Annotated in this window: 55 protein-coding genes and 1 pseudogene (2 of these 56 only partly in view); 27 read left to right on the forward strand and 29 right to left on the reverse strand. The window is 51.2% G+C overall.

Annotation, left to right across the window (positions count from 1 at the left end; translation table 11 throughout):
- The 3 genes from treC to nrdG all read left to right on the forward strand — a co-directional run.
- Window positions 1-611, forward strand: partial view of an alpha,alpha-phosphotrehalase gene (treC, locus tag ACU8XX_RS21460; RefSeq protein ID WP_001295199.1) — the 3' portion only. It extends 1,045 nt beyond the left edge of the window; only the last 611 of its 1,656 coding nucleotides appear in the window; its start codon lies beyond the left edge, outside the window; its stop codon occupies window positions 609-611.
- A 393-nt stretch (window positions 612-1,004) separates the two neighbouring features.
- A complete protein-coding gene (nrdD, locus tag ACU8XX_RS21465) occupies window positions 1,005-3,143 on the forward strand; it encodes an anaerobic ribonucleoside-triphosphate reductase (protein WP_000187776.1) in 2,139 nt (712 codons plus the stop codon).
- A 158-nt stretch (window positions 3,144-3,301) separates the two neighbouring features.
- Window positions 3,302-3,766, forward strand: a complete 465-nt coding sequence (gene nrdG, locus ACU8XX_RS21470) for an anaerobic ribonucleoside-triphosphate reductase-activating protein (protein WP_001106239.1) — start codon at window positions 3,302-3,304, stop codon at window positions 3,764-3,766.
- 44 nt (window positions 3,767-3,810) lie between these two features.
- On the opposite strand, the gene cybC is transcribed toward nrdG, so the two are convergent.
- Both cybC and pmbA read right to left on the reverse strand, forming a co-directional pair.
- A complete protein-coding gene (gene cybC, locus ACU8XX_RS21475) occupies window positions 3,811-4,197 on the reverse strand; it encodes a cytochrome b562 (RefSeq protein WP_001232246.1) in 387 nt (128 codons plus the stop codon).
- 54 nt (window positions 4,198-4,251) lie between these two features.
- The gene (pmbA, locus tag ACU8XX_RS21480; protein WP_001162185.1) at window positions 4,252-5,604 is read right to left on the reverse strand and encodes a metalloprotease PmbA; all 1,353 of its coding nucleotides are present in this window, start codon (window positions 5,602-5,604) and stop codon (window positions 4,252-4,254) included.
- A gap of 93 nt (window positions 5,605-5,697) precedes the next feature.
- Here pmbA and yjgA point away from each other — a divergent pair, with 93 nt between their 5' ends.
- Window positions 5,698-6,249, forward strand: coding sequence for a ribosome biogenesis factor YjgA (gene yjgA / locus ACU8XX_RS21485; RefSeq protein WP_000166270.1), 552 nt, complete (start codon window positions 5,698-5,700; stop codon window positions 6,247-6,249).
- A gap of 155 nt (window positions 6,250-6,404) precedes the next feature.
- Here the strand turns inward: yjgA and mpl are convergent, their stop codons facing one another.
- Window positions 6,405-7,778, reverse strand: a complete 1,374-nt coding sequence (mpl, locus tag ACU8XX_RS21490) for a UDP-N-acetylmuramate:L-alanyl-gamma-D-glutamyl-meso-diaminopimelate ligase (RefSeq protein ID WP_001219806.1) — start codon at window positions 7,776-7,778, stop codon at window positions 6,405-6,407.
- A gap of 175 nt (window positions 7,779-7,953) precedes the next feature.
- On the opposite strand from mpl, the gene fbp reads away from it, so the two are divergent.
- Window positions 7,954-8,952: a class 1 fructose-bisphosphatase gene (gene fbp, locus ACU8XX_RS21495; RefSeq protein WP_000853753.1), complete on the forward strand. Its 999-nt coding sequence runs from the start codon at window positions 7,954-7,956 to the stop codon at window positions 8,950-8,952.
- Window positions 8,953-8,984: 32 nt separating this feature from the next.
- Here fbp and yjfF read toward each other — a convergent pair whose 3' ends face one another.
- The 4 genes from yjfF to ytfQ all read right to left on the reverse strand — a co-directional run bounded on the left by yjfF (window position 8,985) and on the right by ytfQ (window position 13,601).
- Window positions 8,985-9,980, reverse strand: coding sequence for a galactofuranose ABC transporter, permease protein YjfF (yjfF, locus tag ACU8XX_RS21500; RefSeq protein WP_000596015.1), 996 nt, complete (start codon window positions 9,978-9,980; stop codon window positions 8,985-8,987).
- The gene (gene ytfT, locus ACU8XX_RS21505) at window positions 9,967-10,989 is read right to left on the reverse strand and encodes a galactofuranose ABC transporter, ATP-binding protein YtfT (protein WP_001361374.1); all 1,023 of its coding nucleotides are present in this window, start codon (window positions 10,987-10,989) and stop codon (window positions 9,967-9,969) included. The genes yjfF and ytfT overlap by 14 nt, the downstream gene beginning before the upstream one ends.
- Window positions 10,990-11,002: 13 nt before the next feature.
- Window positions 11,003-12,505 (reverse strand): galactofuranose ABC transporter, ATP-binding protein YtfR, encoded by a 1,503-nt coding sequence (gene ytfR / locus ACU8XX_RS21510; protein WP_000210557.1) that lies wholly within the window; start codon window positions 12,503-12,505, stop codon window positions 11,003-11,005.
- Window positions 12,506-12,644: 139 nt separating this feature from the next.
- On the reverse strand, window positions 12,645-13,601 hold the full coding sequence (ytfQ, locus tag ACU8XX_RS21515) for a galactofuranose ABC transporter substrate-binding protein YtfQ (RefSeq protein ID WP_000265933.1): 957 nt from the start codon (window positions 13,599-13,601) through the stop codon (window positions 12,645-12,647).
- A 308-nt stretch (window positions 13,602-13,909) separates the two neighbouring features.
- Between ytfQ and ppa the strand changes: the two genes are divergently transcribed.
- On the forward strand, window positions 13,910-14,440 hold the full coding sequence (ppa, locus tag ACU8XX_RS21520) for an inorganic diphosphatase (protein WP_000055072.1): 531 nt from the start codon (window positions 13,910-13,912) through the stop codon (window positions 14,438-14,440).
- A gap of 379 nt (window positions 14,441-14,819) precedes the next feature.
- On the opposite strand, the gene ACU8XX_RS21525 is transcribed toward ppa, so the two are convergent.
- The 3 genes from ACU8XX_RS21525 to tamA are packed head-to-tail and all read right to left on the reverse strand — an operon-like array spanning window position 14,820 to window position 20,673.
- Window positions 14,820-15,161 (reverse strand): gamma-glutamylcyclotransferase family protein, encoded by a 342-nt coding sequence (locus ACU8XX_RS21525; RefSeq protein WP_001219160.1) that lies wholly within the window; start codon window positions 15,159-15,161, stop codon window positions 14,820-14,822.
- A 2-nt stretch (window positions 15,162-15,163) separates the two neighbouring features.
- Window positions 15,164-18,943: an autotransporter assembly complex protein TamB gene (gene tamB / locus ACU8XX_RS21530; protein ID WP_001401488.1), complete on the reverse strand. Its 3,780-nt coding sequence runs from the start codon at window positions 18,941-18,943 to the stop codon at window positions 15,164-15,166.
- Window positions 18,940-20,673, reverse strand: a complete 1,734-nt coding sequence (gene tamA, locus ACU8XX_RS21535) for an autotransporter assembly complex protein TamA (RefSeq protein ID WP_016241796.1) — start codon at window positions 20,671-20,673, stop codon at window positions 18,940-18,942. Before tamA ends, tamB begins: the two co-directional genes overlap by 4 nt.
- Before the next feature lie 205 nt (window positions 20,674-20,878).
- On the opposite strand from tamA, the gene msrA reads away from it, so the two are divergent.
- Together msrA and ACU8XX_RS21545 are read left to right on the forward strand one after the other, a co-directional pair.
- Window positions 20,879-21,517: a peptide-methionine (S)-S-oxide reductase MsrA gene (gene msrA, locus ACU8XX_RS21540; protein ID WP_001295196.1), complete on the forward strand. Its 639-nt coding sequence runs from the start codon at window positions 20,879-20,881 to the stop codon at window positions 21,515-21,517.
- Window positions 21,518-21,839: 322 nt separating this feature from the next.
- Window positions 21,840-23,183: a hemolysin family protein gene (locus ACU8XX_RS21545; protein ID WP_000935042.1), complete on the forward strand. Its 1,344-nt coding sequence runs from the start codon at window positions 21,840-21,842 to the stop codon at window positions 23,181-23,183.
- Window positions 23,184-23,244: 61 nt separating this feature from the next.
- Here the strand turns inward: ACU8XX_RS21545 and ACU8XX_RS21550 are convergent, their stop codons facing one another.
- Window positions 23,245-23,451 carry a DUF1107 domain-containing protein gene (locus ACU8XX_RS21550; protein ID WP_000689228.1) on the reverse strand — a complete coding sequence of 69 codons (207 nt, stop codon included), beginning with the start codon at window positions 23,449-23,451 and terminating at the stop codon, window positions 23,245-23,247.
- A 324-nt stretch (window positions 23,452-23,775) separates the two neighbouring features.
- Between ACU8XX_RS21550 and ACU8XX_RS21555 the strand changes: the two genes are divergently transcribed.
- Window positions 23,776-24,330, forward strand: coding sequence for a YtfJ family protein (locus ACU8XX_RS21555; protein ID WP_000175287.1), 555 nt, complete (start codon window positions 23,776-23,778; stop codon window positions 24,328-24,330).
- An 89-nt stretch (window positions 24,331-24,419) separates the two neighbouring features.
- Here ACU8XX_RS21555 and ytfI read toward each other — a convergent pair.
- Together ytfI and cysQ are read right to left on the reverse strand one after the other, a co-directional pair.
- A pseudogene (gene ytfI / locus ACU8XX_RS21560) lies at window positions 24,420-25,330 on the reverse strand (protein YtfI).
- Between the two features lie 211 nt (window positions 25,331-25,541).
- Window positions 25,542-26,282 (reverse strand): 3'(2'),5'-bisphosphate nucleotidase CysQ, encoded by a 741-nt coding sequence (cysQ, locus tag ACU8XX_RS21565; protein WP_000886920.1) that lies wholly within the window; start codon window positions 26,280-26,282, stop codon window positions 25,542-25,544.
- A gap of 189 nt (window positions 26,283-26,471) precedes the next feature.
- Between cysQ and cpdB the strand changes: the two genes are divergently transcribed.
- Window positions 26,472-28,415, forward strand: coding sequence for a 2',3'-cyclic-nucleotide 2'-phosphodiesterase (gene cpdB / locus ACU8XX_RS21570; RefSeq protein ID WP_016241794.1), 1,944 nt, complete (start codon window positions 26,472-26,474; stop codon window positions 28,413-28,415).
- A gap of 122 nt (window positions 28,416-28,537) precedes the next feature.
- Here the strand turns inward: cpdB and ACU8XX_RS21575 are convergent, their stop codons facing one another.
- Complete coding sequence (locus ACU8XX_RS21575; protein ID WP_000084622.1) at window positions 28,538-28,918, reverse strand: winged helix-turn-helix transcriptional regulator; 381 nt, start codon at window positions 28,916-28,918, stop codon at window positions 28,538-28,540.
- Between the two features lie 88 nt (window positions 28,919-29,006).
- Here ACU8XX_RS21575 and qorB point away from each other — a divergent pair, with 88 nt between their 5' ends.
- From qorB to ytfE, 3 genes are all read left to right on the forward strand, one after another.
- Entirely contained in the window at window positions 29,007-29,867 is an 861-nt protein-coding gene (qorB, locus tag ACU8XX_RS21580; RefSeq protein WP_000560597.1) for an NAD(P)H:quinone oxidoreductase, read from the forward strand.
- A 107-nt stretch (window positions 29,868-29,974) separates the two neighbouring features.
- Entirely contained in the window at window positions 29,975-30,940 is a 966-nt protein-coding gene (locus ACU8XX_RS21585) for a DMT family transporter (RefSeq protein ID WP_001300546.1), read from the forward strand.
- Between the two features lie 107 nt (window positions 30,941-31,047).
- Window positions 31,048-31,710 carry an iron-sulfur cluster repair protein YtfE gene (gene ytfE / locus ACU8XX_RS21590; RefSeq protein ID WP_000331456.1) on the forward strand — a complete coding sequence of 221 codons (663 nt, stop codon included), beginning with the start codon at window positions 31,048-31,050 and terminating at the stop codon, window positions 31,708-31,710.
- A gap of 44 nt (window positions 31,711-31,754) precedes the next feature.
- Here ytfE and cycA read toward each other — a convergent pair whose 3' ends face one another.
- Complete coding sequence (gene cycA / locus ACU8XX_RS21595; RefSeq protein WP_000228346.1) at window positions 31,755-33,167, reverse strand: D-serine/D-alanine/glycine transporter; 1,413 nt, start codon at window positions 33,165-33,167, stop codon at window positions 31,755-31,757.
- A gap of 308 nt (window positions 33,168-33,475) precedes the next feature.
- Window positions 33,476-34,096, reverse strand: coding sequence for an FKBP-type peptidyl-prolyl cis-trans isomerase (gene fklB, locus ACU8XX_RS21600; RefSeq protein ID WP_000211238.1), 621 nt, complete (start codon window positions 34,094-34,096; stop codon window positions 33,476-33,478).
- A 218-nt stretch (window positions 34,097-34,314) separates the two neighbouring features.
- On the opposite strand from fklB, the gene ytfB reads away from it, so the two are divergent.
- On the forward strand, window positions 34,315-34,953 hold the full coding sequence (gene ytfB / locus ACU8XX_RS21605) for a cell division protein YtfB (RefSeq protein WP_001119458.1): 639 nt from the start codon (window positions 34,315-34,317) through the stop codon (window positions 34,951-34,953).
- Here the strand turns inward: ytfB and ACU8XX_RS21610 are convergent.
- Complete coding sequence (locus tag ACU8XX_RS21610) at window positions 34,937-35,584, reverse strand: TetR/AcrR family transcriptional regulator (protein WP_001299246.1); 648 nt, start codon at window positions 35,582-35,584, stop codon at window positions 34,937-34,939. The genes ytfB and ACU8XX_RS21610 overlap by 17 nt on opposite strands.
- A gap of 212 nt (window positions 35,585-35,796) precedes the next feature.
- On the opposite strand from ACU8XX_RS21610, the gene ACU8XX_RS21615 reads away from it, so the two are divergent.
- The 8 genes from ACU8XX_RS21615 to ACU8XX_RS21650 are packed head-to-tail and all read left to right on the forward strand — an operon-like array spanning window position 35,797 to window position 44,720.
- Window positions 35,797-36,588 (forward strand): 3-ketoacyl-ACP reductase, encoded by a 792-nt coding sequence (locus tag ACU8XX_RS21615; protein WP_000843384.1) that lies wholly within the window; start codon window positions 35,797-35,799, stop codon window positions 36,586-36,588.
- 9 nt (window positions 36,589-36,597) lie between these two features.
- Window positions 36,598-37,440, forward strand: coding sequence for a sugar phosphate isomerase/epimerase family protein (locus tag ACU8XX_RS21620; RefSeq protein WP_016241793.1), 843 nt, complete (start codon window positions 36,598-36,600; stop codon window positions 37,438-37,440).
- 9 nt (window positions 37,441-37,449) lie between these two features.
- Complete coding sequence (locus tag ACU8XX_RS21625) at window positions 37,450-38,226, forward strand: enoyl-CoA hydratase/isomerase family protein (RefSeq protein WP_001283549.1); 777 nt, start codon at window positions 37,450-37,452, stop codon at window positions 38,224-38,226.
- 9 nt (window positions 38,227-38,235) lie between these two features.
- A complete protein-coding gene (locus tag ACU8XX_RS21630; RefSeq protein ID WP_001226955.1) occupies window positions 38,236-39,777 on the forward strand; it encodes an acyl CoA:acetate/3-ketoacid CoA transferase in 1,542 nt (513 codons plus the stop codon).
- The gene (locus ACU8XX_RS21635) at window positions 39,774-41,855 is read left to right on the forward strand and encodes an FAD-dependent oxidoreductase (protein ID WP_240765293.1); all 2,082 of its coding nucleotides are present in this window, start codon (window positions 39,774-39,776) and stop codon (window positions 41,853-41,855) included. The genes ACU8XX_RS21630 and ACU8XX_RS21635 overlap by 4 nt, the downstream gene beginning before the upstream one ends.
- 20 nt (window positions 41,856-41,875) lie before the next feature.
- On the forward strand, window positions 41,876-42,352 hold the full coding sequence (locus ACU8XX_RS21640; protein WP_032174494.1) for a TRAP transporter small permease: 477 nt from the start codon (window positions 41,876-41,878) through the stop codon (window positions 42,350-42,352).
- A gap of 42 nt (window positions 42,353-42,394) precedes the next feature.
- On the forward strand, window positions 42,395-43,696 hold the full coding sequence (locus ACU8XX_RS21645; protein WP_240765295.1) for a TRAP transporter large permease: 1,302 nt from the start codon (window positions 42,395-42,397) through the stop codon (window positions 43,694-43,696).
- A gap of 52 nt (window positions 43,697-43,748) precedes the next feature.
- Complete coding sequence (locus tag ACU8XX_RS21650; RefSeq protein WP_154311548.1) at window positions 43,749-44,720, forward strand: TRAP transporter substrate-binding protein; 972 nt, start codon at window positions 43,749-43,751, stop codon at window positions 44,718-44,720.
- A 113-nt stretch (window positions 44,721-44,833) separates the two neighbouring features.
- On the opposite strand, the gene rplI is transcribed toward ACU8XX_RS21650, so the two are convergent.
- The 4 genes from rplI to rpsF are packed head-to-tail and all read right to left on the reverse strand — an operon-like array spanning window position 44,834 to window position 46,273.
- The gene (rplI, locus tag ACU8XX_RS21655; RefSeq protein ID WP_001196062.1) at window positions 44,834-45,283 is read right to left on the reverse strand and encodes a 50S ribosomal protein L9; all 450 of its coding nucleotides are present in this window, start codon (window positions 45,281-45,283) and stop codon (window positions 44,834-44,836) included.
- A gap of 41 nt (window positions 45,284-45,324) precedes the next feature.
- Window positions 45,325-45,552 carry a 30S ribosomal protein S18 gene (gene rpsR / locus ACU8XX_RS21660; protein WP_000135199.1) on the reverse strand — a complete coding sequence of 76 codons (228 nt, stop codon included), beginning with the start codon at window positions 45,550-45,552 and terminating at the stop codon, window positions 45,325-45,327.
- Between the two features lie 4 nt (window positions 45,553-45,556).
- Complete coding sequence (gene priB / locus ACU8XX_RS21665) at window positions 45,557-45,871, reverse strand: primosomal replication protein N (protein ID WP_240765299.1); 315 nt, start codon at window positions 45,869-45,871, stop codon at window positions 45,557-45,559.
- A gap of 6 nt (window positions 45,872-45,877) precedes the next feature.
- Window positions 45,878-46,273 (reverse strand): 30S ribosomal protein S6, encoded by a 396-nt coding sequence (gene rpsF / locus ACU8XX_RS21670; protein WP_001216676.1) that lies wholly within the window; start codon window positions 46,271-46,273, stop codon window positions 45,878-45,880.
- A 326-nt stretch (window positions 46,274-46,599) separates the two neighbouring features.
- On the opposite strand from rpsF, the gene yjfY reads away from it, so the two are divergent.
- Window positions 46,600-46,875, forward strand: a complete 276-nt coding sequence (gene yjfY / locus ACU8XX_RS21675; RefSeq protein WP_000492914.1) for a DUF1471 family protein YjfY — start codon at window positions 46,600-46,602, stop codon at window positions 46,873-46,875.
- A gap of 128 nt (window positions 46,876-47,003) precedes the next feature.
- Here the strand turns inward: yjfY and ulaF are convergent, their stop codons facing one another.
- The 6 genes from ulaF to ulaA are packed head-to-tail and all read right to left on the reverse strand — an operon-like array spanning window position 47,004 to window position 51,410.
- Window positions 47,004-47,690: an L-ribulose-5-phosphate 4-epimerase UlaF gene (gene ulaF / locus ACU8XX_RS21680; RefSeq protein WP_001170848.1), complete on the reverse strand. Its 687-nt coding sequence runs from the start codon at window positions 47,688-47,690 to the stop codon at window positions 47,004-47,006.
- Entirely contained in the window at window positions 47,690-48,544 is an 855-nt protein-coding gene (gene ulaE, locus ACU8XX_RS21685; RefSeq protein WP_000949511.1) for an L-ribulose-5-phosphate 3-epimerase UlaE, read from the reverse strand. The genes ulaF and ulaE overlap by 1 nt, the downstream gene beginning before the upstream one ends.
- Window positions 48,545-48,553: 9 nt before the next feature.
- Window positions 48,554-49,204: a 3-keto-L-gulonate-6-phosphate decarboxylase UlaD gene (ulaD, locus tag ACU8XX_RS21690; RefSeq protein ID WP_000056760.1), complete on the reverse strand. Its 651-nt coding sequence runs from the start codon at window positions 49,202-49,204 to the stop codon at window positions 48,554-48,556.
- Between the two features lie 13 nt (window positions 49,205-49,217).
- Window positions 49,218-49,682 (reverse strand): PTS ascorbate transporter subunit IIA, encoded by a 465-nt coding sequence (ulaC, locus tag ACU8XX_RS21695; RefSeq protein WP_000776510.1) that lies wholly within the window; start codon window positions 49,680-49,682, stop codon window positions 49,218-49,220.
- A 9-nt stretch (window positions 49,683-49,691) separates the two neighbouring features.
- On the reverse strand, window positions 49,692-49,997 hold the full coding sequence (gene ulaB / locus ACU8XX_RS21700) for a PTS ascorbate transporter subunit IIB (RefSeq protein WP_000218360.1): 306 nt from the start codon (window positions 49,995-49,997) through the stop codon (window positions 49,692-49,694).
- Between the two features lie 15 nt (window positions 49,998-50,012).
- Window positions 50,013-51,410, reverse strand: coding sequence for a PTS ascorbate transporter subunit IIC (gene ulaA / locus ACU8XX_RS21705; RefSeq protein ID WP_089640371.1), 1,398 nt, complete (start codon window positions 51,408-51,410; stop codon window positions 50,013-50,015).
- Between the two features lie 354 nt (window positions 51,411-51,764).
- Between ulaA and ulaG the strand changes: the two genes are divergently transcribed.
- On the forward strand, window positions 51,765-52,829 hold the full coding sequence (gene ulaG / locus ACU8XX_RS21710; protein WP_001295191.1) for an L-ascorbate 6-phosphate lactonase: 1,065 nt from the start codon (window positions 51,765-51,767) through the stop codon (window positions 52,827-52,829).
- A gap of 107 nt (window positions 52,830-52,936) precedes the next feature.
- Window positions 52,937-53,692, forward strand: a complete 756-nt coding sequence (gene ulaR, locus ACU8XX_RS21715; RefSeq protein WP_000133631.1) for an HTH-type transcriptional regulator UlaR — start codon at window positions 52,937-52,939, stop codon at window positions 53,690-53,692.
- Here the strand turns inward: ulaR and yjfP are convergent.
- Window positions 53,689-54,438, reverse strand: a complete 750-nt coding sequence (gene yjfP / locus ACU8XX_RS21720; protein WP_000569720.1) for an esterase — start codon at window positions 54,436-54,438, stop codon at window positions 53,689-53,691. The two genes, ulaR and yjfP, sit on opposite strands and share 4 nt — an antisense overlap.
- A 181-nt stretch (window positions 54,439-54,619) precedes the next feature.
- Between yjfP and bsmA the strand changes: the two genes are divergently transcribed.
- Together bsmA and yjfN are read left to right on the forward strand one after the other, a co-directional pair.
- Window positions 54,620-54,949 (forward strand): biofilm peroxide resistance protein BsmA, encoded by a 330-nt coding sequence (bsmA, locus tag ACU8XX_RS21725; RefSeq protein WP_000254640.1) that lies wholly within the window; start codon window positions 54,620-54,622, stop codon window positions 54,947-54,949.
- Window positions 54,950-55,097: 148 nt separating this feature from the next.
- On the forward strand, window positions 55,098-55,373 hold the full coding sequence (gene yjfN, locus ACU8XX_RS21730; protein ID WP_000811566.1) for a DUF1471 family protease activator YjfN: 276 nt from the start codon (window positions 55,098-55,100) through the stop codon (window positions 55,371-55,373).
- A 116-nt stretch (window positions 55,374-55,489) separates the two neighbouring features.
- On the opposite strand, the gene ACU8XX_RS21735 is transcribed toward yjfN, so the two are convergent.
- A protein-coding gene (locus ACU8XX_RS21735) for an isovaleryl-CoA dehydrogenase (protein WP_001295190.1) crosses the window boundary here: on the reverse strand, window positions 55,490-57,108 show its 3' portion. The gene runs 7 nt beyond the window's last position; 1,619 of the gene's 1,626 nt are visible here — the last part of the coding sequence; its start codon lies beyond the right edge, outside the window — the gene reads right to left on this strand; it ends in the stop codon at window positions 55,490-55,492.

Genomic DNA, 57,108 nt, shown 5'->3' on the forward strand with positions numbered 1-57,108 from the left:
TGGTGCTGCATGGCATGCAGGGAACGCCGTATATCTACCAGGGCGAAGAGATTGGCATGACCAACCCGCATTTCACGCGCATTACTGACTATCGCGACGTGGAGAGCCTCAATATGTTTGCCGAGCTGCGCAACGATGGGCGTGATGCCGACGAGTTATTGGCAATCCTCGCCAGTAAATCCCGTGACAACAGTCGCACGCCCATGCAATGGAGCAACGGCGATAATGCCGGGTTTACGGCTGGCGAACCGTGGATTGGCCTGGGCGATAACTATCAACAAATCAACGTAGAAGCCGCGCTGACCGATGAGTCCTCGGTGTTTTACACCTACCAAAAGTTAATCGCACTGCGTAAGCAAGAAGCCGTTCTGACATGGGGCAATTACCAGGATCTGCTGCCAAACAGCCCTGTATTGTGGTGCTATCGCCGTGAATGGAAGGGGCAAACCTTGCTGGTCATTGCCAACCTTAGCCGTGGGATCCAACCCTGGCAGCCAGGGCAAATGCGCGGCAACTGGCAGCTTGTGATGCATAACTACGAAGAAGCCTCACCACAACCCTGTGCCATGAATTTACGGCCTTTTGAGGCTGTCTGGTGGTTACAGAAGTAAATCTTCCCTAAGCCCCGGTAATGCCGGTCATTCCGGGGTTTTGTCTGTCAGCATGTTGTTTTTGTTGATTTTTCAACCAGCAAATTCATTAAAAAATTTACATAACGCTGTAGCGCCCGTCATCCGTACGCTCTGCTTTTTACTTTGAGCTACATCAAAAAAAGTTCAAACATCCTTGATGCAAAGCACTATATATAGACTTTAAAATGCGTCCCAACCCAATATGTTGTATTAATCGACTATAATTGCTACTACAGCTCTCCACGAAAAAGGTGCGGCGTTGTGGATAAGCGGATGGCGATTGCGGAAAGCACCGGAAAACGAAACGAAAAAACCGGAAAACGCCTTTCCCAATTTCTGTGGATAACCTGTTCTTAAAAATATGGAGCGATCATGACACCGCATGTGATGAAACGAGACGGCTGCAAAGTGCCGTTTAAATCAGAGCGCATCAAAGAAGCGATTCTGCGTGCAGCTAAAGCAGCGGAAGTCGATGATGCCGATTATTGCGCCACTGTTGCTGCGGTTGTCAGCGAGCAGATGCAGGGCCGCAACCAGGTGGATATCAACGAGATCCAGACCGCAGTTGAAAACCAGCTGATGTCGGGTCCATACAAACAACTGGCTCGTGCTTACATCGAGTACCGTCACGATCGCGACATTGAACGTGAAAAACGCGGTCGCCTGAACCAGGAGATCCGTGGTCTGGTCGAGCAGACCAACGCCTCGTTACTCAACGAAAACGCCAACAAAGACAGCAAGGTGATTCCAACCCAGCGCGACCTGCTGGCCGGGATCGTGGCTAAACACTATGCACGCCAGCACCTGCTGCCGCGTGACGTGGTGCAGGCACATGAGCGTGGCGATATTCACTATCACGATCTCGATTACTCGCCGTTCTTCCCGATGTTCAACTGCATGTTGATTGACCTGAAAGGCATGCTGACCCAGGGCTTTAAAATGGGGAACGCCGAGATTGAACCGCCGAAGTCGATCTCTACGGCAACCGCTGTAACTGCGCAGATTATTGCTCAGGTCGCCAGCCATATTTATGGCGGCACCACCATTAACCGTATCGATGAAGTGCTGGCACCGTTTGTCACCGCCAGCTACAACAAACATCGCAAGACCGCAGAAGAGTGGAACATCCCGGACGCCGAAGGCTACGCTAACTCTCGTACCATTAAAGAGTGCTACGATGCCTTCCAGTCGCTGGAGTACGAAGTAAACACCCTGCACACCGCCAACGGTCAGACGCCGTTTGTAACCTTTGGTTTTGGTCTGGGCACCAGCTGGGAATCGCGCCTGATTCAGGAATCTATCCTGCGTAACCGTATCGCAGGCCTCGGTAAAAACCGTAAAACTGCGGTGTTCCCGAAACTGGTGTTTGCGATTCGCGATGGTCTGAACCATAAAAAAGGCGATCCGAACTACGACATCAAACAGCTGGCGCTGGAGTGCGCAAGCAAGCGCATGTATCCGGATATCCTGAACTACGATCAGGTAGTGAAAGTCACCGGTTCGTTTAAAACCCCGATGGGCTGCCGCAGCTTCCTCGGCGTGTGGGAAAATGAAAACGGCGAGCAGATCCACGATGGTCGTAACAACCTCGGCGTGATCAGCCTGAACCTGCCGCGTATTGCTCTGGAAGCAAAAGGCGATGAAGCCACCTTCTGGAAGCTGCTGGATGAACGTCTGGTGCTGGCACGTAAGGCGCTGATGACCCGTATCGCTCGTCTCGAAGGCGTGAAAGCGCGCGTGGCCCCGATCCTCTATATGGAAGGTGCTTGTGGCGTGCGTCTCAATGCTGACGATGATGTTTCTGAAATCTTCAAAAACGGTCGTGCGTCTATTTCGCTGGGTTACATCGGCATCCACGAAACCATTAACGCGCTGTTCGGCGGCGAGCATGTTTACGACAACGAGCAGCTTCGCGCGAAAGGTATCGCCATTGTTGAACGTCTGCGTCAGGCAGTGGATAAGTGGAAAGAAGAAACGGGTTATGGTTTCAGTCTCTACAGCACGCCGAGTGAAAACCTGTGCGACCGCTTCTGCCGTCTCGATACTGCTGAGTTTGGCGTGGTGCCGGGCGTGACCGATAAAGGTTACTACACCAACAGTTTCCACCTCGATGTGGAGAAGAAGGTGAACCCGTACGACAAGATCGACTTTGAAGCGCCTTACCCGCCGCTGGCGAACGGTGGTTTCATTTGCTACGGCGAGTATCCAAACATTCAGCACAACCTGAAGGCGCTGGAAGATGTCTGGGATTACAGCTATCAGCATGTACCGTATTACGGCACCAATACACCGATTGATGAGTGCTACGAGTGTGGCTTTACCGGTGAGTTCGAGTGCACCAGCAAAGGCTTCACTTGCCCGAAATGTGGTAACCATGACGCCTCCCGTGTGTCGGTGACTCGCCGCGTGTGCGGATATTTAGGTAGCCCGGATGCACGTCCATTTAACGCCGGTAAGCAGGAAGAAGTTAAGCGCCGCGTTAAACATTTGGGGAATGGGCAGATAGGTTAATCTTCACTCTACGTTAAGCAAATGCCGGATGCGGCGTAAACGCCTTATCCGGCCTACATGGCAACAACGATTGTAGGTCTGATAAGACGCGACAGCGTCGCATCAGGCGTTGATTACCGGATGCATCCTATACGCGGACTGATAAGCCAGGCGAAACAATGAATTATCATCAGTACTATCCTGTCGACATCGTCAACGGCCCCGGCACTCGCTGCACCCTGTTTGTCTCCGGGTGTGTTCATGAATGCCCCGGTTGCTATAACAAAAGCACATGGCGGGTAAATTCCGGTCAGACATTTACTAAAGCAATGGAAGACCAGATCATTAACGATCTGAATGACACTCGCATCAAACGCCAGGGTATTTCCCTCTCCGGCGGCGATCCGCTGCATCCGCAAAACGTGCCGGATATTCTGAAACTGGTACAACGCATCCGCGCCGAGTGTCCGGGTAAAGACATCTGGGTGTGGACAGGCTATAAACTCGACGAACTCAACGCTGCGCAAATGCAGGTTGTTGATTTGATTAACGTGCTGGTCGACGGCAAATTTGTGCAGGATTTAAAAGACCCTTCCCTGATCTGGCGCGGCAGCAGCAATCAGGTGGTGCATCATTTGCGATGATAAGTTCCCTGTTACCTGAGTGCAGGCAACAGGGAAATGAGGAATTAACGATACTTCTGGTGATAGGCGTTGCGGGTCGTTTTCAGTTGCTCTGCGGCAGCCTGCGCTTCTTTTACTTTACCTTCATTTGCCAGCTTCAGCGCGTCGTCAATCTGACCGACCAGAATATCGAAACCGTGGCGGAAGTCTTTCATTTCCGGGCTGTCCGGTGATTTGCCTTCAAGCTTCGGCGGCGTCGCTTTTTGCGCATCCAGCGCTGCGGCGCGCATCTTCGTTAACGCGTCTTTGACTTGCGCCGCGTTATCGGCTTTTTCGACCACTTTTAAATTGTCGTTGAGGGTTTCCATATTGTCTTCAAGATCAGCGGCAAACGACGCCGAACTGAATACCAACGAGGAGACTGCAAGAATAGCTAACAGGCTTTTACGCATTGCTCACTTCCTTTTTTATTATGAAGATTTGGCGCGGCAGGTCGCGCCAGTTTTTTACTGCCCGGCGATTTTCATCTCCGACAACAGCACAGAACCACACTGTATATTACTGCGTGTTTCAATATCGTTACCGACGGTGACAATATTGCGCCACATATCTTTTAAATTACCTGCGATGGTGATTTCGCTCACCGGATACTGAATTTCGCCATTCTCTACCCAGAAGCCCGCAGCACCACGGGAATAATCACCGGTAATGGCACTCACGCCCTGGCCCATCAGCTCCGTCACCACCAGCCCGGTGCCCATCTCTTTGAGCATTTGTTCGAAGCTTAGCCCTTGTCCGGCAATCCGCCAGTTGTGAATACCGCCCGCATGTCCGGTGCTTTTCAGCCCCAGTTTCCGCGCCGAGTAGCTGGTCAGCAGCCACTGAGTCAGGATGCCATCTTTAATAATATCGCGACGCTCGGTGCGCACACCTTCGCTGTCGAATGGCGTCGACGCCAGCCCTTTCAGCAGATGCGGATGCTCTTCAATGGTCAGCCAGTCCGGCAGAATTTGTTTACCCAGCGAATCCAGCAGAAAGGTAGATTTACGGTAAACCGAGCCACCCGCTATCGCCCCCACCAGATGGCCAAAAAGCCCGGTTGCCACTTCATTGGCAAAAATGACCGGCGCTTTCATGGTGGAGAGTTTACGCGGTGACAGGCGCGATAAAGTACGGCGAGCACAGTCGGCCCCAACCCACTCTGGCGTTTGCAGATCGCTCATCGCACGACCAATGGTGTAGGCGTAATCACGCTCCATATCGCCATTTTCTTCGGCAATTACACAGCTGGAGAGCGAATGACGCGTAGAGCAGTAACCCTGCAACATGCCGTGGCTGTTGCCAAAAACTTTGACACCGTAGTGGCTGTTAAAGCTGCCACCTTCGGTATTGGTGATACGTTTGTCCGCCTGTAATGCTGCCTGTTCTGCGCGGGCCGCCAGTTCAATGGCTTCATCCGGGGAAACTTCCGCAGGGTGGAACAAATCGAGATCCGGTGCCTCAAAGGCCAGCAGCTCTTTGTCTGCCACGCCGGCACAGGGATCTGGCGAGGTATAACGGGCAATATCCAGCGCCGCCTGTACGGTGCGGGCAATGGCCTGCGGGCTTAAATCGGTGGATGATGCGCTACCTTTGCGGTTCTGGTGATAAACAGTGATCCCCAGCGCGCCATCGCTATTGAATTCAACATTCTCCACTTCACCATAACGCGTGCTTACGCTAATGCCGGTGGTCTTGCTGACGGCAACTTCCGCACCGTCCGATTTGCCTGAGGCCAACTCCAGCGCAGTGGAAACTGCTTCTTCCAGAATCTTGCGCTGCGCTTCAACTTGAGAGATTACTTTCATTGCAAGTGCCATAATGTAGAGAGTTTCTCTGAAGTCTAACAGAGAACCGTTTTTCAGTGCGCATCTTAACTGGTAACATTAGCCTCTTTTTTTAAGGAGCCTGAGATGACTAAGCAGCCCGAAGACTGGCTCGACGACGTTCCCGGTGATGACATCGAAGACGAAGACGATGAAATTATCTGGGTCAGTAAAAGTGAAATTAAACGTGATGCCGAGGAGCTAAAACGCCTTGGCGCGGAAATTGTTGATCTGGGGAAAAACGCGCTGGATAAGATCCCGTTAGATGCGGATCTGCGCGCGGCTATTGAGCTCGCCCAGCGTATTAAGATGGAAGGTCGCCGCCGCCAGTTGCAGCTCATCGGTAAGATGCTGCGCCAGCGCGACGTAGAGCCTATTCGTCAGGCGCTGGATAAGCTGAAAAACCGTCACAACCAGCAGGTGGTGCTGTTCCATAAACTGGAAAACCTGCGCGATCGTCTGATCGATCAAGGTGATGACGCCATCGCTGAAGTATTGAATCTGTGGCCCGATGCCGATCGTCAGCAACTGCGTACACTGATCCGCAACGCGAAGAAAGAGAAAGAAGGGAATAAGCCGCCGAAATCCGCACGCCAGATTTTCCAGTATCTGCGCGAACTGGCGGAGAATGAAGGGTAATTTTCGTTGTTGATGTGAGTATGGTTTGCCGGATGCGGTGCACCTGTAGGCCTGATAAGACGCATCAAGCGTCGCATCAGGCACTATGCTCAAATGCCGGATGCGGCGTGAACGCCTTATCCGGCCTACGCACACTATATCAGGCTGAGGCCGAATTACTGCGCAGCTTCCGCCTTCTTCGCCAGACCATCCAGCAGTTTCTGATGGATCCCACCAAAACCGCCGTTGCTCATCACCAGAATATGGTCGCCAGGCTGAGCGGTTTTCACCACCATATCTGCCAGCGTATCCACATCGCCACTCCAGTGTGCAGGCTGAACGCAGGCTTCTGCCACTTCTGCCACCTGCCACGGAATATGCGCTGGTTGCAGCAGGAAGACTTCATCGGCACGACCTAATGAAGGTGCCAGATCGTCTTTGCAGATCCCCATTTTCATGGTATTCGAGCGCGGTTCCAGCACAGCAATAATGCGCGCCGTACCGCCAACTTTGCCACGCAGCGCCGCAAGCGTTGCCAGAATCGCCGTCGGGTGATGGGCAAAATCGTCATATACCGTTACGCCATTCGCTTCACCACGCAACTCCAGACGGCGGCGAGCGTTAATAAACGAACCCAGCGCGTTAGCGGCATCTGCCGGCGCTACACCAACATGGCGAGCCGCCGCAATCGCCATCAGGCCATTGTGCATATTATGTTCGCCTACCAGCGACCATTTCACTTCGCCCACTTTTTCGCCATCCAGCAAGACTTCCCATTCGGAAGCATCGGTGGTCAGCTTTTTCGCCTGCCAGTGACCTTGCTCGCCCACCAGCTCCTGCTCGCTCCAGCAGCCCATCGCCATGGTCTGTTTCAGGTTGATGTCGTTTTCTGGCCAGATAATACGGCCCTGCCCCGGAACGATACGCACCAGATGGTGGAACTGTTTCTGGATCGCTTTCAGGTCGTCAAAGATATCGGCGTGATCGAACTCAAGGTTGTTGAGGATCAGCGTACGCGGGCAGTAATGAACAAATTTAGAGCGTTTGTCGAAGAAGGCGCAGTCATACTCATCCGCTTCGATAACAAAGAAGTTGCTTTCGCCCAGACGCGCCGAAACCTCAAAGTTCCCCGGCACACCGCCGATCACAAATCCCGGTTTGTAACCGCACTGTTCCAGAATCCAGGTCGCCATTCCCGCGGTGGTGGTTTTGCCATGTGTACCGGCAACGGCCAGCACCCAGCGGTCGCGCAGCACAAAATCGTGCAGCCACTGTGGACCTGACATATAAGGGATGTTTTTTTCCAGTACCGCTTCCACACACGGATTTCCACGGGTCATGGCGTTGCCAATAATCACCAGATCCGGCTGCGGATCGAGCTGGCTGGCATCGTAACCCTGAATCAGTTCAATGCCTTGCTTCTCAAGTAAGGTGCTCATCGGCGGATACACATTGGCGTCCGAACCCGTTACTTCATGGCCTAACTGGCGCGCCAGCATCGCCAGACCGCCCATAAACGTGCCACAAATTCCTAAAATATGAATGCGCATACGTCACTATCCTTTTTTAATCTGCCGCTCATTTTACGCATATGTCGGGCAAGTGAGAAACGCATTTCAGGATAATCCGCAATTTGCTGGCGCGATTCACCTGAGCGCAACATTCCGATTATTTGTTAAGATTGTTACGGTCGCTTTACTCCATAAACATTGCAGGGAAAGTTTTATGAAAACGTTAGGTGAATTTATTGTCGAAAAGCAGCACGAGTTTTCTCATGCTACCGGTGAGCTCACTGCTTTGCTGTCGGCAATAAAACTGGGCGCCAAGATTATCCATCGCGATATCAACAAAGCAGGACTGGTTGATATCCTGGGTGCCAGCGGTGCTGAGAACGTGCAGGGCGAGGTTCAGCAAAAACTCGACTTGTTCGCTAATGAAAAACTGAAAGCCGCACTGAAAGCACGCGATATCGTTGCGGGCATTGCCTCTGAAGAAGAAGATGAGATTGTCGTCTTTGAAGGCTGTGAACATGCAAAATACGTGGTGCTGATGGACCCACTGGATGGCTCGTCCAACATCGATGTTAACGTCTCTGTCGGTACCATTTTCTCCATCTACCGCCGCGTTACGCCCGTCGGCACGCCGGTAACGGAAGAAGATTTCCTCCAGCCTGGTAACAAACAGGTTGCGGCAGGTTACGTGGTATACGGCTCCTCTACCATGCTGGTTTACACCACCGGATGCGGTGTTCACGCCTTTACTTACGATCCTTCGCTCGGCGTTTTCTGCCTGTGCCAAGAACGGATGCGCTTCCCGGAGAAAGGCAAAACCTACTCCATCAACGAAGGAAACTACATTAAGTTTCCGAACGGGGTGAAGAAGTACATTAAATTCTGCCAGGAAGAAGATAAATCCACCAACCGCCCGTATACCTCACGTTATATCGGTTCACTGGTCGCGGATTTCCACCGTAACCTGCTGAAAGGCGGTATTTATCTCTACCCAAGCACCGCCAGCCACCCGGACGGCAAACTGCGTTTGCTTTATGAGTGCAACCCGATGGCATTCCTGGCGGAACAAGCGGGCGGTAAAGCGAGCGATGGCAAAGAGCGTATTCTGGATATCATCCCGGAAACTCTGCACCAGCGCCGTTCGTTCTTTGTCGGCAACGACCATATGGTTGAAGATGTCGAACGCTTTATCCGTGAGTTCCCGGACGCGTAATCTCCTGCGCCTCTCCACACGGAGAGGCGTTTTTATCGCTGCGCAATGTTGACTCTTGTCACTGGCGAACTCTGACGATTCTCCCACAGCACCGTTAATCCACGCTGTAATGCTATAAAAATAAACAACAAAATACCGATGGCGATTTTCGTCCACCATGAGCTCAGCGTGCCATCAAAGTTTATGTAAGTCTGAATCAGTCCCTGAATCGCCACGCCAAAAAGCGTCCCTAATACCGTTCCAACGCCACCGCTCAGAAGCGTACCGCCAATTACCACTGAGGCGATAGCATCCAGTTCCACACCTACGCCCGCCAGCGCATATCCGGCCTGGGTATAAATCGAGAAGACAATCCCCGCCAGCGTTGCCAGTCCGGTGGAGAGCATATAAATGCGAATAGTGGTGCTGCGAGTGGAAATCCCCATCAGGTTCGCCGACGTTGCGTTGCCGCCAATGGCGTATACCTGATTACCAAAACGGGTACGATGCGCGAGGAAAATACCGATAACCACCACCGCCAACATCAGCAGTCCCATCGCACTTAAGCGACCGCCGCCAGGGATTTTCCACGCAAGGCTTGAGAGCGTGTCATAAATGGGATGGTTTATCGGAATCGACTCTTCCGAAACGAGATAGCTGACACCGCGCAAAAAGAACATCCCCGCCAGGGTAATGATAAATGCCGGGATCTTCAGGGCGTCGATCAAAAGCCCCATAAATGCGCCGAAGGCACAGCCCATCACCAGCACTAGCGGAAACGCCAGCAGCGGCGAGAGGCCGAAATCGCCAATCACTTTTGCCAGAAACACGCCAGTAAAGGCGATCACCGAACCGACGGAGAGATCGATCCCACCAGAGAGGATCACAAAGGTCATGCCAACGGCAATGATCCCAAGAAAGGCGTTATCGGTCAGGATATTGCAGATCACTCTTGTGGAAGCAAAACCGGGAAACTGGGTCAGGCAGTAAAGATAACCCAACACAAAGACGCCGATGGTGATCATCAGTGGCAAATTACGTTTTATCACGGCTACGTACTCCTTTAATCAGACTGATAAAGCGTTGCGACTGGACAATCAGCACGCAAAGAACCACCACCGCTTTTACAACCTGGTTCATCTCTGGCGGAAAGCCCGAAAGCAAAATTCCGGTGTTCATCCCCTGAATAATCAGCGCCCCCACCACCGAAAGCAGTAGGTTAAAACGTCCGCCCATCAGCGATCCGCCGCCAATCACCACCGCGAGAATGGCGTCCAGCTCCAGCCATAATCCGGCGTTATTGGCATCGGCACCGCGAATATCCGCCGCCACGATAATGCCCGCAATCGCCGCACACAGCCCGCTCAACACGTAGGTAAGCATGACGATGATCCGCGTGTTTACCCCGGCATTTTTTGCCGCCCGAATGTTGATACCAACGGCTTCGATAAACATCCCCAGCGCCGTTTTGCGGGTCAACAGCCAGAACAGGAGAAGCGTCAGTACCGCAATAATGACTGGCGTTGGCAGGAACAATAGCGATCCACTGCCAAACCATGAGAGATCCGGCGAGTTAAACGTGACGATCTGCCCGGAGGTGATCAGTTGCGCCACGCCGCGCCCGGCGACCATCAGGATCAGAGTGGCGACAAACGGCTGAATTTTGAGGATCGCTACCAGTATGCCGTTCCACAATCCCGCCAGGATGCCAGTGCCCAGGGCGCTTAACAAAACAATCGGCAGGCTGAATCCCGCGACCGTCATCGCAGCCGTTGTGGCTCCGGCGATAGCCATCACCGCCCCTACGGAGAGATCGATACCACCTGTAGCGATCACCAGCGTCATGCCAATCGCCAGTAACGCAACGGGAGCTGCACGGTTAAGGATGTCGATAGGGCTACCGAACAAACGCCCATCCTGAAGCACCACCTGCCAGAAATGCGGGGCTACCAGGCTATCGACCAGCAGCACTAGCAATAGTGCTACCAGCTGCGGCATCCCCGTCGGCCAGCGAAAGCGCCTTTTCGGCGGCGTAGTGTCCGGGAGAGATTGAGGCATCACACTGTTCTCCTTACGCCGCAATGGCGTTCATGATCGCCGGAACGGAAAGCTCTGCCAGCGGGATCTCCGCCACCTGTTTGCGATCGCGCATGATAATCACCCGATCGGCATAGCCCACCAGCTCTTCCAGTTCGGAGGAGATCACCAGCAGCGCCAGACCGTCAGCACACAGCGTTTCAATCAGGCGGATGATCTCGGCGTGGGCACCAACATCAATGCCGCGGGTTGGCTCATCAAGGATCAGAAATTGCGGTCGGGTCAGTAGCCAACGTGAAAGCAACACTTTTTGCTGATTGCCGCCAGAGAGAAATTCAATCGGTTGTTCAGTTGAAGGTGTGCGAATGCCAAGCTGGCGGATAAAGCGTTCGGCAATCTCTTGCTGTTCTTTGCGGGAAATGGGACGTAGCCAGCCGCGCTGGGCCTGGAGAGCGAGGATGATATTTTCCCGCACCGAGGCGGCAGCGATGATGCCATCGGTTTTCCTGTCTTCCGGGCAGAAGCCAATGCCCAGTACCGAAGCCTGATGTGGCGATCGCAGGTTTTGCGGTTTGCCTTTGATCAACGCCGTGCCGCTGTCAGCAGGTTTGATACCGAAGATCACTTCGGCGGTTTCGGTACGTCCTGATCCCAGCAATCCAGCCAGACCGACGATCTCGCCGGGGCGTACTTCGAGATCAAACGGTGCGATCGTTCCTTTTTTGCCGTAATTTTTGAACGCGGCAACGGGTTTGTCGCTCAACAATGTTCGCCCGGCACGCTGTAGCGCGTGGGTATCCAGCTCGCGCCCCAGCATCATTTTTACCAGTTCGATCTGCGGTAGCTCGCACGTTTCCCGACAGCCTACGAAACTGCCGTTGCGTAAGACGGTGATCCGATCGCTGACCTGATAGACCTGATCGAGAAAGTGAGTGACAAAAATCAGGCTGACGCCGCGATCGCGCAACTGACGCATCAGGTCAAACAGTAACTCCACTTCCTGGGTGTCGAGACTGGCGGTGGGTTCATCGAGGATCAGCACTTTGGCAGAGAGATCGATAGCCCGGCAAATAGCGACGATTTGCTGCATCGCGACTGAAAAGCGGTTGAGCGGTTCGCGCACGTCGAGGGAGAAACCGTAAGATGCCATCAGTTCGGTGGCGCGCTTTTCCATCTCTTTGCGGCGTAGAAGGCCGAAGCGTTTGGGTTCGCGGCCTATAAATAGATTATCAGCGACCGACATATTGGGTAGCAGGTTTACTTCCTGATAGACGGTGCCGATACCGAGTTGTTGTGCATGGGCGGTATTTTTCGGTGAGATAGCCTGGCCTTCCAGCCAGATGGTGCCGCGATCGGCGTGGTATACACCAGTTAATGCTTTGATTAGCGTTGATTTTCCTGCCCCGTTTTCACCGAGCAGCGCCATGATTTCGCCGCGGCGCAGGCTGAAATCAACGTTGTCTAACGCTTTGACGCCGGGGAAAAATTTACTTAATCCTTCGGTGCGGAGGATCTCCTGGTGTTGGTTAGTCGTCATGGTTTCCCCCGGTGTAAAGCGTGCTCCCAGTAGGCATGATAAGACGCGGTAAGCGTCGCATCAGGCTTCAGCGCACCACCGCCGGATGCGGCGCGAGCGCCTTATCCGGCCTACGAATCGGCATCAGGCATAGCAACCCTCAATACCCCATATTTTTCTTCTTCTCTAACTCTTCTTTTGCGGTATCAGGCAGATAAAGGGTGGATTTGGTCAGCGTCAGCTTTTCAGGCATGGTGCCGTCTTTTTTGTATTTCTCCAGCGCGTCGAAGGCGGGACCTGCCATATTCGGCGTCAGTTCAACACTGGCGTTCGCTTCGCCATCAATCATCGCTTTGTAGATATCCGGTACGCCGTCGATAGAACCTGTCAGAATATCTTTGCCTGGTTTCAGGCCCGCTTCTTTAATTGCCTGAATTGCACCAATCACCATGTCGTCGTTATGGGCGTAAACCATGCAGATGTTTTTGCCGTTGTTTTCCGCTTTGATAAAGCTCTCCATGACTTCTTTGCCTTTACTGCGGGTGAAGTCACCTGACTGCGAGCGGATAATTTTGATATTTGGCGCATTCTTAATGGCTTCGGCAAAGCCTTTCTTACGGTCAATGGCGACGCTGGCCCCAACAGTGCCCTGCAGCTCCACCACGTTGCATGGTTTGCCATTCACTTCTTTTACCAGCCAGTCACCAATCAACTTGCCTTCGAGAATGTTGTCGGCAGTGACGGTGGTCATATAGAGAGATTTGTCTTTCACATCAATAGAACGATCGAGCAAGAAGACCGGGATTTCGGCATCTTTCGCCTCTTTTAATACCGGTTCCCAACCAGTCGCAACCACCGGAGCGATAAAGATCGCATCCACCCCTTGCGCGACGAAGGAACGTACCGCTTTAATCTGGTTTTCCTGCTTTTGCTGACCATCGGCAATTTTCAGCGTAATTCCGCGTTTTTCGGCCTCACTTTTCGCCACATTGGTTTCTGCGGCGCGCCAGCCAGATTCCGATCCGACCTGCGAAAATCCTACGGTTAATGGAGCGGCCAACGCCATAGACGACATGGCTGCCGAGACTGCAGAGACTACAAGTAAGCGTTTCCACATAGGGTTGTCCTCGTCGGGGTAATTATTATTGGTGAAAAGATGTTCGCGAAAAAACTATAGACAATTCGTTATGTAACGGATTGCGTTACATCACACTTCAAAAAAGTAAATAAAACGTTAATCACAAGTTTGTAATCGCTTTCATCTCACTATGAAAAATGCGGCTACGGTTATGGATTTTCCTGCTCTGTATACCGTCTTAAAACTGGTGAAAAAGGAAAATGAAGACGAAAACAAGCGAAGACATTCGGCGCGAGTTGGCTATAATACTCGGCACTTGTTGCCACATATTTTTAAAGGAAACAGACATGAGCTTACTCAACGTCCCTGCGGGTAAAGATCTGCCGGAAGACATCTACGTTGTTATTGAGATCCCGGCTAACGCAGATCCGATCAAATACGAAATCGACAAAGAGAGCGGCGCACTGTTCGTTGACCGCTTCATGTCCACCGCGATGTTCTATCCGTGCAACTACGGTTACATCAACCACACCCTGTCTCTGGACGGTGACCCGGTTGACGTACTGGTCCCGACTCCGTACCCGCTGCAGCCGGGTTCTGTGATCCGTTGCCGTCCGGTTGGCGTTCTGAAAATGACCGACGAAGCCGGTGAAGATGCGAAACTGATTGCTGTTCCGCACACAAAGCTGAGCAAAGAATACGATCACATTAAAGACGTTAACGATCTGCCAGAGCTGCTGAAAGCGCAGATCGCTCACTTCTTCGAGCACTACAAAGACCTCGAAAAAGGCAAGTGGGTGAAAGTTGAAGGTTGGGAAAACGCAGAAGCCGCTAAAGCTGAAATCGTTGCTTCCTTCGAGCGCGCAAAGAATAAATAAGTTCTTCTAGCGCAATAACCCTGAACGCCGGGCTTCGGTTAGTAAGGGTTTTTTTATGCCCGCGATAAATAAACTCTCTATTCCACCATCATTATTCTCAGCGGTTGCAAGGCTTGAACGGTAAGAACAAGCAAACCCGACCACCATTTTGCTGTTCATAGCCACTTGCTGGAAGTTAGCCGACCTCACTCATACTCACCGTTCAAAGCGTGCCCCCGTTTTACCCCTGCACATTTGTGAACGCCAGCAGAGTTTTTTATGCGATTGCAGATATGGAAAGCGGCTCGGAGAGAAAAGCAAAAGATGGAAAAGTTACAAAAAAAAATCGCGAGATACATCGCATAAAACAACGCCACCCGAAGGTGGCATGCTTTTATTATTACTTATCCCTGTCTAACCAGTCGCCGCTTTCAATTAGCTTTAATCCATCGACGGGTCGTTGATAAACGTACATCCATGCACTCCCGTACGGCGTCTGAATCAACTGGCGCGCGTATTCACCGCCCCTGGTGCGCAAGGCATCAAGTTCGGCCAGCGTGGCGTTGTCAATACGATAAACTTCACCGTGTACTGTTCCGTTCCCCGGAACTGCGCCTGGATAGTGGCCCAGGCTATACAACTGGTAGTTATCGATACTGAAATCGCCCAGTAACTGGGCATTGGTCATCCAGTGACTGTTGCCTTGTTTGTGGCGTAAACTGCCGTAGACAAATATTCGCATTGCTAAAACTCGAACTGATAGAGCAAATCCAGTGCCTGGTCTACACCAGACACGGCTTCCAGATATAGCTTAGGCATCAGGCGATAACGTAACGTGAGTGTTGCTATAGAGTCAAATATACCCACGCCGTATTTCACTTGCAGACCTGGCAATACATAGCCGCTGACCACTACCTGGGAGGAGTCGCCTACTCCCTGGGTGTCGAGCGCTAAATTGCTTACGCCAAACGTCTCGCCGATTTTACCCACAATCTGGCCACTTTGCGCAACCCCCAGACCAATCAGCATCGAGGTCATTGCCGCACTGTCGCTCTGATCGCTCTCCAGCCCTTGTCCACGTAGCAAATAAGACAATGCAGCTTGTTGCGACATCGCCGGGTCAGAGAAGATCTCCGCTTTCGGTTCGTCCGCCAGACCAGTGACGCGAACTCCGGCGATTACGTCGTCTTCTGTAGCATCCGGGTTACGAATAGCTTCAATATTAAGATACGGTTGATCCGGCGGACCAGAGAACAGTAACTCACCCTTACGCACAATCAGATCCTGACCATAGGCATGGAAGCGCCCTTCAGGGATGTTGATCTGCCCGTTCAGGCCCAGCCCTTGTTTGTCCTGAACGACGTTAAGATCGCCCGTCAGCCGCGCTTTCAGGCCAAAGGCGTCAATGCGCACATTGTTGCCAACGTGGACAATCAGGTTACTGTTAATCGGAATCGACGCCGTTTTCGGCTCTTCCGGTTGCAGGTTATCGTTAAGCATCACCACATCGCTGGAGACGCCTACTGCGCTTTCCGGCAGATCGTGCACCACGATGCGCGCCCAAGGGACATCCACGCGACCATCGAGGGTAAACAGGTTTGGTGTAGCCTCGAATACAACATCTGGCGATACATCCATTCGTACCATCGGCGGCACGGTGATCCGCACTTTACTGCCTTTCGCCGTTACCCGCGCCCGCCAGTTTTCAATTTGGCTCCAGTCGGCATCACCGTTCAGGTAGATTTCACCCTGCTGGGTCCGTACTGTACCGGCAAGCGTCGAGCGCATACCGTTAAAGTTGACCGCAAGCTGGCTCGGTTGCATATCAAACGGCATAAAGTTGCCATCGATATCCACACCCGTAACCTGAAGCTGACCAAACAACTGCGGGCTTTGCACATCACCACCCAGACGCAAGTTGGCACTCACCATCCCCGCTGCTTTTTCCCCACGGGTAAAGATGGGGTTTATCATCGCAAGGTTGAAGTTACGGATATTGACGTTGCCACCAAGATTACGGCGGCCTTGCGGATCGGTCACCTGCACCTGTCCATCAAACTGGCCATTATTGGTCAGGCGGATGGTCCAGCCCAATTCGGCACGGTTGTTACGCAATTCCGCCGTCAGATTCAGTGTCTGAAACGCCACGGGCAGCGCCGCATCGTTGACGGTTTGCGTTACCTGCACGTTACGCCCCGAAAGGGTGATACTGCCCTGCGGCAGCCCCTCTTTCGTGGTGTCCCAGGCAACATCCGCTTTACCCGTGAAGATACCGCTGGCCTGAGTGGTTTCTGGCATAAACGGTTTCAGCATGGCGAGGTCGAAGCGGTTGAGATTCACCACCGCACGCCCTTCGGCCCCCGCATCGATAGTTTGCGGCACGCACAGTTCCGCATTCGGGTTAAGCCAGCAGTGTGGCCCGATGCTGATTTTTTGCTCCTTATTGCGGTAATCCAGCGCAATATCGCGGGTCAGCGACCACGGGCCGACCGGCGTCTGGAAGCGGGTATTGCTAAGAGTTCCCTTCCAGCGTTCTTCTTTGCGATCAAAACTTCCTGCCAGATTAAGCTGCCCGGAGACAGGCTCGCCCTGAATCCGCAACTGTAGCTCGTGCTGCTTTTCGCTGCCTTTGGCATTCAGGGTGACGAGGTTGATATTGACATCCGGCTGCGAAATTTGCTCAACGCGTACGTCGAGTTTACCCGCAATCTGATCGGTGGATTTGATATCGCCTTCCACGCGAACCTGCGCCACGGAAAGTTCCTGCCAGCGCAGGCCGCGCGCGGTGATATCTGCCAGTAGTTGTGGCGCTTCCACCGTGCCGCGTACTTTCACCAGCCCTTTCGCTGTACCGCCAAGCCCCGGCAGCGCGTTATCCAGACCCGGCGCGTTGATGGTGGCATCAAGATTGAGATCTTTTACCCCCAGCTCGCCTTTCACTTCGGCACTGTTTGGCCCCAGTTCCAGATGCAGCCCTGGGATCATCCACTGCATATAACTGTTGCCTTTCAGCGTGCCGTCAACGTTCACTTTGTTCTGTTTGACGTTACCGGTCAGCTTCAGTTCTGGCACCTCCATCTGCCAGGTGCCGCCGTACAGGCTACCGCGGGTTTTAATCAAGCCATTGAGTTTCGACGGCCACTCTGGGATCTCTTTGGCGGTGTTAATGCCGTTAAGCGTTAGCTCACCGCGCCAACTAATGGCCTGCTGCCAGTCGAGCAACGCCTTGAGTTCAGTTTTCCCTTCCAGCGCCGCGACGGTGAGTTTGTCGAGATTGACCTGCTGTTCATTACCTTTGGCATCAAGGGTAATGGTGGCTGGCGGGATCTCCAGTCCCTTCACTGCCGTACGCATAGAGAGCGTGTAATCGGTCATTTTGCCGGTAAGTTTCAGTTTCAGATCATCCGCCTGATACTGCTTCTCACCAGTGAACGGCCAGTAAATCTGTTTGCTGTTCACTTCCACGTTGAGCGGCAATCCGGCTTCCGCCAGTCGCGTCTGGGCGCGTAAATCCATATCCACCGGACCGGAAAGATTAACGCCAATCTCCAGCTGTTCGCGCAGCGCGCCGCCCACTTTTAGCTTCACTTTTTCACCTTTCAACGGCTCCACGTTCAGTGTGCTGTTGAGGGTGATATCCACCGGCCAGTTGTCTGACAGCTGCGCCGTGCCGCTGGCGTTGACGATCCCCTGGTTGGAATCGATATCCAGGGCGTCCAGTTTAGTATTGCCGTCAATGCTGCTCACTTTCAGCAGCATGGTGCGCACGGTGATGTCCGTGTCGCCCGTCACGCGTAACTGCTCGCCTTTAAACTCTTCAATGTTCAGGTTAAGCGGCAAATGCACGTCGGTCATTTCCGGCAATACCGGGCGAGAAAAGAGATCTTTCAGCGTTTCGCCGAGCGGCTTTTCATCCGGCTGCGGATTTTCAATTTTCGGTTCGACCACTTCTTCCTGCGCCACTTCCGCCACTTTCGGCAGAGCAATCAGCAGGCCTTTCAGCGACGTCGGTTTCAGGGTCAGGGTTTTCTCCTGCCAGTTCAGGCCGGAGGTGAAGTCCATCACCGATACCGTGGTGTCATCAATCTTGATGTTGACGTTATCCAGCGCCACCCGTGTCAGGGTGATGGGATACGGCGTGGAGAGATCCAGCGGACCGCTATCTTCCTCTTCTTCAACCTGTTCAGAAGGAGGCATTTTTTTACTGTCGATGTTGACCTGAATGTCTTTCAGCGCCAGGTCATTAATACAAACGCTACTGTTCCACAGGCACTCAAGCCCGACCGCCAGATGCAGATTGCCCGCTTTTACCGCCACGCCTGGCTGCTCATAACGAACGTCAGACAAGGTGAGATCGCGCCAGCCGCCGGTGACCTTGCCAATATCCAGTCCTGGTACCCAGCGATCCGCCGCTTTAAATACCAGATGCAGGCCACTGGTGGTGCCCACCAGAAACGCCACCGATCCCAGCAACAGTAAGATAACGATAACCACGCCGAGGCTGATTTTTTTCCATAAAATCATAATTCTGGCCCCAGACCGATGTAAAACTGTAACCCGTGTTCGTCTTTATCCGCGACCGGTACGGCAAAATCGAGTTTGATTGGCCCGACCGGCGATTCCCAGCGCACGCCGACCCCGGTACCGGTTTTAAAGTCGCTGCGGCGAATATCGCTTACCGCTTCGCCACTATCGACAAACACCGCGCCCCACCATTTTCCGGTCACGTTGTACTGGTACTCCAGCGATCCGGTTATCAACTTCGAGGCCCCTTTCAGGTCACCGTTGGCGTATTTCGGAGCGATAGATTTGTATTTGTAGCCACGAATACTGCGGTCGCCCCCGGCGAAGAAACGCAGATCCGGCGGTACTTTGTCGAAATCACCGGTTTCAATCCAGCCCAGCGTGCCGCGTGTAACAAAACGATGGCGATCGTACAGTGTGCGGATCCAGACGTTTTGTGCCTGGAAAACGGAGAAATCGACATCTGAGCCCCAGGCCGTGTTGGAGTAGTCGATAGAGTAGCGTTGCGAGTCGCCCCAGGTTGGCATCAGGCCACCACGAGAACGCATGCGGCTAATCATCACCCCAGGATAAAACAGCATCGTGGTGTTGGTAATTTCACCCTGAGTAAAGTGGTCGAGACTCCAGCGCAGGTTAATGGCACGCTGCCAGCCGCTGGAGAGATCCCAGTAGCGAGAAGCCACCAGCGTAGTGGAGTCAGATTCGGTATCGTTCAGGTCAGTGCGCTTAAAACCGCCCTGCACCAAATAATATTGTTCCAGTGGATTCTTCAGCAGTGGCATTTTATAGCTGAAGTCGAGGGTCTGTTCCGGCGCGGAAATACTGGTACTGGTGGTCAAACTGTGACCGTATGAGTTCATCCACGGCTTTTTCCACGTCGCTTTCACGCGCGGTCCCACGTCCGTAGAGTAACCGACCCCGGTTTCGATGGTGTTTTCTGTTCGCGGCGAAACCACGCCCGTCAATGGTAATACTTTCGTTTCGCGCGCTTTATCAAATTGTGGAGCCACCACCACCGAGTTAAACCAGCCGGTAGCAGAAAGTCGGCGGTTCAGTTCCGCCAGATCTTTCGATTCGTACTCATCGCCCTCTTTAAACGGCACCAGATTTTGCAGGTATTCATCGCGGATTTGTGATCCTTCAAAGGTCACATGCCCAAAGCGGTAACGTTCGCCACTGTTATAATCAATATCCCAGAAGGCTTTATGCAGGCCGAGCGCAATGCCCAGCTGCGCTTTGGTAAATTCGCTATCGAAATAACCTTTACGCAACGCAATGCTGGTTAAGGACTTTTTGAAATTTTCATAATCGCCCTGGTTCAGCACCGTGCCAATAGCCGGGCGAGTATCGAGCAATTTCAAATAGTCTTTATCGGTCCGCGCGCCGCCGCGCAATACCACATCGGTGCCGCCAATTAACACCGGCACGCCTGGCGTGACTTTGGCGATCAATACCTGCCGCCCTTTCTTTGGCGGTGGACGGAGATCAAATTCAATGGTCGGCTGGTAATAACCCAGCGCTTTCAGACCTTCGCGGATGGCATCATCGACGCGTGCGCGAAAGCGACGGTCTGGCGTCACTTCATCACTTTCAATCGTAGAAAGCTGCGCACGAACGTTCTTTTCCAGCTGTCCCGATAACCCCTCGACCTGTAGACGGACGTTCGCGGCGACGGCAGATCCGCTTAAGCAGAGTAAGCTTACACAGCATAACTGTCGGATATAGCGCACATTTTCTCCTGAATATCCTTTTTTCCTGCCCCTGGAACGCCGTTAAACGGCTTAACAAAAATCCAGTAATATGGATTAAAAAGCAGACTAAACCCCAAATATTTCTTATGTTTTACTTTAGACCTATTCACGGTGGTTATTGTGTGCAAATACGCCTCTTGTTACAACCTTAACCCCAATGACCGATTTTCGGGAGAGCGACACCATGAGTTTATTTGATAAAAAGCATCTGGTTTCCCCCGCCGATGCCCTGCCTGGACGTAACACCCCGATGCCCGTAGCCACGCTGCATGCGGTCAACGGTCACTCAATGACCAATGTACCTGACGGAATGGAGATTGCCATTTTTGCGATGGGTTGTTTCTGGGGTGTGGAGCGTCTGTTCTGGCAGTTACCCGGCGTTTACAGCACCGCCGCAGGCTATACCGGAGGCTATACGCCAAATCCGACTTATCGGGAAGTGTGCTCCGGTGATACGGGTCATGCCGAAGCGGTACGCATTGTTTACGATCCTTCCGTCATCAGCTATGAGCAGTTGCTACAGGTATTTTGGGAGAATCACGATCCCGCCCAGGGAATGCGTCAGGGCAATGACCACGGCACGCAGTATCGTTCAGCGATTTATCCGCTGACCCCAGAACAGGATGCCGCAGCTCGCGCCAGTCTGGAACGTTTTCAGGCGGCGATGCTTGCCGCCGATGACGATCGTCACATCACCACGGAAATCGCTAACGCCACACCGTTTTATTATGCCGAAGATGACCACCAGCAATATCTGCATAAAAACCCATATGGTTACTGTGGAATTGGCGGAATTGGCGTCTGTCTGCCGCCGGAAGCATAGCGTTACGGGTACAAATGTAGTTTGTTGATAAAGTGCGTTTTGTTTATGCCAGATGCGGCGTAAACGCCTTACCAGGCCTACAAAATCGTCCAAATTCAATATATTGCAAGGACTGCGTAGGCCTGATTGGCATAGCGCATCAGGCAGTATTGCATTTATCAGCAGTCTGAATTTTAACCCTCTGGCGACTTTACAGTACCTTACGCTATACTAGCCACTGAAAATGCCGGTTCACTTTCTTCGAATCGGCTTTCAATGTGTATTTCACACAAATTAATCAACTTCCCCTTCCGAGGATCTGGCCTGAAAGGTCGGATAAGATATGTTAAACAGTATTTTAGTCATACTCTGCTTGATCGCTGTAAGTGCGTTCTTCTCGATGTCCGAGATCTCGCTTGCCGCCTCACGCAAAATCAAACTTAAACTGCTGGCTGATGAAGGCAATATAAATGCCCAACGCGTTCTGAATATGCAGGAAAATCCCGGCATGTTCTTTACCGTGGTCCAAATCGGTCTGAACGCAGTGGCGATTCTCGGCGGTATCGTCGGTGATGCGGCATTTTCTCCAGCTTTTCACAGCCTGTTCTCCCGCTATATGTCGGCAGAACTCTCTGAGCAACTGAGCTTTATTCTCTCTTTCTCGTTAGTGACTGGCATGTTTATCCTGTTTGCGGATTTAACTCCGAAACGCATCGGTATGATTGCGCCAGAAGCGGTGGCTTTGCGTATCATCAACCCGATGCGCTTCTGCCTGTACGTTTGCACCCCGCTGGTGTGGTTCTTCAACGGCCTGGCGAACATGATCTTCCGTATTTTCAAACTGCCAATGGTACGTAAAGATGACATCACTTCTGATGACATCTACGCGGTAGTGGAAGCCGGTGCGCTGGCGGGCGTGTTACGTAAACAGGAACACGAGCTGATTGAAAACGTCTTTGAGCTGGAATCCCGTACCGTTCCGTCTTCAATGACACCGCGTGAAAACGTGATTTGGTTTGATCTCCACGAAGATGAGCAAAGTCTGAAGAATAAGGTGGCGGAACATCCGCACTCTAAGTTCCTCGTCTGTAATGAAGATATTGACCACATCATCGGTTATGTCGATTCTAAAGACCTGCTGAACCGCGTGCTGGCTAACCAAAGCCTGGCACTGAACAGCGGCGTACAAATTCGCAACACGCTGATTGTGCCGGATACGTTAACCCTTTCAGAGGCGTTGGAAAGTTTTAAAACCGCAGGTGAAGACTTCGCGGTGATCATGAACGAGTACGCGCTGGTGGTGGGGATCATCACCCTCAACGACGTGATGACCACGCTGATGGGCGATCTGGTCGGTCAGGGGCTGGAAGAGCAGATTGTCGCCCGTGATGAGAACTCATGGCTGATTGACGGCGGCACCCCAATTGACGACGTCATGCGCGTGCTGGATATTGACGAGTTCCCGCAGTCGGGCAACTACGAAACCATCGGCGGCTTTATGATGTTTATGCTGCGTAAGATCCCGAAACGCACCGATTCGGTGAAATTCGCCGGCTACAAATTTGAAGTGGTGGATATCGATAACTACCGCATCGACCAGCTGCTGGTGACCCGGATCGACAGCAAGGCCACCGCCCTTTCGCCAAAACTGCCTGACGCTAAAGATAAAGAAGAAAGCGTCGCGTAACCCCCAGAAACATCAACGGCTCCTGAATCAGGAGCCGTCTTATTACTGCATAGCACTTTGGTTAAGCCATCTCTGTTTGCAGACGCATAACCTGACGGTTAACTTCGGACATCACTGACAAATGCAGCTTATCCTTCACTTTTGGGATAAGAATCTTACCCTTATCAAATTCAAAAGCGCCAACGTCCTTGATGTATAACCGTCCACGGAACAGGATCTTTACGTACTTCGCCACCTGAAGTGGGTTGTACCGTTGGAAAATTTTCATTGTTATCTCCTGCTGAGTATTACGCCTGTGCGGTGCCACAATCGGCCCAACTATTATGAGGCGCAAATTTTAATGCTTAGTGACTATAGACTATCCGGGCAATGTTTCCACCGCGTATAACTTTTTTTACCTAAAGGTTACAATTATTCAGAATTATCTTTTTACCGAAGCGCGGTCTTCAGTATAAGCATTCATTTTTCATATGATTTGTGCGCTTGACCGCAAACTGGCATCACACTTGCGGGAAATTCGATAAATAGCACATATGATTAAAACTCAGACCCAAGTGGTCGGATCACCTGCATATCATAAGAAGGAAACACCATGACCCTACGCAAGATTCTGGCACTCACCTGCCTGCTGTTGCCGATGATGGCTTCCGCACATCAGTTCGAAACCGGTCAGCGAGTGCCGCCGATTGGCATTACCGATCGGGGCGAGTTGGTGCTTGATAAAGATCAGTTTAGCTACAAAACCTGGAACAGCGCGCAGTTAGTGGGAAAAGTGCGAGTACTGCAACATATTGCTGGTCGCACCTCTGCAAAAGAGAAAAACGCGACGCTGATTGAAGCGATTAAATCAGCGAAGTTACCGCACGATCGTTACCAGACCACCACCATTGTTAACACCGACGACGCGATTCCGGGTTCCGGCATGTTTGTGCGCAGCAGTCTGGAGAGTAATAAAAAGCTTTATCCCTGGTCGCAGTTTATTGTCGATAGCAATGGCGTCGCGCGCGGTGCCTGGCAGCTGGATGAAGAAAGTTCCGCTGTAGTGGTGCTGGATAAAGACGGTCGCGTGCAATGGGCCAAAGACGGGGCGCTCACACAGGAAGAGGTGCAGCAAGTGATGGACCTGCTGCAAAAATTGCTCAAATAATGGCAATAACATAAATTCTGCAAAAATAATTTTCCCCTATCGTTATCTATGGGATAGGGGAATTAAGTCTCTGAGTTCTTACGCCGAACTCATACTGGTAACGCTAGTTGCTCTTTTTTAAACGCCTCAATGGTCGATTTATATTTCTCGCAAATCTTTTCTTTGGTAATATTACTATCTGCGGCCAGATTCGCACTTACTATCGCATCCACTTGTTCGGCTAATTCCACTTGTTGGCAACCTGCATTAACCAGAAAATTATAAATAAGAGAGTAATCTTCATCCTCCAAAACAACAGAGGAACCATTACGAAAACGTTCATCCCCTCCATAGATTTTAAGCGCAAAGCCCAAAGATTCTATGACTATGGCAAAATTATCATCAATTATTTTTTCGTAAATATACCATCCATCGCATTCTTTAATTCCACCGCCTGGTATTTGGAGTTCAAATTTACCCCGTTTTAATTTGCTTACTATATCCTCCAATAAGGCATAACCTAAAGACACGTTACCAATCGCCTGGTGAATATAACCTTTAATCCTTTTCGGTATGTCAGACTGTTTTTTCTGCAGAATATCCCAGGCATACAATCGTCTGTTTTGTTCTAACGGAAATTCACGGTTTTTGAAATCCATGAATGAGTTATACTCATTTATTGTTATGGGGATTTCTTCGTATTCAAATCCACTGCCTCGCAATGTCATTGTATATTCGGCACCGTTATCTTTAAGGCTGAAACTGATAAGAAACTTATCCATGGCGTTAACAGTTTCATTTTTTGATGAAAGCACTTGATAACTATCTTTATCAATCTGAGTTGCGCAACGAAAGAACTCCCGCAAAGTTAACAGGCTATCATAATTCGAAACCCAATCTTTTTTCCTAAATGCATGTTGAATATTATTAAAAAATTGTTTGAATGTGTTTTTGTATACGATGATTTTACAAATAGCTCCACCGCACCAATAAAATTATTGTGTCTGATCCTGGGTAACATATGACAACCTTATTTTATTAGGTTATTTTATGTCGCCATTAAATATCTCATTATAAAAGTAAACTATCAAAAAACGCTCATTATTAAAATGTAACTTATTAGCAATTGAATTTTTGCACTTAAAATACAATCTCTTTTTATTTATAACTTTTTAGGTTGGGAGAAATCAGGATGGCAGAATCAGGAAATACTCTGTTTCTGCCATCTGAATTTAGTAAATAGACACTCTGAACCCCGGATTCAGGAACGACTCGCGCGGAGTGTAATCCAGCGGTTTACCCTGCCAGTCGTGAACGTGCGCTCCGGCAGCTGCAGCCACAGCATGTCCAGCGGCGGTGTCCCAAATATTCGTTGGTCCGAAGCGCGGGTACAGCTGCGCCTGTCCTTCCGCCACCAGGCAGAATTTCAGCGAAGAGCCGATGGACGTGGTCTGATGTTCGCCAAGCTGTTGCAGATACTCTTTCAGCTCCGCATCCGCATGGGATCGGCTAATAACGACCAGTGGCGGGCGCGCATCGCGGACCTGAATCTGCTTGCACACGCCGCACTCTTCTTTCCACGCTTTGCCTTCTGCCGCGCTGTACATTACGTTCATTACCGGCGCATACACCACGCCTAAAATCGGTTTGCCATGGTCAATGAGCGCAATGTTAACGGTGAATTCGCCATTACGTTTAATAAACTCTTTAGTGCCATCCAGCGGGTCCACCAGCCAGTAACGCTGCCAGTGCTGACGGACTTCCCAACCGGGAGGATCTTCTTCAGAAAGGACCGGAATCTCCGGTGTCAGCGTACGTAAACCGTCCATGATAACGGTGTGTGCGGCAATATCCGCTGCCGTTACCGGAGAATTGTCCGCTTTGCTGACGACGTCCATCGGTTTCGTCCCGTCGTAGACCTGCATAATGGCATCGCCTGCATTCCGTGCAAGCTGGCATACTTGATCTAACATTTCTCCACCTCGTCTCTGTGAGCGGTGTTAACTTATTGTTTTACTTATACCCTATCGTTAATGAATGCGCCAACTGTGATAGTGTCATCATTTTCAAAGCGTAAAATTGTGGCATTCTTCACTGTTCTATAAGTAAGGCGTTTATTCTCCCTTTTCTTTCGTATTCCCGATGATAAAAGGATGTCCCTGATGATTAAGTTTAGCGCAACGCTCCTGGCCACGCTGATTGCCGCCAGTGTGAATGCAGCGACGGTCGATCTGCGTATCATGGAAACCACTGATCTGCATAGCAACATGATGGATTTCGATTATTACAAAGACACCGCCACGGAAAAATTCGGACTGGTACGTACGGCAAGCCTGATTAACGATGCCCGCAATGAAGTGAAAAACAGCGTACTGGTCGATAACGGCGATTTGATTCAGGGGAGTCCGCTGGCCGATTACATGTCGGCGAAAGGATTAAAAGCAGGTGATATTCACCCGGTCTATAAGGCATTAAATACGCTGGACTATACCGTCGGCACGCTTGGCAACCATGAGTTTAACTACGGTCTGGATTACCTGAAAAATGCGCTGGCAGGAGCGAAATTCCCTTATGTAAATGCCAACGTCATTGACGCCAGAACCAAACAGCCAATGTTTACACCGTATTTAATTAAAGATACCGAAGTGGTCGATAAAGACGGAAAAAAACAGACGCTGAAGATTGGCTATATTGGCGTCGTGCCGCCGCAAATCATGGGCTGGGATAAAGCTAATTTATCCGGAAAAGTGACGGTGAATGATATTACCGAAACCGTGCGCAAATACGTGCCTGAAATGCGCGAGAAAGGTGCCGATGTCGTTGTCGTTCTGGCGCATTCCGGGCTGTCTGCCGATCCGTATAAAGTAATGGCGGAAAACTCAGTTTATTACCTCAGTGAAATTCCGGGCGTTAACGCCATTATGTTTGGCCATGCTCACGCCGTTTTCCCGGGTAAAGATTTTGCTGATATCGAAGGGGCTGATATCACCAAAGGCACGCTGAATGGTGTTCCGGCGGTAATGCCGGGCATGTGGGGCGATCATCTTGGGGTGGTCGACTTACAACTCAGTAATGACAGCGGTAAATGGCAGGTGACGCAGGCGAAAGCGGAAGCACGGCCGATTTACGACATCGCCAATAAAAAATCCCTCGCGGCGGAAGACAGCAAGCTGGTAGAAACACTCAAAGCCGATCACGATGCCACACGCCAGTTTGTCAGCAAGCCAATCGGTAAATCTGCCGACAATATGTATAGCTATCTGGCGCTGGTGCAGGACGATCCGACCGTGCAGGTGGTGAACAACGCGCAAAAAGCGTATGTCGAACATTACATTCAGGGCGATCCGGATCTGGCAAAACTGCCGGTGCTTTCAGCTGCCGCACCGTTTAAAGTTGGTGGTCGCAAAAATGACCCGGCAAGCTATGTGGAGGTGGAAAAAGGCCAGTTGACCTTCCGTAATGCCGCCGATCTTTATCTCTACCCCAATACGCTGATTGTGGTGAAAGCCAGCGGTAAAGAGGTGAAAGAGTGGCTGGAGTGCTCCGCCGGACAGTTTAACCAGATTGATCCTGACAACACGAAACCACAGTCACTCATCAACTGGGATGGTTTCCGCACCTATAACTTTGATGTGATTGATGGTGTGAATTATCAGATTGATGTTACCCAGCCTGCCCGTTATGACGGCGAGTGCCAGATGGTTAATGCCAATGCGGAAAGGATTAAGAACCTGACCTTTAATGGCAAGCCGATTGATCCGAACGCCATGTTCCTGGTTGCCACCAATAACTATCGCGCTTACGGCGGCAAATTTGCCGGTACGGGCGACAGCCATATCGCTTTTGCTTCACCGGATGAGAACCGCTCGGTGCTGGCAGCGTGGATTGCTGATGAGTCGAAACGTGCGGGGGAAATTCACCCGGCGGCAGATAACAACTGGCGTTTAGCACCGATAGCTGGCGATAAGAAACTGGATATCCGTTTCGAAACCTCTCCATCAGATAAAGCCGCGGCGTTTATTAAAGAGAAAGGGCAATATCCGATGAATAAAGTCGCGACCGATGATATCGGGTTTGCGATTTATCAGGTGGATTTGAGTAAGTAATACACTTCTTTTTCGGCCTATAAATCATCAACCGCATCCGGCACTTTTGTCGGATGCGATGCTGGCGCATCTTATCCGCCCTACAAGTCATGAACCGTAGGCCGGATAAGCGCAGCCGGCAGTTATGCCGCACGTTCATCCCGCACCGCCAACACCTCGGGCAAATTCAACTCAATCCAGTCCGCCAGTGCAGCAACCTTTTCGCTCACCTGCTCGCCCAGCGGCGTGAGGCTATATTCCACATGCGGCGGCACCACCGGATACGCGATACGGTTAAGAAAACCATCCTGTTCTAACGCCTGTAACGACTGCGCAAGCATCTTTTCACTCACCCCACCGATTTTGCGCCGCAGGTCGCTAAAGCGATGAGTACCTTCGCGTAGCGCCACCAGAATCAACACCCCCCAACGGCTGGTGACGTGTTTCAACACCTCGCGCGACGGGCACTGTTCCGCAAAGAGATTACCCTCTTTCAGTTGTTGTGACAGGCTAACCTGACTCATTTCATACTTACCTTTTTGTACGTACTTACTAAAAGTAAGTTTAGGTGTTAGCGTATTTAAACACAAGACAAAACGATGGAGACTTCCCATGATCGCTATTACTGGTGCCACTGGCCAACTTGGTCACTATGTTATTAAATCCTTGATGAAAACGGTTCCTGCCAGCCAAATAGTGGCTATCGTTCGTAATCCGGCAAAAGCCCAGGCACTGACAGCACAAGGCATTACCGTGCGTCAGGCTGACTACGGCGATGAAGCCGCACTGACATCTGCACTTCAGGGAGTGGAAAAACTACTGCTGATCTCTTCCAGCGAAGTGGGTCAACGTGCCCCGCAGCATCGTAATGTTATTAATGCCGCAAAGACGGCTGGCGTGAAATTTATCGCTTATACCAGTCTGCTTCACGCGGATAAATCTCCGCTCGGCCTCGCCGATGAGCACATCGAGACGGAGAAAATGTTGGCTGATTCTGGCATCGTTTACACCCTGCTGCGCAACGGCTGGTACACCGAAAACTATCTCGCCAGCGCCCCGGCAGCACTGGAGCACGGCGTATTTATCGGTGCCGCGGGCGATGGCAAAATTGCCTCGGCAACGCGGGCAGATTATGCGGCAGCTGCGGCACGCGTGATTAGCGAAGCCGGTCACGAAGGCAAGGTTTACGAGCTGGCGGGCGATAGTGCCTGGACGTTGACACAGTTAGCGGCAGAGCTGACCAAACAGAGCGGCAAACAGGTTACCTATCAAAATCTGAGCGAAACCGATTTCGCTGCGGCGCTGAAAAGCGTTGGCCTGCCTGACGGACTGGCGGATATGCTGGCGGATTCTGACGTTGGCGCATCGAAAGGCGGTCTGTTTGATGACAGCAAAACGCTGAGCAAATTGATTGGCCGCCCAACGACAACGTTAGCCGAAAGCGTAAGCCATCTTTTTAATGTTAATAAATAGTTAATTAAAGTGGCATCCTCCCGCATCCTCTCTGATAATGACGGGATGCCGGGAGCAATCATGTCTGCTTCCTGAACTTTCTTCTGACAGATCAATGGATGCCAGTAATGATTAGCGGCGTGTTGTACGCCCTGTTAGCAGGGTTGATGTGGGGGCTTATTTTTGTCGGGCCGTTGATCGTACCGGAATACCCGGCGATGTTGCAGTCGATGGGGCGTTATCTGGCGTTAGGGTTAATTGCGCTGCCCATTGCCTGGCTGGGACGCGTGCGTCTGCGTCAGTTGGCGCGTCGGGACTGGCTTACCGCCTTGATGCTCACTATGATGGGCAACCTCATTTATTACTTCTGCCTTGCCAGTGCCATTCAACGTACTGGCGCGCCTGTTTCCACGATGATTATCGGCACCCTGCCGGTGGTGATTCCCGTTTTTGCCAATCTGCTTTATAGCCAGCGCGACGGCAAACTCGCGTGGGGAAAACTCGCCCCGGCACTGGTTTGTATTGGCATCGGCCTGGCGTGTGTGAATATTGCTGAGTTAAACCACGGACTCCCCGATTTTGACTGGGCACGTTATATCTCAGGCATCGTGCTAGCGTTAGTTTCCGTGGTCTGCTGGGCGTGGTATGCCCTACGCAACGCCCGCTGGCTGCGGGAAAATCCCGACAAACATCCGATGATGTGGGCAACGGCGCAGGCGCTGGTCACGCTGCCGGTTTCTCTCATCGGCTATCTCGTCGCTTGTTACTGGCTGAATACGCAAACGCCGGACTTCTCCCTACCTTTTGGCCCCCGTCCGCTGGTGTTTATTAGTCTGATGGTTGCGATAGCCGTGCTTTGCTCATGGGTTGGCGCACTCTGCTGGAACGTCGCCAGCCAGCGATTACCGACAGTGATTCTCGGGCCGCTGATCGTTTTCGAAACACTGGCAGGTTTGCTGTACACCTTTTTGATACGCCAGCAAATGCCGCCGCTGATGACGCTGAGCGGTATCGCGCTGTTAGTGGTTGGCGTGGTCATTGCAGTCAGAGCAAAACCGGAAAAGCCTTTAACTGAATCTGTCTCAGAAAGTTGACATACTGGCTGTGAGTTAAATAAGCCTCTGCTACGTAAGGGTTATAGCTTTTGCCTTAAAGATGCATTTAAAATACATCTTATCTTATTAAGAATGAGGTATCAGCTATGGCTTATCGCGACCAACCTTTAGGTGAACTGGCGCTCTCTATTCCTCGCGCTTCAGCTCTGTTTCGTAAATATGATATGGATTACTGCTGTGGCGGTAAGCAAACGCTGGCGCGCGCGGCGGCACGTAAAGAACTGGATGTTGAGGTCATTGAAGCTGAACTGGCAAAGCTCGCTGAACAACCGATTGAGAAAGACTGGCGTAGCGCCCCGCTGGCAGAAATCATTGACCATATCATCGTGCGCTACCACGATCGTCACCGCGAGCAGTTGCCGGAGCTGATCCTGCAAGCGACTAAAGTCGAGCGCGTTCACGCCGACAAACCGAGCGTGCCAAAAGGGCTGACAAAATACCTGACTATGCTGCATGAAGAGCTATCCAGCCACATGATGAAAGAAGAGCAGATCCTCTTCCCGATGATCAAACAAGGCATGGGCAGCCAGGCAATGGGGCCAATCAGCGTGATGGAAAGCGAGCACGATGAAGCGGGCGAACTGCTGGAAGTGATTAAACACACCACCAATAACGTCACACCGCCGCCGGAAGCCTGCACCACCTGGAAAGCGATGTATAACGGTATTAATGAACTGATTGATGACCTGATGGATCACATCAGCCTGGAAAACAATGTACTGTTCCCACGCGCGCTGGCGGGTGAGTAATCTAAAAGCTGGATGGCATTGCGCCATCCAGCATGATAATGCGGTTATTTCCGCAGTTCAGCAGCCCGCTTCTTACCAATAAACAACCAGCCCAACCCCAGCGCGATAAACCACAGCGGGGTGACCAACAGCGCCTGGCGAGTGTCATCTTCCAGTGTCAGCAACACGACCACGAACACAAAGAACGCCATACATACCCAGCACATCAGCTTGCCGAGCGGCATCTTGTAGATCGACTTCTCATGCAGATGAGGACGCTGTTTGCGGTAAACCAGGTACGAGCAAAGGATAATTGTCCAGACGAACATAAACAGAATCGCGGAAACGGTTGTAATCATCGTGAACGCGCCAATCACGCTAGGATTCACATACAACATCACCACGCCGCCGAGCAGACAGATACACGAGAAGGTCAACCCTTTCGCGGGTACTGCGCGCTTAGAAAGTTTAGCGAACGCTTTCGGTGCTACACCTTCCTGCGCCAGACCAAACAGCATACGGCTGGTAGAGAAGACGCCGCTGTTAGCGGAAGACGCCGCAGAGGTCAGCACCACAAAGTTGATCACGCTGGCAGCCGCAGGCAAACCTACCAACACAAACAGTTCAACAAACGGGCTCTTCTCCGGGACTACCGAACTCCACGGCGTCACGGACATAATCACAATCAGCGCGAAGACGTAGAACATAATGATACGGATCGGAATAGAGTTAATTGCACGCGGCAGTGATTTCTCCGGATCTTTGGTTTCCGCAGCGGTTGTACCTACCAGCTCAATCCCTACGAAAGCGAAAACCGCTATCTGGAATCCGGCAAAGAAGCCACTTAAACCTTTCGGGAACCAGCCGCCATCATTCCACAAATGCGCGAATGACGCTTCCACACCAGTCGGTGACTGAAAGTGCATCGCCACCATAACCAGGCCGACGACAATCAGCGACACAATGGCGACGATTTTGATCATCGCAAACCAGAACTCCATCTCACCGAACATTTTCACGGTGGCGAGATTGAGCGTCAGCAGCAGCACTATCACCGCCAGCGAGGCGACCCAGTCGGAGAGATCGGGGAACCAGAACTGAGCATAAGCAGTGATCGCCACCACGTCTGCCATACCGGTTACAACCCAGCAGAACCAGTAAGTCCAGCCGGTGAAATATCCTGCCCACGGCCCGAGTAAATCGGAAGCGAAGTCACTAAAAGATTTGTATTCCAGATTCGAAAGCAGCAATTCCCCCATTGCCCGCATCACGAAAAAGAGCATAAAACCGATGATCATATAAACGAAAATGATCGACGGCCCGGCAAGGCTAATCGTTTTGCCAGACCCCATAAACAACCCCGTACCAATGGCACCGCCAATGGCAATAAGCTGAATATGTCGGTTTGTGAGATTGCGCCGTAGCGACTGTTCAGCCGGAGCCTGATCATCGGCAACGACTTTTACCTGATCTACCATGTTTTTTTCTTCCTGTACCTGTCTGTGTTGTTCAGGCTCTACGGCCTTTAGTCAGTCTATGATACGACGAATCTGTATCGGGACTCATCGATATTAGGTAACAATACGCGGGATGAATACTAAGATTTAGATCTAATGTTAATTTTATGTTTAAAGTGAGTGTCATATCACGGTGATAACGCGAAACAGCTCACAAAAATACACGCTTACGGGGTCTTTGCAACACAAAATAGCGCCGTTTGGCAAACTGAAGGGTTTATTGCTGAATGCCTGCTCCCCTCTGGTTCGAGGGGAACAGAATGCGCTGCTTAGAGGATTTCCAGCAGTTCGACTTCAAACACCAGGGTGCTGAACGGAGGGATGGATGCGCCTGCGCCGCGCTCGCCATATGCCAGTTCCTGCGGGATAGTCAGTTCCCATTTAGAACCTACCGGCATCAGAGTCAGTGCTTCAATCCAGCCAGGGATCACGCCATTAACCGGGAATTCAGCGGGTTCACCACGAGCAACGGAGCTGTCAAACACGGTGCCGTCGATCAGTTTACCGGTGTAATGAACACGAACGCGGTCAGTACGTGCCGGAATTGCGCCTTCACCCTGGTTGATCACGCGGAATTGCAGGCCAGATTCGGTGCTGTTCACACCTTCTTTTTTGGCATTTTCTTCAAGATATTTCACACCTTCGGCAGCCATCGACTGGAAACGCTGACGACGAACGGCATCGGCACGTTCGTGGATTTCACGCAGCGCGCGATGCACCACATCAACCGGAACAGCCGGATGTTTGCCTTCCAGCGCATCTGCAATACCAGCCACCAGCGCCTCCGGCAGCAGCCCTTGCAGGCCAGATTCACTCAGTTGTTGGCCTACCTGTAAACCAATGCCGTAGCTTGCTTGAGCTTCGATGGTGTCAAAAGTTGGGGTGGTCATCGTATTTCCTTTCTTAGGGTATAAAAGTAGCGGGCAGCATATCAGCCACACTTCTTTGGGTAAAACTTTGTCGCAGGAATGATGACAAATCCCGGGGAAAAAGAAACAATAGCAATATCCCGTATGAATATAATAAAGGCGGGTTTACCACGGACATCATAGCGTTAGCTTATTCATAGGCTATGATTGAGGAACAAGACGCGGAGCAGGAGGAAACCATGCCCGGGCGCTTTGAACTAAAACCAACCCTGGAGAAAGTCTGGCACGCGCCGGACAATTTTCGCTTCATGGACCCGCTGCCGCCGATGCATCGTCGGGGGATCATTATTGCCGCCATTATATTGGTGGTCGGATTTCTGCTTCCATCTGATGATACGCCCAACGCGCCGGTGGTGACGCGTGAAGCGCAGTTAGATATTCAGTCGCAATCACAACCGCCGACAGAAGAACAGCTGCGGGCGCAATTAGTCACACCACAAAATGATCCTGATCAGGTGGCTCCGGTCGCTCCAGAACCTATACAGGAAGGCCAGCCAGAAGAACAGCCGCAAACTACCCAAACACAACCATTCCAGCCAGATAGCGGAATTGATAATCAATGGCGCTCTTACCGTGTCGAACCCGGTAAAACGATGGCGCAGCTGTTCCGCGACCACGGACTGCCCGCTACCGATGTCTATGCAATGGCGCAGGTAGAAGGCGCGGGTAAGCCGCTGAGTAATTTGCAAAACGGGCAAATGGTGAAAATCCGCCAGAACGCCAGCGGCGTGGTGACGGGCTTAACCATTGATACGGGGAATAATCAACAGGTCCTGTTCACCCGCCAGCCGGATGGCAGTTTTATTCGTGCGCGGTAGATGAAGGGTCAACCAAAAGCCAGCTAAGGATTGTCTCTTTGATGACCTTACGTCTGGCTTCCAGTGCCTGGGGGGAAACCATACTGATATGATAAACCAGGCCAAGCGTATGCTGGTTGATCAAATAATATCCGCCAAGCGCAGCAATATTAATATTCACCTGCAATGGGTCGATATCTGGCTTAAAAATATTGTGTTTCTTCCCTTCATCCAATAAGGATTCCATTAACTGCAAGTGCGCATGGTTAATTTCTAAGAGACGCTGTGATTTTGCATAATGCACACCTTTACTTTGATTTTCACTATGCACAATTTTTAAAAACCAGGGATTAGCAATATAATAATCCCATGTAAAATCAATAATTTTCTCAATGGCTTTTTGTGGCGGAAGATCTGAGAAATCAAGGGCCTTTTCTTTTTGTCGAATATCGTTCCAGGTATATTCCAGTACTTCAATAAATAAATTTTCTTTATTACCAAAGTGATGATAAACCGTCTGTTTACTACACCCCGCAGCCTTAACAATATTATCGACCCTGGCCCCTTCATAACCATATTCGGCAAATTCATTAACCGCGCATAACAGCAGCTTTTCCTTCAGGCTCTGTACGTTGCTGGTATCAAGATACATAACGCTTCCCCACGACCTCTTCAAGATAACTATCTTAACCCGATTAATTAGAAGCTCCAGTAAAAAGGATAAAAACTTGTACTTTCATCAAGTTATCAAATGTCCTGTGATCACTATCGCATATCAACCAACCAGATGGTTGATCTTTCTTGCAGCACGTCGCAAGCTAATTGTCACTTAGAAAACAATATTCAAAAAAAGAGAGCTATTGTATGAAATCCACTCGTCCTGTTGCCGTGATTACCGGAGCCGCTCGTGGTATTGGAAAGGGCTGTGCGCTGGAGCTTGCTCGTGGCGGATTTAACCTGCTGATTAACGATCTTCCCGATGCCGACAGCGTAGAAAAACTGCATATCACACAACAAGAATGTATAGCTGAAGGCGTGGAAGTGATTTGCTTCCCTGCCGATGTCGGCGATCTCTCCTTGCATGAAGAGATGCTCGACGCGGCGCAAAACCTGTGGGGACGTCTGGACTGCCTGCTCAACAACGCAGGCATTTCAGTGAAAAAACGCGGTGACCTCCTCGACCTCGAACCAGACAGCTTCGATCAAAACATTGCCATTAACACCCGCGCGCCGTTCTTCCTTGCTCAGGCATTCAGTAAGCGCTTACTGGCACAGCCGAAACCGGAAGCGGAGCTGCCGCACCGCTCGATTATTTTCGTCAGTTCCATCAACGCCATCATGCTGGCGATGAATCGCGGCGAATACACCATTGCCAAAACCGCCGTTTCTGCCGCTGCTCGTCTGTTTGCTGCTCGCCTTTGTAATGAACAAATTGGCGTTTATGAAGTGCGCCCTGGTCTCATCAAAACCGATATGACTATTCCAGCAACGGCTTATTACGACGAACTGATTGCCAAAGGTCTGGTGCCGTGGGGACGTTGGGGTTATCCGGCTGATATTGCTTCCACCGTCCGCGCGATGGCGGAAGGTAAACTGATTTACACCTGTGGTCAAGCGGTCGCCATCGACGGCGGCTTAAGTATGCCGCGCTTCTGAGGCTGAATCATGAGAGATCTGTTACAACGCCCGGATTTATTCAGTATCAATACCGCGACACTGGGCTATAAAACGCCGCTACCCGCCATTATTGATGCCTGCGCCGCACGCGGTATTGGCGCAATTGCCCCCTGGCGCAGGGAGTTGCAGGGTGAAGATCTCCAGCAAATCACCCGCCAGCTTGCCGCCAGTAACATGAGCGTTTCCGGTTTGTGCCGTAGCACTTACTACACCGCGCCGACACTGGCGGAACGCAAACTGGCGATTGATGATAACCGCCGGGCGCTGGACGACGCAGCGGTGCTTAACGCCGCCTGTTATATGCAGGTGGTTGGCGGTCTGCCAACGGGCACTAAAGATCTATATGAAGCGCGAAAACAAGTGAAACAAGGGATTCGCCAGTTGCTGCCACATTCGAAAGATGTCGGCGTGCCAATTGCGCTGGAGCCACTGCACCCGATGACAGCTGCCGATCGCTCTTGCCTGTGCACGTTACGTCAGGCGCTGGACTGGTGTGATGAACTCGATCCCGATGGTGAGTTTGGCCTCGGCGTGGCGGTGGATGTTTATCACGTCTGGTGGGATCCGGATCTCGCCAGTCAGATCCTGCGTGCTGGAAAACGCATCCTCGCGTTTCATGTTTCCGACTGGTTAGTACCGACCACCGATCTGGTCAATGACCGGGGAATGCCGGGAGATGGCGTCATCAATATTCCGTCAATTCGTCGGCTGGTTGAAAACGCCGGATTTAATGGCGCTATAGAACTGGAAATATTCTCGCCTTACTGGTGGCAGAAAGATATTAACAGCACGCTGGATATTAGCGTCGATCGCATCGCGCATTATTGTTAAGGAATGATCATGAGTGACCAACCCGTTCTGTTCAGCAGAGCGGCAGCTTCCTGCCGCCTGACATTGAACCGTGAAGATAAATGTCATGCTATTAATGAAGAAATGATCGAATCTCTCGACCATTATTTAAATGAAATTGAAAACGACACCACATTACGATTAGTCGAATTAACGGCAACCGGCGATAAATTCTTTTGTGCGGGCGGCGATATTAAATCGTGGTCAGCCTATTCGCCATTAGATATGGGCAGAAAATGGATTAAACGCGGTAATGACGTTTTTAATCGCCTGCGAAACTTACCCCAATTAACCGTTGCGAATCTCAACGGTCATACCATCGGCGGTGGTATTGAACTGGCCTTGTGCTGCGATATTCGTATTGCCCGCCCCGGCGCGAAATTCTCTAACCCGGAAGTGATGCTCGGCATGGTGCCTGGCTGGATGGGCATTGAACGTGTGCTTAATCAGGTTGGTCCGGTGGTCGGTCGCCAGATGCTGATGCTGGGTAAACGCCTGACGGCGCAGGAAGCTCAGGCGGCGAATTTAATTGATGAAGTGGTAGAAAAAGAACAGGTGGAAAGCTGGATGGTGAACCAGTTAGCGCAGCTGGAAAAATGCGGTCCGGTGGCACTGGCGCATATTAAGCAACTGATTCTGGCACTGGAAAATAAACATGCCGATTACCCGCACCAGCTACTGGCCGGATTAATGTCCGCCACTCAGGATTGCCAGCAGGCGACGCGCGCCTTTGCCGAAAAAAGTAGCGTGAGCTTCCATAATCAATAAGGAAATTGTATGCGTAAGATAACAACCGCCGAGGCACTGGCGGCGCAAATTCAGGACGGTGCGACTATTGCTATTAGCGGTAACGGCGGCGGTATGGTGGAAGCCGACCATATTCTGGCTGCTATTGAAGCGCGTTTCCTGCAAACCGGACACCCTCGCGACCTGACGCTAATCCACTCGCTGGGTATTGGCGATCGCGACTGCAAAGGCACTAATCGTTTTGCGCACGCAGAGATGCTCAAACGCATTATTGCCGGGCACTTTACCTGGTCGCCCAAAATGCAGGCGCTGGTAAAAAATAACACGATTGAAGCCTACTGCTTTCCTGGTGGCGTGATTCAGGCACTGCTACGGGAGATCGGCGCCGGACGTCCGGGGCTTTTTACCCACGTTGGGCTGGGATCGTTTGTTGATCCACGCAATGGCGGCGGTAAGTCGAATGAATGCACTACCGACGAGCTGGTAGAACTGATTGAAATCGACGGTGAAACCAAACTTCGTTATCGCCCTTTCAAAGTGGATTACGCGATTTTGCGTGGCACTTATGCCGATCCTCGAGGCAACGTCAGCCTTGAAGAAGAAGCGATTGATATGGATAGCTATTCCATGGCGCTGGCAGCACACAACAGCGGCGGCAAAGTGTTCGTACAGGTACGCGATGTGCTGGAAGCTGGCGCGATTGAACCACGCCGGGTTAAATTACCGGGCATTCTGGTTGATGGCATCGTTGAACACCGCGAACAGCCACAAACCTATCTTGGCGGTTACGACCTGACCATCAGCGGCCAACATCGCCGTCTGAGTTCTAACGACGCTATTGAACTGGTTAGTCATCCGGTACGTCGCCTGATTGCCCGTCGGGCAGCACGCGAACTGGTAGCTGGCGCTTCAACCAACTTTGGCTTTGGTATTCCCGGCGGCATTCCAGGAGTAGCGCTGCGCGAAGGCGTTCCTTACCAAAGTTTATGGCTGAGCGTCGAGCAAGGCGTACATAACGGCATGATGCTGGATGATGCGTTTTTCGGCTGCGCCCGCAACGCCGATGCCATTATTCCATCACTCGATCAATTTGAGTTCTACAGTGGCGGAGGGATCGATATCACCTTCCTCGGCATGGGAGAGATGGATCAGTACGGTAACGTCAACGTCTCCCATCTCAATGGCAATCTGATTGGCCCCGGCGGATTTCTCGAAATTGCGCAAAATGCCCGTAAAGTGGTGTTCTGCGGCACGTTCGACGCTAAAGGCAGCAAGATCGATATAACACCAGATGGCTTGCATATCGCCCAGTCAGGTCAAATCCCTAAACTGGTTACCAAGGTGGAAAAAATCACTTTTAGCGCCGCCTACGCACAGCAAAGTGGTCAGGAAGTGTTGTATATCACTGAACGCGCAGTATTCCAGTTAACGGCAGAAGGCGTTGAATTAATTGAAATCGCGCCGGGTGTGGAGATTGAGCGCGACATTCTGCCGTATATGGCTTTCCGTCCAATTATCAAGCACCCACGCCTGATGGAAAGTAGCCTGTTTACGCCGATGGAGGATGCATGAGTCAGCTTGATGACACCATCCTTGATGCGCTGACGCACGTTACTTTCCCAAAGGGTTTTGCACAGGTAGAGCCCGCATGGGTTGTCACGGTAGACGGTGTTGATTACCCACTCTGGCAAACAGATGCCCTGGTAGTCGGCAGTGGTGCAGCCGGGCTGCGTGCAGCTGTGGAACTTAAACGCCGCCAGCAAAATGTGCTGATCGCCACCGCCGGGTTATATATGGGGACGTCGGCATGTTCTGGTTCCGATAAACAGACACTGTTTACCGCCGCTACCGCGGGCAACGGCGACAACTTCACCAAACTGGCAGAGGCACTGGCGAGCGGTGGGGCGATGGATCACGACACCGCTTATGTCGAAGCGGTAGGTTCTCTGCACACTCTTGGCGGGTTGCAATATCTTGGTCTGGAATTACCGGAAGATCGCTATGGCGCGATTCTTCGTTATCAAACCGACCATGACGAAGCCGGGCGTGCAACCTCGTGTGGGCCGCGTACCTCAAGGTTAATGGTGAAAGTGCTGTTGGAAGAAGTACAGCGCCTCGCCATTCCAGTGTTGACTAGTGCAACAGTGATTAAACTGCTGCATCAGCGTGACGAAAACGGCGAAGACCGTGTTGCGGGGGCAATCCTCGCGACCGGTCATCGCGCCCATAACCCTTGGGGGCTGGCAATTGTGACTGCGCCCAATGTGGTACTGGCAACAGGAGGGCCTGGCGAGCTTTATCGCGACAGTGTGTACCCACACAAATGTTTTGGCTCGCTGGGGCTGGCGCTGGAGGAAGGCCTGACGCTAACCAATCTGACCGAAAGCCAGTTTGGTATAGGCACGCCGCGTAGCACGTTTCCGTGGAATTTATCCGGCACCTATGTACAGGTGATCCCGTATATCTATTCCGTGGATGCTGAGGGTAACGAGTATAACTTCCTCGCGGATTACTATCGCACCACCCAGGAGCTGGCTTCAAACATTTTCCGTAAAGGCTATCAGTGGCCGTTCCACGCCACTCGGGTGATGGATTTTGGCTCCAGCTTGTTAGATATGGCAGTAGCGCAAGAGCAGCAATCAGGGCGTCAGGTATTTATGGATTTCAATCGCAATCCTGAAGCGGTGCCGGGTGACCTGCCGTTCTCATTAGATCGACTGGACGACGACGTTCGCGCGTATCTGGAAAATAACGACGCTCTGGCACCATCGCCCATCGAACGGCTGCAACGAATGAATCCGCTGTCTATCTCGCTGTATAAGATGCACGGTTACGATCTCACCACACAGCCATTGCAGTTTGCCATGAATAATCAGCATATGAATGGCGGCATTGAAGTGGATATCTGGGGACAAACCTCCCTGCCCGGCTGTTTCGCCGTGGGGGAAGTTGCTGGCACACACGGCGTCACTCGCCCTGGTGGTGCGGCATTGAATGCCGGGCAGGTTTTTGCTGTTCGTCTGGCACGTTTTATTGGTTGCACGCAAAAACGTAATATTGATGGAGATATAGCACAGCTGGTAGCTCCGGCACTGGCTTCTATAAGAGAGATCATTACTCAGGCGCACGATAACGGGACCGGGATGCCGTTGTCGGTTGTGAGAGAAAAAATTCAGGCACGAATGTCTGACTATGCGGGATTTATTTGCCATGCCGATAAAGTCCGACGTGCCACTCGTGATGCCCTGCTATTGAACGAATTTGTCCAACGGCATGGATTGGCTATCAAACATGTGGGTGAAGTTGCCGAGCTGTTTATGTGGCGGCATATGGCACTGACTTCTGCCGCCGTATTAACGCAATTAACGCATTATATTGACGCAGGTGGTGGTAGCCGGGGAGCACGTATTATTCTCGACAGGGATGGAAATTCTATTCCGCAAACACGAAATGGTTTTTGTGATGCCTGGCGCTTTCGTTCAGAGCGTACTGAGGATAAAAAAGATAAACTACTTATTCATTATTGCAACGGTATCTTTCACGTCAGAGAAACACCTGTTCGTGAGTTTCCTATTATCCGAGGTATTTGGTTTGAAAAAAACTGGCCTGGTTTTCTTAATGGGACAATTTACCAGCCACAGGATGAATGATATTGCAAAGGTTAATCACTATGCGAAATATAATTAGATCTATTAATGCTCTACTTGCAGCCTTGAACATTACCATTTTGGCGATCATCGTGGCATGTGTGACGTGGCAGGTGGCTGCACGATTTATATTTACTAGTCCCAGTATTTTTACAGATGAACTCAGCCGTTTGCTCTTTATTTGTCTTGGACTTTTTGGTGGGGCATACACCGCAGGGCAAAACCGGCATCTGGCGATTGACCTGCTACCTATGATGCTGAAAGGAAAAGCCCGACGTCATTTATTTTTGTGTATTCAGATTATCGTTATTATCTTCGCTACCATCATTATGGTATATGGTGGTGGTCTATTAACGATGGATACATTCGATTCAGGTCAGACCTCGCCCGCTTTAGGCTGGCAGATGGGATATATCTATATGAGCATCCCGATTAGTAGTGTACTTATTATTATATACACCATAGATATAGTTTTAACCGAACTTAAACAACCACTCTAAAGATAACAAACAACAACCAACCATAGTAGGAATGGAGAAATTATGGATTACTGGTTACCGATTATTGTGTTATTTGGTGCCTTCTTTTTTATGTTGGCATTAGGTGTACCTATTGTTTATGCCATTGGTTTATCGACACTGGCATCAATTTCCACACAACTCGATTTCAACTCAGCATTGAGTGTGGTTTCCCAAAAGTTAGCCTCCGGGTTAGATAGTTTTACGTTGTTGGCAATCCCATTTTTTATCTTGTCTGGCAACATTATGAATCATGGAGGAATAGCGCGACGATTAATCAACTTTGCCCGTATTCTCGGCGGTCGTCTGCCAGGCTCACTTGCCCACTGTAATATTCTCGCCAATATGCTGTTCGGGGCAATTTCTGGTTCAGCCGTGGCTTCGGCGGCTGCGATGGGCGGCGTCATGCATCCGCAACAGGTTAAAGAGGGCTACGACCCGGCATTCAGTACTGCGGTTAACGTTGCCTCTGCCCCGACGGGTTTGCTTATTCCACCAAGTAATACGTTAATCGTCTATTCACTGGTCAGTGGTGGTACTTCTATTGCCGCACTGTTCCTGGCGGGTTATGTTCCGGGAATTTTGCTGGGTCTGGCACTGATGGTAATAGCCGGTATTATCGCGGTACGTCGCGGTTATCCAAAGCCAGAACGCCCGACTTTACGCCAGGCTGGCGTTGCGATATGGATGGCTATCCCCAGTATTTTCCTGATTATTTTAATTATGGGGGGTGTATTAAGTGGTATTTTTACCCCGACAGAGGCCTCCGCAATTGCAGTAATTTATACCCTTTTCCTTGCACTGGTTCTTTATCGTGAAATCTCAGTTAAAGATTTACCTAAAATATTTCTGGAATCCGTTATTACCACTGCAATTGTCTTGTTATTAATTGGTTCTTCGATGGGAATGTCATGGGCAATGTCAAACGCTGACGTTCCCTTCCTGATTCTCGATTTGCTTAACACTATTTCTGACAACCCAATAATAATCCTGCTTATTATCAATATTATCCTGTTGATTATCGGCACTTTTATGGATATGACACCGGCGGTACTGATTTTTACGCCGATATTTTTACCGGTTGTCACCGAACTGGGCATGGACCCGATCCACTTTGGTATTGTCATGGTACTGAACATGTGTATCGGTATTTGTACTCCGCCTGTAGGCAGTGTGTTATTTGTCGGTTGTAGTGTATCTAAATTACCGATTAATAAAATTATCAAACCTATGCAGCCATTCTATGCCGTGATGGTATTGGTGCTGGCAATGGTGACCTATATTCCGCAAATCAGTATGGCATTGCCAAGAGCACTGGGTTACTGATGCGCATTCACTGGCGGCACCTGCCGCCATATTTATTAGAAAAGGAACATCTATGAAAATAAAAGTATCCGCTGGCATTATCGGTGCTGTTCTTATGTTATCCGCAAGCCAGTCCTGGGCAGTGACATTAAAACTGAGTCATAATCAGGATAAGTCTCATCCTGTTCATAAAGCGATGGAGTTCTTTGCGAAAAAGAGCAAAGAGTACTCTAACGGTGATATTACTATTCGTATTTATCCAAATGGAACATTGGGTACTCAACGAGAAACAATGGAGCTGATTCGTTCTGGCGCTATTCCACTGGTAAAAACCAATGCGGCAGAAATGGAAGCATTTGAAAATTCCTATAAATTATTTAGCCTGCCTTATTTGTTCCGCGATCGTGATCATTATTATCAGGTCATGCAGGGCGATATCGGGAGAAAAATCCTCGACTCAACGAAAAGCAAAGGTTATTTCGGGCTGACTTTTTATGATGGAGGCGCCCGCAGTTTCTATGGCAATAAACCAGTACTGAAACCAGACGATCTGAAAGGCATGAAAGTCCGTGTCCAGCCAAGCCCTGGCGCAGTTGAAATGATCAAAGTCATGGGCGGTAACCCGACGCCACTGGATTACGGCGAGTTGTATACAGCCTTACAGCAGAGTGTGGTCGATATGGCAGAAAACAGCGTGATGGCGCTGACCACCATGCGTCACGGTGAAGTGGCAAAATCCTTCAGCCTTGACGAACACACTATGGTTCCCGATGTGGTTCTGATGAGCAATGCTGCGTTTGATAAACTTAGCCCGGAAAATCAGGCAGTTATATTAAAAGCAGCTAAAGAATCAATGAGCTACATGAAAGACTTGTGGAGCGAGGAAGAGAAACAAGAATTTGCAAAACTGGATAAAATGGGCGTGAAAGTCTACCAGGTAGATAAAGCTCCGTTTATCGAGAAAGTACAGCCAATGTACGCAAACTTCGCTAAGGATAACCCAGCCCTTGCCCCAATGCTGGCTGATATTCAGGCGGCTAAGTAATTATCTTCGTAGGGCTGCTTATTGTGGCCCTTATCGATATCTGCAAGTGCTCGCTACAAAAGCAAAACGCCGACCAATGGTCGGCGTTTTTTTACGTCTCGTTGAATAACGAATTATTCAGCTACTACGTTTACGATCACTTTCGCGAATACTTCGCTGTGAACCTGGAAGCTCACTTCGTGTTCGCCAGTGGTACGCAGAACGCCGTTCGGCAGACGAACTTCGCTCTTAGCCACTTCAACGCCAGCTGCAGTTACAGCGTCAGCGATGTCGCGAGTACCGATGGAACCGAACAGTTTACCTTCGTCGCCAGCTTTAGACGCGATGGTAACAGTTTCCAGTGCATTGATTTTCTCAGCGCGAGCATTAGCAGCTGCCAGAACTTCAGCCAGTTTAGCTTCCAGTTCAGCGCGACGTGCTTCGAAGAATTCAATGTTTTTCTTGGTAGCTGGAACAGCTTTACCCTGCGGTACCAGGAAGTTACGAGCATAGCCCGCTTTAACGTTTACCTGATCACCCAGGCTACCCAGGTTTGCTACTTTATCAAGCAGAATAACTTGCATTACCTTATCCTCTCAAAGTCGTATTAATGGACCGTGACCGATTACTGATGGCGATCAGTGTACGGCAGCAGGGACAGGTAGCGAGCGCGTTTGATAGCGCGAGCCAGCTGACGCTGGTATTTTGCACGGGTACCGGTGATACGGCTTGGGACAATCTTACCGCTTTCGGTGATGTAGTTTTTCAGCGTAGCGATATCTTTATAGTCGATCTCTTGAACGCCTTCCGCGGTGAAACGGCAGAACTTGCGACGACGGAAATAACGTGCCATATGGCTAGTCTCCAGAATCTATCAATTCAATCTGCTCGGCATGCAAAACCATTTTGCTCAGTCCGTTCTTTGCCTTGTGGCATGAAATGAACCCCTGAACGGTTATGCGACTGCCGACCGTTATACTGTGAGTAGTGGCCTGGTTTTCGTGTCCGCTAACAATAACGGGCATTTGACACCATGCCTGCCGGTGAAAACCGGCTTCCTCCTGCACAGAACGATGCTCAAGCACGAACTGGCAGTGAGGAATTCCTGATGGACTGACCTTTCGAAGGGGAGTCCTGCACACGGTGCCGGACAACACCAGACGGTTGGTCATCAGAAATTACTCTTCAGAATCCCCAGCTTCAGCATCATCAGCGGTTTCGTTTGCGAAATCATCGCGACGCTCACGGCGCTCGTCTTTCGCTTTAACCATCGGAGATGCTTCGGTAACAGCGTGCTTGGTACGCATAACCATGCTGCGGATAACGGCATCGTTGAAGCGGAAGGTAGTTTCCAGCTCATCGATCACTTCCTGCGGAGCTTCAACGTTCATCAGAACGTAGTGTGCTTTGTGCAGTTTGTTGATCGGGTAAGCCAGCTGACGGCGGCCCCAGTCTTCCAGACGGTGGATCTTGCCTTCTGCACCAGTGATGGCAGCAGTGTAGCGCTCGATCATGCCCGGAACCTGTTCGCTCTGGTCAGGATGGACCATAAAAACGATTTCGTAATGACGCATCGAATTGCTCCTTACGGATTATTCAGCCTCCTGTCTGGGTCAGCCGAATCCCGGGGAGGCAAGGAACGTGTTAAAGGTCGGCTGAAAAATGACGCGTTATAGTACTTGTATGCCCCGCTAAACTCAAGGCCAGCCGACAAATAAATCTCATCTTTCGCTCAAAAGAACTAACTCCCTGATTTGAAGTTCATCACATTCCGTCACAGTGTTTTTTCGAACAACTGCATCAGAAATGGTCACCATCAACTTCTTTATCATTGATTAAAATTAAATCAGAAGATCATCACAGAGGAGAACACACAAAGTCAGCCGTCGAGGAGGTATCTATGTTCAGTCGAGTTTTAGCCCTTCTGGCTGTGCTTTTGCTAAGTGCAAATACATGGGCAGCCATTGAAATTAATAACCACCAGGCCAGAAATATGGACGATGTGCAAAGCTTAGGCGTGATTTATATCAATCATAATTTCGCCACTGAAAGCGAAGCACGTCAGGCATTAAATGAAGAAACAGATGCGCAAGGCGCAACGTACTACCACGTAATTCTGATGCGGGAACCGGGGAGTAACGGCAATATGCACGCCAGCGCGGATATTTATCGTTAGCACCAGGTATAACCAACGAAACATTGCCATAGTTTGCTTTGCCCCCTTCGCAGGGGGCTTTTTTTGAAAAACGGCTGCGGAATTAGACCAGTTATCTCCCGAGGAAGGAAATTTCCGCAGCGCGTGTTCTACTTCTGCCCGTAATAAGCGTTAGGACCGTGTTTACGCATGAAGTGTTTATTCATCAGGAAGCTGTCGATGTGATTGAGTTGTGGATTAATACTGCGCGCAATCCACGCCATTTTCGCCACTTCTTCCATCACTACCGCGTTATGCACCGCGTCGTGGGCATCTTTCCCCCAGGCGAACGGTCCGTGCTGATACACCACAATTCCCGGCGTATGCAGCGGCTCGGCGTTGCCCAGCGTTTCGATAATCACTTTGCCAGTGTTCAGTTCGTACTCACCCTGCACCTCTTCTTCGCTTAATCCGCGCGTGCACGGGATATCACCAAAGAAGTAGTCAGCGTGCGTGGTGCCTAACGCCGGGATCGCCAGCCCCGCCTGCGCCCATGCGGTGGCATGAGTGGAGTGGGTATGGACAATGCCGCCAAGCGACGGGTAACGACGGTAGAGTTCGAGATGCGTCGCGGTGTCGGAAGATGGGCGATACTCCCCTTCCACCACCTTGCCGCTCATATCAACCACCACCATATCGGCCGCTTTCATGGTTTCGTAGGCAACGCCGCTGGGCTTGATCACCACCAGCCCGCGTTCGCGGTCGATAGCGCTGACGTTGCCCCAGGTAAAGGTCACCAGCCCGTAGCGCGGCAGCTCCATGTTGGCTTCAAATACCTGCTGTTTTAGCTTTTGCATTATGCCGCCTCCACCATGCCCGCTTTCGCCATGCGCGCTTTCACCCAATCACGCGCTTTCGCCACTTCTGCCGCCGGGTCTTCCGCCGTTTCGCTCCACATCTCAATCAGGTACGGCCCGCAATAGCCACTCTGTTTGAGCGTTTCGAAACAACGTTCGAAATCCACCACGCCTTCGCCAAACGGCACGTTTTTGAAGACGCCCGGTTTGGTGTCTTTCACATGTACCGCGACGATATGCCCGATTCCGGCCTGCAACTCCATCTGCACGTCGTTGTCCCACGCCGAGAGGTTGCCGATATCCGGGTAGAGCTGGAACCACGGGTTGTTGAGATAGTGCGCGTAGCCCAGCGCCTTGCTGATGGAGTTCATCAATGGGTAATCCATGATCTCCATCGCCAGCGTCACCTGCGCGCGGCTTGCCATCTCAACGCTCTCTTTCAGGCCGTCACGGAAACGACGACGCGTTTCGTTATTGGCTTCCTGATAGTAAACGTCATAGCCCGCCAGTTGGATCACGCGAATACCGACATCCTGGGCGAACTGGATAGCTTTACGCATAATCTCCAGCCCCTGCGCCCGCACCGCGTCATCTTCACTGCCCAGCGGGAAACGACGATGAGCAGAAAGGCACATGGACGGCACGCGCACGCCGGTTTCAACAATCGCGTTCACCAGCGCCAGACGCTGCTCGCGGCTCCAGTCGAGGCGCGACAGGCGCTCGTCCGTTTCATCTACCGACATCTCGACAAAATCGAAGCCCAACGTTTTTGCCAGTTGCAGGCGTTCCAGCCAGCACTCCCCGGCGGGGAGCGCTTTTTCATAGATGCCAAGCGGGATTTGTTTGGACAACATATCCGCTCCTTAGCCCCACAGTTCGGCGATGGAACGTTTGAACTGACGTGCAGCTTCAACCGGAGAAGCGGCATCACGGATGCTGCGACCAGCGATAAACACATGAATCGGAATACCTTTGAACAGCGGCAGATCTTCCAGCGCCAGGCCACCGGTGACGGTGACTTTGAAGCCCATATCGGAAAGACGTTTGATCGCGGTAATGTCCGCTTCGCCCCACGCTACGCCTGCGGCCTGCGCGTCACGGCTGCGGTGATAAACCACCTGCTGAATGCCTGCGTCACGCCACTGCTGCGCCTGTTCCCAGGTCCAGTAGCCGGTCAGTTCGATCTGCACGTCGCCGTTAAACTCTTTTGCTACGTCCAGCGCACCTTTGGCGGTGTTGATATCCGCACAGCAAATTACGGTCACCCAGTCAGCGTTGGCTTCGAAGCACATACGAGAAAGAATTTTGCCCGCATCGGCAATTTTGGCGTCTGCCAGCACGATTTTGTGCGGGTAGAGCGCTTTCAGGTCACGAACCGCACGCACGCCTTCGCCCACGCACAGAATGGTGCCCACTTCGATAATGTCGACTTCTTCGGCAATCAGGCGAGTGGTTTCGTAGGCGCTATCCATAGTCTGGTTGTCCAGCGCGACTTGCAACATCGGTAATGACATGTTCAATTCCTTCTTAAGCTGCCGCGTTGGTGCGGTCAATGAGATCCAGTACTTCCTGCTCGGTACGGCAGGCGCGTAAACGGTCAAAATTCTCTTCATCTTCAAACAGGTTGACGATCTGCATGATGCCCACTTCCTGGTGAGTGTTGGCATCGACCGCCGCCATGGTGATGAGGATATCCACCGGATCGTTGTCGTCGTGGTTAAATTCCAGCGGCTTTTTCAGCGTTACCAGAGAGAAACCGGTTTTCTTAACGCCCTCTTCCGGCCGCCCGTGCGGCATCGCCAGCCCCGGAGCGATAACGAAATAAGGGCCAAACTGTTCCACGCCATCCAGAATCGCCTGGTAATAGCGCGGCTCGACAACGTCCGCCGCCACCAGCAGATCGACGCCGATTTTCACCGCGTCCTGCCAGGTTTCAGCTTCAGCCTGCAGGCGGATGGATTTATTCTCCGCCAGCGAATCACGTAATTTCATGGCGCGTCCTTACTTCACGTCCTGCGGGAAATGCGCTTTGATCACTTCCAGCAGTTTCGGGCCAAAATCGGCAGGAGAGAGCATGTTGCGCACGCCAACCACGTATTTGTTGCCGGTCACGGTGATTTCGCCCGCAATGTGCGTAGAAGCGATGATGATATCCGCGCCGCTCAACTCGCTTTTGTATTCGCCAACCGCGCAGCTATTTACCGTGTGGTCAATGTTTGATTGGGTTAAAAACTGGTCCACTTTCATCTTCATGATCATGGAACTGCCTTGTCCGTTGCCACACACAGCCAGAATACGTACGGTCATAATCAAAACTCCTTATTAAGCAGACTGTTCTGCCAGTTGTTTTTCTGCATCTTCTTCTGCGCGCAGTGCGCGGCCAGCGAAGAACATATAAGCCAGTGCAATTACAATGATGACGGCCATAAAGGCGATACCGATGGAGAAGAAGCCCTGCATCATCGGCGGTGCCAGAATCGACCAGTCCGCCATGCCCATCCAGGCGCTCATACCGGTGAGTTTCACCGCCCAGACGCAGCCAAAGATTTCAATCATCCCCATCACCAGACATATCTTCAGCGCCGCACGCCAGCCGCCGAAGTGGTTAGCGAACACGCCGATGGTGGCGTTGGAGAAGAACATCGGGATAAAGCCGGGAATAATCAGGATCGAGGAACCGCAGGCGACCAGGATGCCAACCGCAATCAGCTGACCGATGGTGCCCCACATAAAGCCCCAAACCACGGCGTTCGGCGCGAAGCTATAGATAGCCGCACAGTCAATCGCCAGAACCGCACCAGGGATCAGGCGCTGGGAGATACCGTTAAATGCTTCAGAGAGTTCCGCCACAAACATGCGCACGCCCTGAGTGATGATGAAGATCGCCACCGCGAAGGAGAAACCAGTTTGCAGGATGTACACCGTCCAGTTCACTTTGCCTGCCATCGCCTGCACAGTGTCGATACCGAAGGAGAGCAGAATGGCACCAAAGAAGATGGTCATCACAATCGCCGTGGAGACGATGTTGTCGTGGAAAATATTCAGCCAGCCTGGCAGTTTGAGGTCTTCAACGCTTTCCTCTTTTTTGCCGAGGAACGGCGCAACTTTATAGGCAATCCATGATGAAAACTGTTGCTGGTGACCGATGGAGAAACCGCAGCCGTCCGTCACTTCCTGAGTCGGCTTGTACATCATGTTGGAGGTAATACCCCAGTAGAGCGAAACCAGAATCGCCGTGCAGATAATGGTCGTCCACATGGAGTAGCCAAAGATGAACAGCGTGACGGCAATCAGCCCCGCCTGCTGAAACATAATGTGGCCGGTCAGCATGATGGTGCGAATACCGGTAATACGACGCATCAGCACGTAACAAATGTTCAGCGCCAGTGCCAGCAGCACCGCGTACCCTACCCAGCTATAGGCATCGCCCATGCGGTCGATGGTTGCCATCATCGACGCGTAAGTATCGGAAATTGCGCCGTTAATGCCGTAGACTTCGGACATTTTCGCCACCACCGGTTTGAAGGTGCTGGTGAGGATTCCGGACCCTGCCTGCAACAACATGAAACCAATTATGGTTTTAATCGTGCCTTTAATAATAACGCTGACACTTTTGCGCAGTAGGATGTAGCCCAGACAGGTCACAATACCCAGCAACAACGGGGCATTGGTCATGACCTGGTTAAAAAACACGGTAAAGATGTTGTAGAGGATCTCCATAACGATCTCCTGAAGAAGAGGTAACCGGGTATTCCACACACCCGGAATGTTGTGCACTCACTCTAATTTTCAAAAGTAATCACAACAAGATTATTTATGATTAAATGTGACGCGACCCGCAAATAATTCCACATGGATAGAGAGGGATTCACACAACGAAACAATTATTCATTTAAATTCATTTAGTTAATTGAATTACACATTCCATTAAATCTTTCCATACTCAAAATCAACAACAACTTCCCTGGCAAAAAGTCAAAAAATGGTCATTGCCTTCCTGAAAAAATAGTGTCAGTATTAATCAAAACCAATCATATATTGATTCGAATTGAACTATCATGAAGGTAAATGGCGATGAGTAAAGTGAAAAGTATCACCCGTGAATCCTGGATCCTGAGCACTTTCCCGGAGTGGGGTAGCTGGTTGAATGAAGAAATTGAACAAGAACAGGTCGCTCCTGGCACATTTGCGATGTGGTGGCTTGGCTGCACCGGGATCTGGTTGAAATCGGAAGGTGGCACCAACGTTTGCGTTGATTTCTGGTGCGGCACTGGCAAACAAAGTCACGGTAACCCGTTAATGAAACAGGGTCACCAGATGCAGCGCATGGCTGGCGTGAAAAAACTGCAGCCAAACCTGCGTACCACCCCGTTTGTTCTTGATCCGTTTGCGATTCGCCAGATCGACGCGGTACTGGCGACTCACGATCACAACGATCATATCGACGTTAACGTCGCTGCTGCCGTGATGCAGAACTGTGCTGATGACGTACCGTTTATCGGACCGAAAACCTGTGTGGATTTGTGGATTGGCTGGGGCGTACCGAAAGAGCGTTGCATCGTGGTCAAACCGGGCGATGTAGTAAAAGTGAAAGACATTGAAATTCATGCGCTTGATGCTTTCGACCGTACTGCACTGATCACCCTGCCTGCCGATCAAAAAGCGGCTGGCGTACTGCCAGATGGCATGGACGATCGCGCGGTGAACTACCTGTTCAAAACGCCTGGCGGCTCCCTGTATCACAGCGGCGACTCCCACTACTCTAACTACTATGCAAAACATGGTAATGAGCATCAGATCGACGTGGCTTTAGGTTCATACGGCGAAAATCCGCGTGGTATCACCGACAAAATGACCAGCGCCGATATGCTGCGTATGGGTGAAGCGCTGAATGCGAAAGTAGTGATCCCGTTCCACCACGATATCTGGTCAAACTTCCAGGCCGATCCGCAAGAGATCCGCGTGCTGTGGGAGATGAAAAAAGATCGCCTGAAGTATGGCTTCAAGCCGTTTATCTGGCAGGTTGGCGGCAAATTTACCTGGCCGTTGGATAAAGACAACTTCGAGTACCACTATCCGCGTGGTTTCGATGATTGCTTCACTATTGAACCGGATCTGCCGTTCAAGTCATTCCTGTAATCTGTCGTTTATACCGGATAGCGTGGAGTAGTTCGCGCTATCCGGCGTAGTATTTCCTGGCTATTTCAAATATCATCTAAAAAAATCAAATTTTATCGGAATAGCTCATGACTGAAGCACAAAGACATCAAATCCTCCTGGAAATGCTCGCACAATTGGGCTTTGTGACCGTTGAGAAAGTCGTTGAGCGTCTGGGAATTTCGCCTGCCACTGCGCGACGCGATATCAATAAACTTGACGAAAGCGGCAAACTGAAAAAAGTGCGCAATGGCGCAGAAGCTATTACCCAACAGCGCCCGCGCTGGACGCCGATGAATCTGCATCAGGCGCAGAATCACGATGAAAAAGTACGTATCGCTAAAGCGGCCTCGCAGCTGGTTAATCCGGGCGAAAGCGTAGTCATCAACTGCGGCTCCACCGCGTTTCTACTTGGGCGGGAAATGTGTGGCAAGCCAGTGCAAATCATCACTAATTATCTACCGCTGGCAAATTACCTGATCGATCAAGAACATGACAGCGTGATCATTATGGGCGGACAGTACAACAAAAGTCAGTCCATCACTTTAAGCCCGCAGGGCAGCGAAAACAGTCTCTATGCCGGGCACTGGATGTTTACCAGCGGCAAAGGACTGACAGCAGAAGGGTTGTATAAAACCGATATGCTGACGGCAATGGCAGAGCAGAAGATGCTGAGCGTGGTAGGGAAACTGGTGGTACTGGTTGATAGCAGTAAGATTGGCGAACGCGCGGGAATGCTTTTTAGCCGTGCCGATCAAATTGATATGCTGATCACCGGCAAAAATGCTAACCCGGAAATCCTGCAACAACTGGAAGCGCAAGGGGTCAGCATTCTGCGTGTTTAAAGATGCTGGCGGAAAAATGTCACTGCAGCATCTAACGCCTCAGGCGTAATGCGGTGACGCACGCCTGGCTGCCATGAACAGGTTAGCAGTTTATCCCGTCCCGTCTCGCTTAAGGCCTGCTGCAAACGTAGTGATTCATCGGCAGGCACAACGTCATCGTCGAGGCCATGCCACAGCAGTAGAGGTCTGTCACCAAGTTGTTCCAGGTGGTTTGTCGCTTCCCACTCTGCCAGCGGCGCGACAATGTTATTGAATTCATTCTGTTGTGCTGCCGTTTCAGGTATCAGCGGTGGAAACAGTGAACGGGCGAGCGATGTAAAATAGCCTGATCCCATCATACTGGCGGTACATTTCACCGTGGGGTGGCGAGCGGTAATTCCCAGTGCCGTCATCGCGCCCATCGACGCGCCACCGACTGCCAGACGGTCATCACGCAGCCAGTTTTCTTCGGCTATTGCCGCACGTAAAGTAGTGAATTCCTGCGTACTTTGTAGCAAGATTTGCCAGAATTGATTTAACCGCCGCGCTGCGTCACCACTAAAACGGCTACCGTGATCGGGCGCATCCGGCATGATCACCCGCAAACCAGCCTGCGCCAGCGCAACGGCAAAATAGCTATACACCAGACTGGACGAAGTAAAGCCGTGATAAAAAATCACGCACGGTAATGGGGTATCTTTTTGTCCGACAGGATAAGCATGAAGAACGGGAATATCTGCCAACTCGCGTGATTCTATTTCAATCATCTGTCTCTCCTTTTTGTCTGGTATGACATGAAGAAATCCTTAGCACAAGTTTCTGCTGGCGGTATTAGTTCATAATGTTGAGATGTGGGTTACGCTTTCGTCACGTTTTCATTCGAAAATCGCGTACCAGGTAACAATTCGGGAACATTCCCCCAAAGTTAAATTAATAAGGCACTACACTATGGTTAGCAGGAAACGTAATAGCGTTATTTACCGGTTTGCCAGTTTATTATTGGTGTTGATGTTAAGTGCCTGTAGCGCACTGCAAGGTACGCCACAGCCAGCACCGCCAGTAACGGACCATCCGCAAGAGATTCGCCGCAACCAGACGCAAGGGTTACAGCGAATAGGTAGCGTAAGCACGATGGTTCGGGGTTCTCCGGATGACGCATTAGCAGAAATCAAAGCGAAAGCTGTCGCTGCAAAAGCTGATTATTACGTTGTCGTCATGGTGGACGAAACCATCGTGACAGGACAGTGGTATTCACAAGCCATTTTGTACCGTAAATAAATCAGACAACTTACATAGTCAGCTTTACATTGCTTTGCGTCCCTATGCGTTTACCTGTGCACAATAAATTACCGGCTGGAAGCCTGGGCGTTTATTACCGCGATGGAATGCCCTGCAACATGTGGGGAAACGAAAAATGGAGCTGACGATGAAACAATTACTTGCCTCACCCTCGCTGCAATTAGTGACTTATCCTGCGAGCGCCACGGCACAGTCTGCAGAATTCGCCAGTGCTGACTGCGTGACGGGCCTGAATGAAATAGGTCAGATCTCAGTTAGCAATATTTCAGGGGATCCGCAGGACGTGGAACGTATCGTGGCGTTAAAGGCCGATGAACAAGGTGCGTCATGGTACCGCATTATTACCATGTACGAAGACCAGCAGCCTGATAACTGGCGCGTACAGGCGATACTGTATGCATGAGTGTCATCTACAGCAAATGAACAATGCCGGATGCGGCGCGAGCGCCTTGTCCGGCCTACAATTTTCACATATTTCATTTAGTTAATCGAAACCAGCGTCGCATCAGTCGTATACGCTTACACACACACTCCCCCCGTCGCCCGCAGCAATAAATCATTCTGGATCTGCTCTGACAACCGTACGCCGCCGCGCGTATCTAACATCACCTGACACCACGCCTGCGCCATTGGCGGAGAAGCATATTTCAACATTTGCGCACCGCAGCCCAGCAGGAATAGCTGATGAGTAATCTCTCGCCCCAGTTCTTCAGCTGGCTTACGCAGCTGCTGCTGTAAACGACGAACCGCGCGATCAAAATAGCGATCCTGCCCTTTCACTTCCACAAATGCTTCCGACAATAAGTCGTATACGCCCGCTTGCTTATTGAGAACGCGCAACACATCCAGGCACATAATATTGCCGGAACCTTCCCAAATACTGTTTACCGGCATCTCCCGGTAAAGCCGCGGCAGCTCGCTCTCCTCGCAATAACCAATGCCGCCCAGCACCTCCATCGCTTCGGCCACAAACGGCATACCTCTTTTGCAGATCACAAATTTTGCCGCAGGCGTAAATAAACGCGCCCACAGGGCTTCTTTGGCATCGGCACGCCGGTCCCACGCTCGCGCAAGACGAAACAGCAACGCCGTTTGCCCTTCAAGCTGAAGTGCCATGCGACTTAAGACATGACGCATAAGGGGCTGTTGGATCAATGGATTACCAAAAACATGGCGTTGATGTGCATGATAAATCGCCAGCGAAAATGCACGGCGCATCATGGCATGGCTACCCAGGGCGCAATCAAAACGCGTCATCCCACCCATTTTCAGGATCAGACGAATTCCTTCCCCTTCCTGCCCCAACAACCAACCAATGGCATCCTGAAACTCCACTTCGCAACTGGCGTTAGAGCGATTACCCAGCTTATCTTTCAGCCGCTCGAGGCGAATCGCGTTGCGTTGCCCGTCAGGCAAAAAGCGCGGCACAAAAAAGCAGGACAGACCACCCGCGGTCTGCGCCAGCACCAGATGCGCATCGCTTTGCGGAACCGAGAAAAACCATTTATGCCCCACCAGCCGATAAGAGCCATCTTCCAGACGCTCTGCACGGGTGGTGTTGCTCATAACATCGGAACCGCCCTGCTTTTCCGTCATTCCCATGCCAATCAACAAACCGCGTTTTTGCCCACCTGGCAATAAGTGAGAATCGTAGCGATCGCTCAATAGCGGCGTGGTCCAGTCCTGAAACGGCGCGGGTAACATCTGTAACAACAATGGCGTGGCGGCAAAGGTCATGGTTATCGGACATAACGACCCTGCCTCAACCTGCGCATGTAACATAAAACGCGCCGCGCGCGCCACAAATGCGCCGGAGCGAGCGTCTTCTTCCCAGGCAAGATTGTGCACCCGATTGGTACATAGCGCCTGCATCAGCAGGTGCCAGGCGGGGTGAAAACGCACATCGTCCAGACGGCGTCCTTGCGCATCGTAGCGCAATAATTCAGGCGGATTCACATTCGCCAGCCGCCCCAGTTCAAGGGATTCAGCCGTTCCTAACTGCTGACCAATACTGGCTAGAAAATCGCTATCCCAGCCAGCACCTTCACGCGTTACCGCTTCGCAGAGCGCGCCATCAGACAGGTATAAGTTGCTGTTATTTAATGGTATAGGTTGATTAAAAACGGTGTGAGTTTGCC

The sequence above is a fragment of the Escherichia sp. MAL-1 genome (genome assembly GCF_052948035.1).

Coding starts and splice junctions, on each gene's coding strand:
- nrdD (WP_000187776.1), top strand. CDS start 1,005: ATGACACCGCATGTGATGAAACGAGACGGCTGCAAAGTGCCGTTTAAA.
- nrdG (WP_001106239.1), top strand. CDS start 3,302: ATGAATTATCATCAGTACTATCCTGTCGACATCGTCAACGGCCCCGGC.
- cybC (WP_001232246.1), bottom strand. CDS start 4,197: ATGCGTAAAAGCCTGTTAGCTATTCTTGCAGTCTCCTCGTTGGTATTC.
- pmbA (WP_001162185.1), bottom strand. CDS start 5,604: ATGGCACTTGCAATGAAAGTAATCTCTCAAGTTGAAGCGCAGCGCAAG.
- yjgA (WP_000166270.1), top strand. CDS start 5,698: ATGACTAAGCAGCCCGAAGACTGGCTCGACGACGTTCCCGGTGATGAC.
- mpl (WP_001219806.1), bottom strand. CDS start 7,778: ATGCGCATTCATATTTTAGGAATTTGTGGCACGTTTATGGGCGGTCTG.
- fbp (WP_000853753.1), top strand. CDS start 7,954: ATGAAAACGTTAGGTGAATTTATTGTCGAAAAGCAGCACGAGTTTTCT.
- ytfT (WP_001361374.1), bottom strand. CDS start 10,989: ATGCCTCAATCTCTCCCGGACACTACGCCGCCGAAAAGGCGCTTTCGC.
- ytfR (WP_000210557.1), bottom strand. CDS start 12,505: ATGACGACTAACCAACACCAGGAGATCCTCCGCACCGAAGGATTAAGT.
- ytfQ (WP_000265933.1), bottom strand. CDS start 13,601: ATGTGGAAACGCTTACTTGTAGTCTCTGCAGTCTCGGCAGCCATGTCG.
- ppa (WP_000055072.1), top strand. CDS start 13,910: ATGAGCTTACTCAACGTCCCTGCGGGTAAAGATCTGCCGGAAGACATC.
- ACU8XX_RS21525 (WP_001219160.1), bottom strand. CDS start 15,161: ATGCGAATATTTGTCTACGGCAGTTTACGCCACAAACAAGGCAACAGT.
- tamB (WP_001401488.1), bottom strand. CDS start 18,943: ATGATTTTATGGAAAAAAATCAGCCTCGGCGTGGTTATCGTTATCTTA.
- msrA (WP_001295196.1), top strand. CDS start 20,879: ATGAGTTTATTTGATAAAAAGCATCTGGTTTCCCCCGCCGATGCCCTG.
- ACU8XX_RS21545 (WP_000935042.1), top strand. CDS start 21,840: ATGTTAAACAGTATTTTAGTCATACTCTGCTTGATCGCTGTAAGTGCG.
- ACU8XX_RS21550 (WP_000689228.1), bottom strand. CDS start 23,451: ATGAAAATTTTCCAACGGTACAACCCACTTCAGGTGGCGAAGTACGTA.
- ACU8XX_RS21555 (WP_000175287.1), top strand. CDS start 23,776: ATGACCCTACGCAAGATTCTGGCACTCACCTGCCTGCTGTTGCCGATG.
- cysQ (WP_000886920.1), bottom strand. CDS start 26,282: ATGTTAGATCAAGTATGCCAGCTTGCACGGAATGCAGGCGATGCCATT.
- cpdB (WP_016241794.1), top strand. CDS start 26,472: ATGATTAAGTTTAGCGCAACGCTCCTGGCCACGCTGATTGCCGCCAGT.
- ACU8XX_RS21575 (WP_000084622.1), bottom strand. CDS start 28,918: ATGAGTCAGGTTAGCCTGTCACAACAACTGAAAGAGGGTAATCTCTTT.
- qorB (WP_000560597.1), top strand. CDS start 29,007: ATGATCGCTATTACTGGTGCCACTGGCCAACTTGGTCACTATGTTATT.
- ACU8XX_RS21585 (WP_001300546.1), top strand. CDS start 29,975: ATGATTAGCGGCGTGTTGTACGCCCTGTTAGCAGGGTTGATGTGGGGG.
- ytfE (WP_000331456.1), top strand. CDS start 31,048: ATGGCTTATCGCGACCAACCTTTAGGTGAACTGGCGCTCTCTATTCCT.
- cycA (WP_000228346.1), bottom strand. CDS start 33,167: ATGGTAGATCAGGTAAAAGTCGTTGCCGATGATCAGGCTCCGGCTGAA.
- fklB (WP_000211238.1), bottom strand. CDS start 34,096: ATGACCACCCCAACTTTTGACACCATCGAAGCTCAAGCAAGCTACGGC.
- ytfB (WP_001119458.1), top strand. CDS start 34,315: ATGCCCGGGCGCTTTGAACTAAAACCAACCCTGGAGAAAGTCTGGCAC.
- ACU8XX_RS21610 (WP_001299246.1), bottom strand. CDS start 35,584: ATGTATCTTGATACCAGCAACGTACAGAGCCTGAAGGAAAAGCTGCTG.
- ACU8XX_RS21615 (WP_000843384.1), top strand. CDS start 35,797: ATGAAATCCACTCGTCCTGTTGCCGTGATTACCGGAGCCGCTCGTGGT.
- ACU8XX_RS21620 (WP_016241793.1), top strand. CDS start 36,598: ATGAGAGATCTGTTACAACGCCCGGATTTATTCAGTATCAATACCGCG.
- ACU8XX_RS21625 (WP_001283549.1), top strand. CDS start 37,450: ATGAGTGACCAACCCGTTCTGTTCAGCAGAGCGGCAGCTTCCTGCCGC.
- ACU8XX_RS21630 (WP_001226955.1), top strand. CDS start 38,236: ATGCGTAAGATAACAACCGCCGAGGCACTGGCGGCGCAAATTCAGGAC.
- ACU8XX_RS21635 (WP_240765293.1), top strand. CDS start 39,774: ATGAGTCAGCTTGATGACACCATCCTTGATGCGCTGACGCACGTTACT.
- ACU8XX_RS21640 (WP_032174494.1), top strand. CDS start 41,876: ATGCGAAATATAATTAGATCTATTAATGCTCTACTTGCAGCCTTGAAC.
- ACU8XX_RS21645 (WP_240765295.1), top strand. CDS start 42,395: ATGGATTACTGGTTACCGATTATTGTGTTATTTGGTGCCTTCTTTTTT.
- ACU8XX_RS21650 (WP_154311548.1), top strand. CDS start 43,749: ATGAAAATAAAAGTATCCGCTGGCATTATCGGTGCTGTTCTTATGTTA.
- rplI (WP_001196062.1), bottom strand. CDS start 45,283: ATGCAAGTTATTCTGCTTGATAAAGTAGCAAACCTGGGTAGCCTGGGT.
- rpsR (WP_000135199.1), bottom strand. CDS start 45,552: ATGGCACGTTATTTCCGTCGTCGCAAGTTCTGCCGTTTCACCGCGGAA.
- priB (WP_240765299.1), bottom strand. CDS start 45,871: ATGACCAACCGTCTGGTGTTGTCCGGCACCGTGTGCAGGACTCCCCTT.
- rpsF (WP_001216676.1), bottom strand. CDS start 46,273: ATGCGTCATTACGAAATCGTTTTTATGGTCCATCCTGACCAGAGCGAA.
- yjfY (WP_000492914.1), top strand. CDS start 46,600: ATGTTCAGTCGAGTTTTAGCCCTTCTGGCTGTGCTTTTGCTAAGTGCA.
- ulaF (WP_001170848.1), bottom strand. CDS start 47,690: ATGCAAAAGCTAAAACAGCAGGTATTTGAAGCCAACATGGAGCTGCCG.
- ulaE (WP_000949511.1), bottom strand. CDS start 48,544: ATGTTGTCCAAACAAATCCCGCTTGGCATCTATGAAAAAGCGCTCCCC.
- ulaD (WP_000056760.1), bottom strand. CDS start 49,204: ATGTCATTACCGATGTTGCAAGTCGCGCTGGACAACCAGACTATGGAT.
- ulaC (WP_000776510.1), bottom strand. CDS start 49,682: ATGAAATTACGTGATTCGCTGGCGGAGAATAAATCCATCCGCCTGCAG.
- ulaB (WP_000218360.1), bottom strand. CDS start 49,997: ATGACCGTACGTATTCTGGCTGTGTGTGGCAACGGACAAGGCAGTTCC.
- ulaA (WP_089640371.1), bottom strand. CDS start 51,410: ATGGAGATCCTCTACAACATCTTTACCGTGTTTTTTAACCAGGTCATG.
- ulaG (WP_001295191.1), top strand. CDS start 51,765: ATGAGTAAAGTGAAAAGTATCACCCGTGAATCCTGGATCCTGAGCACT.
- ulaR (WP_000133631.1), top strand. CDS start 52,937: ATGACTGAAGCACAAAGACATCAAATCCTCCTGGAAATGCTCGCACAA.
- yjfP (WP_000569720.1), bottom strand. CDS start 54,438: ATGATTGAAATAGAATCACGCGAGTTGGCAGATATTCCCGTTCTTCAT.
- bsmA (WP_000254640.1), top strand. CDS start 54,620: ATGGTTAGCAGGAAACGTAATAGCGTTATTTACCGGTTTGCCAGTTTA.
- yjfN (WP_000811566.1), top strand. CDS start 55,098: ATGAAACAATTACTTGCCTCACCCTCGCTGCAATTAGTGACTTATCCT.